The following is a 57,671-nucleotide window of genomic DNA, read 5'->3' on the forward strand; positions in this document are numbered from 1 at the left end:
TTCGCTGCCAAACGCCGCCGTATAGGTATCAAGGTTATAGTTGCGGGTGCAGGCCAAGCGCTGGGCATCCGGCATCACAAGCGTGCCTTCAAACTGCACCGGGTTCTCAAACGTCAGGTGTGATCCGATGTAATATACCCCCGGCGAGACCACCACGGTCTTGCCCGCCGCCGCCGTATCCGCCGCATCAAACGCCGCGCGATCATCGGTGACGCCATCGCCCACCGCGCCATAATCGCGCACATCGACCCAATCGAACATCTCGGCATGGAACACATCCGTGACATCCTCAATCGTGATGTCGTCAATCCGCACCACGCCGCCGGTCGGCCCGGTCAGATCCAGCCCGAAATGCCCAAATGCAGGCGCGGTGCCCCAGACCATATCCACCCCCGGCCGATTGCCTGACCCTACGATCGCACTGACCACCACCACCGCGCCGTAACCTGTCAACGCCACATCCGGCCCCTGCTGATCGGCAGATGTCACGTTGGTCCCCGAGCCTGACCCCGCCCAACCCGCAATCCGCACCGTGGGCAGCGCGCCGCTGATCGCCTTCACCCGCGCCGTTACCCGCAGATACATCCCCGGCTGACACGGGATCGACTGAAAGCAGCGCAGCTTTTGCACCGCAGAGGTCTTTTGCAACTCCAGACAGCCCGCGAAATCCTGATCCGAAGGCACATAGGCCGCATTGGCCTGCCCCAGATACGAGCCCTGACCGCTGAGCCCATCCTCGCGCGACCACAGTGCCAGACCTGCCGAAAACGGCGGCGGCATCAGCACCAACCCTTGCGTAATTGCCTTGTTCATCGCGTTACCTCGCCTCGGTTTGCCAGTGATTCCGCAGCCGCTGCGATATGCGCAGGGCGTAAGGCCGAAGTGCTACAGACAAAGCGTTAACCACCGCCAACAGCGGCGCGCGCTGCCACAGGGGAGTTTGCGGCGGATTCTACGGCGCGTATTTCCGCATCCATCAGCAAGCTGCCGCCTAAAAAACAGCCGCCCGACGAATCGGATGGCGTGAGGTGCTGTTTTTTGAGAATAAACTGTGCTATTCAACCGGAAATAGATCGTAGATTTTACCCCAATGATTGTGTCAACCTGTGCCTTTGATAGACTGAGGATCCCCAGATGAACCCTTATGTATATCGGCTGCTGTCGATGGACCGAGGCAAAAAGCGGGTGCTTCAGGTCGCGGTTGATGTGCTGCTGCTGCCGATGATGTTCGTCCTTGCGATGTGGCTCAAGCTGGATGGGTTTGGCTTTCTGCGCGATCCGCAGGTCTGGCTGGTGCTGATTCCGGTGCTGCCTGCCACGATTTACACCTTCGTGCGGTTGGGGTTTTACCGCGCCGTGCTGCGCTATATCGCCGGGCGGGCGCTGATCACCATCCTGATGGGCGCAATGATCTCTGCGGTGACAATGACGGTCGTGGCGCAGCTGGCCGATCTGCCGGTGCCGCACGCCGTGCCGCTGATCTACATGCTGCTGACCTTCCTTAGCATCGGCGGCGTGCGCTTTGGCTTCCGCGAACTGGTGAACTACGCGCAAAACCGCCGCAAGGAACGCGTGGCGATCTATGGCGCTGGCGCGGCGGGGCGGCAGTTGTTGCAAGTGCTGCATCAGCGCAGCGACTATGTTCCGGTCGCGTTTATTGACGACTCGCGGCAGGCTCAAGGCACCCATGTCGGCGGCTTGATGGTCTATTCGCCGTTGCAGATTGAATCGCTGATCCGCAACAACGGCGTCAATGTTGTGCTGCTGGCGATCCCCTCGGCCAGCAAATCCCGCCGCAACGAAATCCTGAAATCGCTGGAAAGCCAGCCGCTGCTGATTCAGACGGTGCCGGGTCTGGACGATATCATGACCGGCAAGGCCAGCATTGATCAGATCAATGACATCAGCATTGAAGACCTGCTGGGCCGTGATCCGGTGCCGCCGCAGCGTGAGCTGTTGGGGGCCAATATCACCGGCAAGGTGGTGATGGTCACCGGGGCAGGCGGCTCAATTGGCTCTGAGCTCTGCCGGCAGATCCTGCGGCTGAAGCCCGCGCGACTGGTGCTATATGAAATCTCGGAACTGGCGCTTTATACCATCGAGCAAGAGCTTGCGACGATGCAGAAGGTCTTGCGCTCTGATGTTGCCATCTCGCCGGTACTGGGCTGCATCAAATCGGTGCGGCTGGTGGATCGCACCCTGCGGCACTTTGAGGTTGAGACGGTGTATCACGCCGCCGCCTACAAGCATGTGCCTTTGGTCGAACACAACATCGCCGAGGGCGTGCGCAATATCGTGTTTGGCACCGCCACCTTGGCCGAGGCCTCGATTGCCGCCGGGGTGAAATCCTTCATCCTGATCTCATCGGACAAATCGGTGCGCCCGACCAATATCATGGGGGCCTCGAAACGCTTGGCCGAACTGGTCTGCCAATCGCTGGCCGATGCGCCGCGTAATTCTGGGACCACGATTTCCATGGTGCGGTTTGGCAATGTGCTGGGCTCCTCCGGCTCGGTGATTCCGCTGTTCCGTCGCCAGATTGAGGCCGGCGGCCCGATCACCGTGACGCATCCCAAGATCACCCGCTTCTTCATGACCATCCCCGAAGCCGCCCAGCTGGTGATTCAGGCGGGCGCTATGGCGCAGGGGGGTGAGGTCTTCGTACTGGATATGGGTGATCCGGTGCTGATCACCGAACTCGCCGCGAAAATGGCGCGTTTGCATGGGCTTAAGCCGATCATTTTTACCGATCCGGTGACGGAAAAACCCGGCAAGGGCGAGATTGGCATCGTGTTCACCAAACTGCGCCCCGGCGAAAAACTGCATGAGGAATTGCTGATCGGCAACGATCCAAAACCCACCAGCCATCCGCGCATCATGTCAGCCACCGAATGTCGTCAGCCCTTGGATGAATTGTCCGCCGCCCTCGTGCAACTGGCGCAGGCCTGCGACCGCAATGATGTTGAGCGCATCCGCAAGATCATGATTGATCAGCAAACCGCCTATCAGCCGACCAGCGAGATCTTCGATCAATTCTGGACCGGCGAGGACGAGCTTGATGTTGCTGCCGACAAAGCCCCCGATCAACGCCGCCTGACTTTGGTGCATGGCTGAGCGTCGGTTTGCGCTTCGGCTCGGGGCCGGATTCTCAGCGCAGCCGCTGCGAGGGTTACCGCTCATCTGCATCGGCATCCGCACCACATTGGCGGTATTTTACTGTCGCATTGGTGGTGTTTGCGAAAAATTTCGCCTATCAATAAGGCAAGGTGCCCGAGCTACAGGGCGCACAGGGTGGGGTTGGCAGGCATGACGCGATCAAAATATCTGGTTTTGTGCGGGCTCTGCGGTGTTTTCGCTTTGCCAGCGCAAGCCGAAATGCACCCCAGCCTTGGGTTTTCCGGCGTCACCGGCCTGATCGACATGCCCTCGGGTGAGCAGCAAAGCGACGGCACCTTGTCGGTGGTGAAATCGCAATTCGGCCCGATTGGCCGCACCACTTTGTCGTTCCAGATCACCCCCCGGTTGTCCGGCAGCTTCCGCTATTCCTCGGTGAAAGACTGGTTCACAAACCCCAGCGATGGCATCACCACCTATTATGATCGCAGCTTCGATCTGCGGTATCAGATCACACAAGAGGGCCGCTATGTCCCGGCGATCACCGTCGGCTTGCAAGACATCATCGGCACCGGCGTGCAGTCGGGCGAATATATCGCCGCCACCAAAACCTTTGGCGATAAGGTAAAAGTCACCGCCGGTTTGGGCTGGGGCCGCTATGGCAGCTATGGCTCGATCGGTGCGCCATTCGGGGATCGCCCCGCGGTTGATTTCGGCTTGGGTGGCAAGCTGCGCACCGGCCAATGGTTCCGCGGCGATGTCGCCCCCTTCGCCGGGGTGGAGTGGCAACTTAACCCGAAGTGGTCGCTTAAGGCCGAGTATTCGTCGGATGCCTACGTCGAAGAAGCTGGCAACCGCGCCACGTTCCAGCGTAACTCTCCCTTCAACTTCGGCGTCGAATACAGCGCAAAGAACAATCTGCGGCTTGGGCTTTATTCACTTTACGGCTCGGAAATCGGCTTCTCGGCTCAGATCGTGCTGGACCCTAAGAAAAACCCGCACGGCGGCAGTTTGGGCCCCGGCCCATTGCCTGTGACGGCAAGTGCGGCGGCAAAAAGCTGGGGGCCAAACTGGGTCACCGACCGGGGCGCGCAAACCGCAATGCGCGATCAGACGCAAAGCATCCTGGCGCATGACGGCATCATGGTGGAGAGCATCGCGATCTCGCCCACCCGTGTGCATCTGCGCATCCGCAACACCCGGCTGGATAATGCCCCGCAAGCCATTGGCCGCACCGCGCGCGCGCTTGCCGCGACCATGCCCGCTTCGGTGACAACGTTTGAGATTGTGCCGATAGCGCAAGGCGTGCCGTTGTCCACAGTGGTGATTCGCCGCGCTGATCTTGAAGCTTTGGAATTCGCGCCCGGCCAAGATATCGCGATGGAGCAGCGCACCCAGATCCTGCCCGCGCCCGGCGCCCTGCCCGCAGGCGCGATCCTCAGCGACAGCCAATATCCCCGCTTCAAATGGGGCCTGTCGCCGTATGTTGCGACCAGCCTGTTTGATCCTGGCAAGCCCTTGCAAGCGGATGTTGGCCTGCGGCTCACCGCCCGCTATGATTTCGCGCCCGGCCTGATCGCCTCGACCTCTATCACCAAAAAGCTATATGCTGGCATTGAACGCTCTACCTTCGCGTCGCGCACCAAACTGCCACCCGTGCGCAGTGATGCCAGCGTCTATGCCACCGAGGGCGACCCCGCCATTGAACGCCTGACCTTCGCTTGGTATGCTAAACCCGGCCCTGAACTTTATAGCCGCGTGACTGTTGGTTATCTGGAGCCGATGTTCGGCGGGATCTCGGGCGAATTGCTCTGGCAGCAAACCGGCAAGCCCTATGCGCTGGGGATTGAGGTGAATTACGTCAAGCAGCGCGATTTTGACCAGCTGTTTGGCTTTCAGGATTACAGCATCGTCACCGGCCATGTCTCGGGCTATTACAGCTTTGGCGGCGGCTATCATGCTCAGCTTGACGTGGGCCGCTATCTTGCGGGCGATTATGGCGCGACGCTTTCGCTGGACCGTGAATTTGCCAATGGCATCAAGGTTGGGGCTTTTGCCACCTTGACCGATGTGCCGTTTGACACGTTTGGCGAAGGGTCGTTCGACAAGGGCATCCGCATTGATATGCCGCTGGCGTTCCTCAGCGGGCGGCCAACGCAAAAGGTGTCGCGCATGGTGTTGCGCCCGCTGTTGCGCGATGGCGGCGCGCGGGTCGATGTCGAAAACCGGCTGTATGACACCGTGCGGAAATATCAGGAAACCGACCTTGACGCCGCTTGGGGGCGGTTTTGGAGATGATCTTGCGCCGCAGCCAACGCCTCGCCCTTTCTGCTGGCCTTGCAGCCGTTCTGACTCTGGCGGCCTGTGGGTCTCCGGCGTTGATGAAGGCGGTTTCGAGTGCCGCCGGATCGACCAATTCGGCCAGTGCGCAGCCTGCAGTGGGTGCGCCGCAGATTTGGTTGACCTTAGTGTCGCGCGGGGTGAAATTCCCGATGTCACAGTTGGCGGTGCGCGATGGCGTGGCAATCTACGCCTCGAAAGATGGCTCACAAGTCTTTTTGCGCAATGGCGTTCTAGTTGGCACGCGCGGCTTTGGTCTTGACCTGATGTCTGCCGATGCCCCCACCGCAGCCACATTGCGCGCAGGGGCAGCACATCAACGCAGTTATTATGACCTCGACGGCACCGACACGACGATTCGACATGTGTTCACCTGCACGGTTGAGCGGGATGCCGCCGCCGGAAATGCCATAGCCGAGGCCTGCACCGCCGATATTGGGACGATTCGTAACCAATATTGGTTCGATTCTGCTGGTTCTGTAAGCAAATCGCGGCAATGGGTGTCGCAGGGTGTCGGATATGCCGCGGTTGAACGAAAAGATGGCTGATTCTGCTTGCGTTAGACTTTTCTTTTAAGCCTGCTCGCTGTATGGTTGCTTAGATCATCCATCTAACCGGAGTATTTCAATGAATAAGATCGCTTCCTTCGCACTCGTTTCTTCGCTCGTTTTGGCTTCGTCCGCAGCTTTCGCTGGCGGCATGGTTGAGCCGACTGTAGAGCCGGTTCCCGTCGTTGTTACAGAAAACGCTTCGTCCTCGGCGACGCCGTTGTGGGCAATCATCGCTGGTGTCGTTGTCGTCGGCGCAGTGCTGTCGTCCTCGAACTAAGCTACGCTGCCCTTCTGGGTGGGTGTATTGAATTTAAACGCCCAAGCTTTTGCTTGGGCGTTTTGCTTTTTGTGGCCTTGCCGTTCAACAGAAACGGGAGGTCTTCGTCTCTGCTGCATTGCAAAGCGGCATCGTTAAGCCTCGATGCGGACCCGCGTGTCTCTGCGCGCCAATGCTCCGACGGATGCTGTCCCGCCTCCCTAGCGCTCGGTGTGGCAAAATCTTAACGATTCCTGAACGCGATCCTGTAACCCCTTGATGTGTATACAGCCCACCCCTTGTCCACGCGTGGACAGGCCTTCAATACCCCTTACCGCGCGCCGAGATCGGCCAAACCACTTCCACCACCCCGCCTCGGACGCCCACATACCAATCATGTAAATTACAGGTCGGATCACAATGTCCCGGCACCAGCCGCAGCTTATCATTGATCCGCAAAATCCCGCCCGGATCGCTGATCTCCCCATGCTCGTCAGAACAGTTCCGATACTCCACCCCCTGCGTGCCCGACACCACCGGTAGTCCCGAATCAACCGCCAAAGCCTTCAACCCCGCATCACACACCGCCCAATCCGTCCGGACGTGGCTCATCACCGAGGTCAGCACAAACAGCGCGTTTTCCCACATCCCCTGATCAAACCGCCGCCCGTCCTGATCCAACACCCGGCCATAATCCGCGTCCATGAACGCATAAGACCCGCATTGCAGCTCGTTATAAACCCCCGAACCGCCCTCCAACGGCCAACTCCCGGTTCCCGCCCCGCCGATAATATCGCACTCCAGCCCTACCCCCCGCAGCGCCGATACCGCCGCGTGAACCTGATCCACCGCCACCTCAATCGCAGCCTTGCGATCCGCAAACAAAGTCAGATGCTGCATCGCGCCCTGATAGGCCTGCACTCCCGAAAACCGCAGCCCCTCCGCCGCCGCAATCGCCTGCGCCAGCCCCACCACAGCCGCCGTGCCCCGCACCCCACAGCGCCCGGCCCCGACATCCATCTCGACCAAACACTCCACCACCACCCGATGCCGCCGCGCCGTTGCCGCCAAATCCGCCACATTGCCCACATCATCGACGCAAACAATCACCCGCGCCCCTCGCAGCACCAGCCGCGCCAAACGGTCGATCTTGACCAAATCCGTCACCTGATTGGACACCAACACATCCATCACCCCGCCGCGCACAAAAGCCTCGGCTTCCGACACTTTCTGGCAACACACCCCGCAAGCGCCCCCCAACCGCATCTGCAACAAAGCCACATCCACCGATTTGTGCATCTTGCCATGCACCCGGTGCCGCACCCCCAAAGCCCGCGCGGCTTCGCCCATCTTGACGATATTCCGCTCCAAAGCATCGAGATCCAGCAGCAGACAGGGTGTCTGCACCTCGGCCTCCACCATTCCCGGCAGCGCCGGAATGTCATAGCCCACCTCAAAAGCGCTGAAATCCATCTGCCATCTCCTTACAGTCCCCTGCGCAGAGTTACCCAAAACCCAAACCTCCGCCACCTGTCCCAGCTGCAACGAAAGTTTTTTTCAACGCCACAATCCATGCTATGCTGCATCTGCATTCTGCTTTCACCCCGGCCCCGCTGCGGTGCCGCGTAAAAGGGCCGTCCCATGTCGAACCCACCCCGCCTGCGCGGCCGCCCAAAATCCACCACTGACAAGACCGAGCAAAACACCGTTCAAGCCCTCGACCGTGCGCTTGGTTTGCTAAAATTTCTGGCGGACAGCGCCGGTATGACCCTGTCGGAACTCGCCGAACGCAGCGCCCTTCCAGTCGCCACGGTGTTTCGTGCCCTCGTGACCCTGCAAGGTCACGGCATGGTTGAACTCGAAGACCCCGGCCAAGTCTGGCACATCGGCCCCGGCACCTTCCGTGCCGGATCGGCCTTTCTGAAACGCACCAAAATCACGGAACGCGCCCGCGCTCCGATGGAGGCTTTGCGCGACGCCACCGGCGAAACCGTCAGCCTTGGGATCGAGGCCGCGGGTGAGGTTTTGTTTCTGTCTCAAGTTGAGGCCACCGCCGATCTGCGCGCCTTCTTTCCCCCCGGCAGCACCGGGCTGATGCATCTCTGCGCCCCCGGCAAGGCGCTGCTGGCGTGGTATGCAACGGAAAAGACAGAAGAAATCCTGAACCGCAGGGGCATGACCCGCGCCACCACCCTCTCGCTCTCCAGTCCCGAAAGCCTCAGCCGCGACCTCGCCCGCACCCGCGAGCGCGGCTTTGCGATTGACGACCAAGAACGCGCCGAGGGCATGCGCGGCGTTGCCGCCCCGATCTTCAACGCCTTCGCCGAACCGGTCGCCGCCATCAGCATCGCAGGCCCGACCTTCCGCATGGGCCTATCCGACGCCACCCGCTTCGGCAGCCTCGTGCGCGCCAGCGCTGACCAGATCACCGAAGCCACGGGCGGCCAACGCCCCTAAGCTTTGCTCTTTTTGAAATACTCCCGCGCGGAGCGCTCCCCCGCCGCCCCGTGCGCGCCAATTTTTTGATCAAAACCCCGTCGTCCCCATTGATCGACGCCCGATCCCGTGATCTGACTTGGCCCAATCGTCAGAAAGGGCAAGCCCATGAACCTGTTCATCAACGGCTTTGGTCGCATTGGCCGCTCGGTCTTGCGCGCGGCGCTGAAAGGGGCGGCTCCGGGTGCGAAGATTATCGGCGTCAACGACATCGCCGCCGCTGAGATGTGCGCCTATCTGTTTGAATTCGACTCGGTTTTCGGGCCTTGGCCGGGGCAGGTCAGCTTTGATGGCACCAGTTTGGTGATCGACGGATTGTCCATCCCGCTGCATCGCACCCCCGATATCTCCAGCCTTGCGTTGAAGGGTGTCGACGTCGTGCTGGAATGCACGGGCCGTGCCGACGCGCGCGAAATGGCCACGCGCGGCCTACGCGGTGGTGCCCGTAAAGTGCTGATCTCTGGCCCGTCAAAAGCCGCTGATCTGACCGTGGTTTTGGGCGCGAATGACGCGCAACTCACCACCCAGCAGATCGTCTCGAACGCCTCTTGCACCACCAATGCTTTGGCGCCCTTGGCCCGGTTGATCCATGAAAACTGGGGCGTGGTGACCGGCTCGATGACCACGATTCACTGCTATACCGGCAGTCAGCCCACGGTGGATGCCCCCGCCGCCGATTTCGCCCGCTCGCGCGCCGCTGCTTTGTCGATGGTGCCGACCACGACTTCGGCGCAGCGGCTGCTGGATCAGGTGTTGCCGCAGATCGCGGGCCGGATTGAAGGCTCGGCGGTGCGGGTGCCGACGGCTTCGGTGTCCGCCGTCGATCTGGCGGTGATGACCGAACGCGCAACCACGGTGGCCGAGGTCAACGCGGCGCTAAGCGGAGCAGGCGGGGTGATGGGCTCGACTGTGAAAGCCCTCGTCTCGACCGATCTGCGCGCCCGCCCGGAAAGCATCGTGATGGCGTTGCCTGAGACCCGCGTGACAAAGGGCGGCATGCTGCGGGTGTTCGGCTGGTATGACAACGAATGGGGGTTTTCCAACCGGATGTTGGATATCGCCGCCCGGATGGCGCAATGCTGAAAGGCTTTTTCATTGCTGGGCCGACCGATGATGGCGATGCGGTGACGGGTCACTATTACGAGGCCGCCAGCCCTGACCCCACCCGCGCGCAAGTCTGGATCTATAGCGCGGCACTGTCCTACGCCCCCGGCGAGACCCTGATCCTGCACGCGATGTCCAGCGCACCCGAAGCACAACTGACCATCGCCCGAGACGGCCTAACCCCCGAAATCCTACTGCAAACCACAGTTGCCACGACCTTCGCCGCCACCCCATTTGACGCCTCCGAGCACGGCTGCCACTGGCCCGAGACCCTCCGCCTGCAAATCCCGCAAGATTGGCAGAGCGGCGTCTACATCCTGACCGTCACCATTCCCGGCCATTCCTCGCAGGACCTGTTCGTCCTCAAGCCACTGACACGGCGAGCAAAAATCCTGATGCTGCTGACGACAGGCACTTGGTGCGCCTACAATGACTGGGGTGGCTCGAACCACTACCAAGGCCTAACTGGCCCGACCCAAGGGGACTTCGCTCCGCATGTCAGCACCCAGCGCCCGTGGGCGAAGGGCTTCGTCGCGTGGCCCAAAGACGCCCCCCGCATCCCGCACGCCTCACCCCTCTTAACCAAACCGCGTTACCCGCATATGGACTACGCCCGCGCCAAGGGCATCTCGAAGAAATACGCCTCCTCCGGCTGGGCCGCGTTTGAGCGCCCGTTCGCGCTGTGGTGCGAAGGGCAGAATATCCAACTCGACTACACCACCCAACACGACCTGCACCGCGACCCCGAAGCGCTGCACGGCTACGACCGTGTGCTGATCGCAGGCCATGACGAATACTGGACATGGGAGATGCGCGACCACCTAGAGGCTTGGCTGGATCAAGGCGGCCAACTCGCCCGCTTCGCCGGGAATTTCTTCTGGCAAACCCGGTTGTCGGACGCCCTCACCACCCAAACCTGCTACAAAACCACCGCTGAAGCGCTTGATCCCTTGGCCCAGACCAACCGCCTCACCAGCTACTGGGACCACCCGCAGATCCAACGCCCCGCCAGTGCCACCATGGGCCTGACCGGATCGGCAGGCGTCTATGCCGGATGGAGCCGCTGCGCCGCCCACGGTTCTGGTGGTTTTGCGATCTACCGCCCCGAACATTGGGCGTTGAAAGGCTCCGGCCTCGGCTATGGCGACGTGCTGGGCGCTGTCTCAAAAATCTTCGCCTACGAGGTCGACGGCATCGACTATACCATGCAGCAAGGTCTGCCCTTTGCCGCCGAAGACACCGGCCTGCAAGGTGCGCTTACCATCGTCGGTCTGTCCCCCGCCACCACGCTGTCGCATTCCACAGGCCCGCACGACCGCGACCGCTTCATCGGCACCGGCGATGCCGAAGACCTTGCACTCCGGCTTTACGGCGGCCTCACCCCCGAAAACACCGCCCGCGCCTCCCGCGGCAATGGCTGCATGGCCGAATACCGCCGGGGCAGCGGGGCGGTGTTCAACGCCGCCTCCTGTGAATGGGTCGCAGGCCTGATCGCCCGCGAACGCCCGGTCGAACAGGTCACCCGCAACATCCTGCTGGGCGATTGGGCATGATCTATCTCTGCCGCCACGGCCAAACCGAATTCAACGCCATTGGCCGCCGTCAAGGTCAGGTCGACAGCAACCTCACCGCAATGGGGCAAGCGCAGGCCACAGCCATGGGCCGCCGCCTTACCAGCCTCAACCTGTCGGAGTTTCGCATCTACGCCAGCCCGTTAGGCCGCGCCCACCACTCCGCCCGCCTGATCGCAGCCGAGCTTGGCAACCCAGAAATCACCCTCGACCCCCGCCTGATGGAAATCGGCATGGGGTCATGGGACGGCAAAACCGACCTTGAGATCGACACCGCCCACCCCGGCCTGCGCGCCTCTGTTCCGCCCGAGGCTTGGTGGTTCCACTCCCCCGATGGCGAAACCTACGCCATCTTCGCCGCCCGCCTCAAAGCCGCGCTGCGCGACATCCAATCCGATCCCACTCCGGTGAAAATCATCGTCGCCCATGCCGTCGTCAGTCGGGTGATCCGCGCCCAGTGGGCAGGTCTGACCGAGATCGAAAGCCACAGGCTCCCCGTGCCACAAGACGCCTTCTTCGCGCTCACCGAAGGCGATACGATCACCGAAATCCCCGCCTAAACTCCCGCTTAGGTCATCCTCTGCGCTCAAATATCCCCGCCGGAGGCTCCGACGTTTCGGCCCGTCCGCCCTACCAAGCCCGCAGCACCGCCTCCAGATTATCCCCCAACTCCGGGCACAAATATCCGCCCTCCTGCACGATCACGCAGGGAAGCCCCATCGCCGCCACCGCCCGCCCAATCGCCGCAAAGCCCGGTGTGGTCACCGACAGCCCGGCAAACGGATCGCCCTCGAACGCATCCAAGCCTAGCGCCAGCACCAGAGTATCCGCACCCCAAGCCTGCACCCTTTCAATGCCCTGCGCCAAAGCCACCAAGAACCCCGCATCGCCAGTGCCGCGCGCCAAAGGCAGGTTCAGGTTGGCCCCTACGCCATCCCCTTCGCCAAACTCGCCCTCATAACCCCAGAAGAACGGATAAAACCGCTCTGGATGCGCGTGCAGCGACACCGTCAGCACATCGCCCCGCGCGTAGAACATGCCCTGCGTGCCGTTGCCGTGGTGCAAATCCACGTCCAAGATCGCCACCCGCCGCCCGGCATCGGTCAGCCTTTGGGCTGCAATGCCGGAGTTGTTCAGATAGCAAAACCCGCCCGCCAGTTCGGCAAAAGCATGATGCCCCGGCGGGCGGCACAACGCGTAAGCCGACCGCTCGCCGCCCAACACCAAATCGGCCGCATGCACCGCCGTTTGCGCCGAAGCATAGGCGGCCCCCCATGTCTGCGCCGAGATCGGACACGAGGTATCGGTCATATGAAACCCCGCCTGACCCACCGCTGACAGCGGATAGCCATCCAGACGGCTGGCCGGATGCACATTCGGAATGACCTCAGCCGAGGCGCCCTCAATCCGCGTCCACCGCGCGTATATCCCCTGCAAAAACGTCACATACCTCTGCGGATGCACCGCCAAAATCGGCCCCAACCCGGCATCCGGCGCTTGCACCACCGCCCCCCCCATCCGCCGCACCGCCCCCAGCAAAGCATCGACCCGCGCAGGCTGTTCGGGGCAGGGCTTCCTCGCGCCAGAAGACAGGAAGAACTGCGGATCATGCGCCCGCTGCGCATCGTCAAACACCGTGATCATGGCTGCATCAGAGCCGTCAGGCCCTCTCCCTCAAGTATGAATGGGTCCGAGGCATCGCGCAAAGCAAAGCCCAAGGTCTCGTAAAATCCAATCGCCAAGACATTGCTGCGCTTGACCATCAGCGCCATGAACGCAGGTTGCCAATCCTGCGCATGCGCCAAAGCCGCCACCAGCAGGCCCCGCCCCAAGCCTTTACCGCGCGCGGCATGGCTCAGGTAAATATCCTGCACAAACATACCCATAGCCCCGCGCCAACTGGAGTATTCCGGCAAGAACAGGCAAAATCCCAGCGCGATGCCACGTTCTTCGACCAGCACCACCCGAAACCGTGGCTCTGCCCCAAAGCCGTGCTGCACCAGCGCCTCCACGCCGCCGCCAATCACCCCGCCTTCGGCCTCTGCCATCTCGGACAGCATCGCATGGATCAGCGCCACATCCGCTGCCACGGCCAAACGATACACGATCAAAATGCCACCTCTGCCGCACCCTTCAACCCCAGCATCGCGCGGGCCTCGTCCGAGGTCGCAACCTCACGCCCCAGCCCTTCGACAATCCCCCGGATCTGTCGCACCTGCTCGGTATTGGACCGCGCCAGCACGCCTTTCGACAGATAAAGATTATCCTCCAACCCCACCCGCACATGCCCGCCCAGTGCTGCCGCTATCGTCGCCATCGGGATCTGATTGCGCCCGGCCGCCAAGACCGAAAACTGGTAATCCGCCCCGAACAACCGATCCGCCGTGCGCTTCATCAGCATCAACATATCAGGGTCCGCCGCCATGCCGCCCAGCACGCCAAACACAAATTGGATGAACAGCGGGGCCACGACCGCCTCGCGATCCACGAAATGCTTCAGCATATACAGATGGCTGACATCATAACATTCAAACTCGAACCGCGCGCCACGCTGCACGCCCATCTCATTCAAAACAAACGCGATATCGCGCGGGGTGTTCTTGAACACCAGATCATCCGAGCCTTCCAGAAACGGCTTTTCCCAATCGTATTTCCACTGCGAAATCTTCGCCGCCATCGGATACAGCGCGAAATTCATCGACCCCATGTTCAAGCTGCACATCTCGGGCCGAAACTGCATCGGAGCCGCCAGCCGCTGCGCGAGGCTCATCACCGCCGACCCACCCGTGGTCATGTTCACCACGCCGTTGCAGCCCGCCTTGATCGCCCCCAGAAACCCAGCCCAATGCGCCGGATCGCTGGAGGGCCGCCCGGTTTCCGGCACCCGCGCGTGCAGGTGCAAAATCGCAGCCCCCGCCTCTGCCGCCTCAATCGCCGAACCCGCAATCTGCGCGCCCGTTATTGGCAAGAACTCTGACATTGACGGCGTGTGGATTGACCCGGTGATCGCACAGGAAATGATGATTTTTGACATGAAGACCCTCCGCAGCCGCCACCCTGCCACGAAGCCAATCCCTTTGCCAGAGCGTGGTCGCGGCAGGAAATCCCCGCCGCGACCGATCCGTCAACTGAACGCCCGCTTCATCCTAGGCACGTTCTGCAACACCAGAAAATCCACCAGCAGCACCGCCGCCAGCGTCAGCCCCAGCATTGGAAACGCCACCCCCAACACCAGCGCTATCACCGCCACGCCGCGCAACGGCACGCCCGCGGGCATCGGAGGTGCTGCCAACCGCAGTACACCGCTCGGGCGGCGTTTCCACCACATCACCACGCCGCTTAAGCAGACAAACACCACGACCCCGCAAAACGCGATGTTCAGCACCACGTTCCACAGCCCCAATTGCCCCTCATGCAGCGCAATGCCCACCGCCATCGACTTCGCCGCCAATCCGTAATCGGCAAACCCTACGCTGGCCAAAATCTTGCCCGTGTATTGGTCGATATGCACGGTGCGATCCGCCGTCGGGTCCGGGCCATCATAGCTGTTGGAATCTTGGCTCAGCGTCCAAACCCCGGCCTCATCCGCCGGCAGCGCCACCTGAAAACGACCCTTAAATCCAATCGTCCGCCCCAAAGCCACGATGTTTTCCAAGCTTACTGGAACCCCCATCGCAAGCCCCGTCACCCCGGCATCCGAACCTGACGCAGGCATCCGCGTCTGCTCCAACCCCCAAGGCACCGTGTCATCGGCGGTCATGTTCATGTCCTTGTGGCGCTTGTCCGACAGCGGCACATTGTCCCATTTCGCCGCCGGAAACGTGGACCAAGGCTGCACATAGCGCTCGCCCCAAATCCCGCTCCAAGCGAGGCCGGAGATCAGGAAGAACACCAGACCCAGCGAAATCCAGAACCCCAGCACGCCATGCAATGACTTCCACCAAGCCCGCCCCTTGGCGCGCAAATCTGGCAGCAGAAGGCTGCGCAAGCCCGCCCCATGGCGCGGCCAAACCAGATACAGCCCGCTCACCACCAACAGCATCCCCAGCGAGGCCGCAATCTCGACCAACCGATCACCCAGATCGCCGATCAGCAGCGTGCCGTGGATGTCATTGGCCAAAGTATACCACGTCGCGCCATTCTCGGTGTCGCGCAGCACCGCCCCCGTGTAGGGATCAACCGCGATCATCCGCTGGCCTTCCGCCAAATCCACCCGGTAAATCGCCGGAGTCATCGCGTCATGCGGTGCGATATATTGGCCGATCTTGCCCTCGGGATGGCTCGCCAGCGCAGCGCTGGCCTGATCGGTAATGCTCAGGGTTTGGGTCTGCGGCGCAATCTGCAACCGCTCGCCATATTCCGGCGCTACGGCGGTGAACCAGACCATCACGATGCCGGTGATCGCGAGCATGATCAGAAACGGAATGACATAAAGCCCGGCGTAAAAGTGCCAGCGCCAGACCGCGAAGTAGAGTTTGTTGACGCCTGAAGGCGCCGTATTGGTATCAGACATAAGGGATCATCCCAGAAAAAAGCCAAGGAAACGGGCAGAGCCCGCAGTTGCGCTTAGATCAGGACAGTCGGCGGCCCTCGCGCGGGCGGCGCGCGCGGCGGGTGGACGCTGGCATCTGCCAAGGCCACATCCGGCCAAATCACCGCGACGGGCTCCAGTTGCACCGGGGGCAGGGTGATGACGGGGGGCAGTTCCACCGCCGCGATTATCCGACAGGCGGGGCAGGGTGGTTGCTCTTTCTGACCATGCTCCGCTGTGCCGCCATCATGGCACAACTCCGGCAACGTGCCGTCCGGCATCGCATAGGCGCTGAGATCCACCGGATCGTGCAGCGCCATGCGGTGGCCAAAGCCCAACACACCCAAGGCGACTGCCAAAAGCAGCACCATCACATTTTGGGCAAATTGGCGGGCAAAGCGGCTCATGCGCTGTGGCTAACCGATCACAGGCCCGAAGATCAAGCCGCCCAACGCGGCGTTTGCGGGCTTTATTTCGACCTGCCGCACCCTAAGCTGCGGCAAAATCAGGAGGCCCGCATGCTCTTCACCGAAACCCCCGACTGGTCGGCACTTGGGGCTCGCATCACTGCAGCGCTGATCGGCCAGCACGGCGCGCAGGGGCTCGATCCTGAAAGCTTCGGCCTCGTGCTTATCACCCAAGGCGTGGAGGGCCCTGAAGGCTTTGCCCATCGCGGCGAAATCCCGGTCTACCCGTGTTCCTTGGTGAAAACTTTCCACCTGATCCATGCGCTCGCGCTGTTGGAAGATGCCCGCATCGCCCCGCATGGTGAGATGGATCGGGCTTTGCGCGACATGATCCGCTGGTCGTCGAATGGTGCCACCAACTACGCCATCGACCTGATCACCGGCACCACCGGCGACACGCTATTGCATGGCGCGGAATATCTCGATTGGGTCAACAAGCGCGAACGTCTGAACCGGTTCTTCTGGGCGCTGGGCTGGGAGGAATGGCAGGGCTGCAGCATCGCGCAAAAGCTAATGGACGACACCCGTTACGGGCGCGAGGCGCAGTTTGCCGGAGCCGACGGCGCACATCTCAACCGCCTCACCCCGCTTGCCGCCGCACGACTGCTGTGGGAGTTGTTTGACGGCACCCTGCCGCTGTCGCCACCCTCAAAAGCCCGCGCGCAAGCGATCTTGCAGCGCGACAAAGCCAGCCCAGACGCCGCAAATCCGGCCTATCAACTGTCGGAATATCTTGGCGACGATTTGCCGGAGGACGTTCAAATATGGTCGAAAGCCGGGCATAACCTGTGGACGGGCGATACCAAAACCAGTTGGTTCAAGCATGATATGATCCGCTGGCAAGCCGAGGGTCGAAAGCCCTTGACCATCGTGCTGACCACGCAAGGGCAGGGCATGGCGCAAACCAACCCACAGGCTTTCCCGCAGATCGGTCGGCTGATCTGGGACATGACCGAAGACATCACCCGCGTCTGACCGAATACCTCGGCACCCGCCCGCTATGATCTCAGCCGATCACCCGCGCCAGCAGTCTCTGCCAGTTGCTCCAGCACAGTTTTTCGGTGAGCGCCGCGCCAAAGTGGGCGTGCATCGCGCCGACAAGCTTGGGCAGCCCACTGGCATCGCTGATAAAGTTCGGAATCATCGTGCCGTCGAAATCCGAGCCCAGCGCCACACCGTCCTCGCCCAAGTGTGACAGCAAGTGATCAAGGTGGCGCAGCATGTCTTCGGGGCCTGTCGCAGGATTCTTGATCCCGTCCGGGCGCAGGAAGGCGCAGCCGAAGTTCAATCCCACCAACCCGCCGCTGTCCTTGATCGCTGCAAGCTGGCGGTCGGTCAGATTGCGGGTAGATGCGGTGATGGCATGGGCGTTGGAATGGGTGGCCACCAAGGGCTTGGCCGACACCCGCGCCACATCCCAGAACCCGGCTTCATTCAGATGGCTTAAGTCCAGCAACACCCCCAAGGCATCACATTCCCGCACCAGCCGCAGCCCGGCCTCGGTCAGCCCCGGCCCAGTATCCGGGCTGGCGGGGAAATTGAACGGCACGCCATGGCCGAAAATGTTCGGACGGCTCCACACCGGGCCAAGCGATCGCAGGCCCGCCGCATAGAAAACATGCAATGCGTCCAGATTTGCAGCAATCCCCTCAACGCCCTCAATATGCAGAATCGCCGCAATCGCCCCAGCGGCGCGGGCGCTGGCAATCTCGGCCACCGAACGACACAGCCGGATCGCATCTGGCCGCGCGCGCTGTATCCGCAGCAGAATCGCAATCTGTTCAAGTGTTTGCCGCTCGGCCCGCGCCGCATCTATCGCCGGAAATTCGCGGTGAGTCGCCATCGGATCAGGCCCGGTTCCCGGCGCGCCGCCCACCCAAACTGCAAAGAAACCACCCGCAAAGCCGCCCGCCCGACATTTTGCCAGATCAAGATCGCCATCGCGTCCGTTAAAAAATGCCTCACCCGAGAAGGATTTTTCTGCCCAAAGGCACGAGAGCAGATCATTATGCCCGTCGAAGATTGAAAAGTCTGACATTTTGCCAATTCTGTTGTGAAACTGCCCGCTGCCGTCAGTTTCGCGCCGCAAGGCGCTGTTGACAAGCCCGCATGAAAGTTGCCCAATCGGTCAGGAAATACCCGAGGCTCAAAGAGACTCAGGGACGGCAATGAAAAAACGATGATAAAACAGGGAGTCTTCCATGCTACTTGAACCGACGCTGCGCCGCGTGGGCGCTGTTGCGATTGCCGCTTTGATGCTGGGCACCGCGCCTGCCGCACTGATGGCCGAAACCCCAGCCGATACGCTGGTGCTGGCGGGCGCGATTGACGACATCGTATCGCTGGACCCGCATGAGGCCTACGAATTCTCTGGCCTCGATGTGGTGAATAACACCTATGACGGTCTGGTTGAGATCGACCCGACCACCCTGCAAATCATCCCCGGTCTGGCCGAAAGCTGGACGGTGGCCGAAGATGGCCTGACTTATACTTTCAAGATGAAGGCTGGCCTGACTTTCTCGTCCGGCAATCCGGTGACGGCTGAAGCCGCCGCCTATTCGCTGCAACGCGCGGTCAAGCTGAACAAAACCCCAGCGTTCATCCTGAACCAATTCGGTTGGACGGCAGAAACCGTCGACAGCATGATCACTGGTGCAGGCGACACTGTCACCATCAAGGTTGATAAGCCCTATGCGCCGACCTTCCTGTATAACTGCCTGACCGCTGGCGTGGCTTCGATTGTCGATGCTGATGTTGTCAAGGCCAACGAAGTTGTCACCGATGGCGTCAGCGATCTGGGCAACGAATATCTGAAAACCCATTCGGCAGGCACTGGGGCCTATACGCTGAAATCCTTCAAGCCAAACGAGGGTTACGTTCTGGAGATGCGCCCCGGCTATTGGCGCGGCGATGCCAAAATGGCCAAGGTCTTCGTGACGCATGTGCCCGAAGCCGCGACCGAGCGTTTGCAGCTTGAAAAAGGCGATATCGACATCGCCCGCACGCTGACTCCGGTGGATGTCGCTGGTATGGCTGGCAATGCCGATGTGGCGATCCAAGAAGACGTTGGCGGCCAGATCTATTATCTGTCGTTCAACCAAAAGAACGAAAACTACAAGAACGCCAAATTCCTCGACGCGATGCGCTGGGCGGTAGACTATCAGGGCATGGCCGACACCTTCATGAAGGGTGCCGCCGTCGTTCACCAAAACTTCCTGCCGTCGGGCTATCTGGGCGCTTTGGATGACAACCCCTATTCCTTGGATGTCGAGAAAGCCAAGGCGCTGATCGCGGAATCCGGCATCAAGGACCCGGCGATCAAGCTGTCGGTCCGCAACGCCGCCGACCGCATGGATGTGGCGCAGTCGATCCAGAACACCTTCGGCCAAGCCGGTATCAAGGTGGAACTCAGCGTCGGTGAAGGTGCCGAGCAGCTGAAAGAATACCGCGCCCGCCAGCACGACGGCACGCTGCAAACCTGGGGGCCGGATTATCCCGATCCGAACACCAACTCCTCGACCTTCGCCGAGAACCCCGACAACTCGGATGCCGCCAACAACACCGGCTATCTGGCTTGGCGCAACGCCTATGATCCCGGTGAGATGACCGCCGAATCCAAAGCCGCCGCTTTGGAGCAAGATCCGGCCAAACGCGTTGAAATGTATGCCGTTTTGCAGAAGAAATTCCGCGAAACCGCACCGTTCATCGTGATGTTCCAGCAAGCCCGCCAGACTGGCGTGCGCGCCAACGTTAAAGACTTCTACACTGGTGGCGCAGTAGATCTTGGTGCCACCTACTGGCTTGCAACCAAGTAAGGCCATGGGCGGCCCTGCAAAGGGCCGCCCGTTTTCCATGACCAGCACCCCCGCTCCGTCCTCGCGCCTGATCCCGTTACTTCGCCAAATCGGCGGCACGGTTGTCACGCTGTTTGTCACCTTCCTTGGCCTTTTGATGGTGACGTTCTTCATCTCTAACGTGATTCCGGTCGATCCGGTCCTGTCGATCTTAGGCGAGCGCGCGACGGAAGCGCAGATGGAGGAAGCGCGCGAGCGTTTGGGCCTCAACGAACCCCTCTGGAAGCAGTTCGGCATCTATGTCGGCAACACCCTGCAAGGCGATCTCGGCACCTCAATCCGCACCCGCGAGCCTGTGCTCGAGGAAGTCAGCCAACGCTTCCCCGCCACGCTCGAACTCGCCACCCTCGCCACCATTCTCGGCGTGCTTCTGGGCGTTCCGGCTGGTGTGATCGCCGCCACCAAACCCGGTAGTTTCTTCGACCAATCCACAAGGCTGATCGGGCTGATGGGCTATTCGATGCCGGTGTTCTGGCTCGGCCTGATGGGCCTGCTGCTATTTTACGGCCAGCTCGGCTGGGTCGGCGGCCCCGGACGCTTAGACGCAGGCTATCAAATGTCACTCGACTTTGAACTCACGCAATACACCGGCATGATCCTGCTCGATACAGCCCTCAACAACCGTTGGGACATGTTCGCCAACGCGTTTTCCCACATCATCCTGCCCGCCGGGATTCTTGCCTATATCTCAATGGCTTATATCAGCAGAATGACCCGTAGCTTTATGATGAACGAACTCGGCCAAGAATACATCACCACCGCCCGCGTCAAAGGCATGCCCGAACGTCGCGTCATCTGGGTCCACGCCCTGAAAAACGTCATGGTGCCGCTGATCACAGTGATCGCGCTCAGCTACGCCTACCTCTTAGAAGGTGCCGTGCTGACCGAAACCATCTTCGCATGGCCGGGACTTGGCAGCTATATTACCGACGCCCTGATGGTCGCCGACATGCCCGCCGTTCTGGGGGGCACTGTCGTTGTCGGCATCGCCTATATCGGCCTCAACATGCTGTCAGACCTGCTCTACCGCCTCGTCGATCCGAGGGCGCGGGTATGAGCACACTCACCACATGGCTGCGCGACCCCAACCCGGCCTCGCGGATGCAATCCCGCCTCGGCCAAAGCTACCTGAGCTGGCTGCGCCTGCGCCGCAACCCATTGGCGATGATCGGCCTCTTGATCACCGCTGCCCTGCTGTTCGTCGCGATCTTCGCGCCGCTGCTTGCCCCGCATGACCCGATCACCCAAGAACTCGGCCGCCGCCTGCTGCCCCCCGGCACCCCCGGCAACATCTTAGGAACTGACGATTTCGGTCGAGATATCCTCTCCCGCATCCTCTACGGCAGCCGTATCACCCTCTACATTGTACTGCTGGTGATCCTGACCGCCCCGGTGGTCGGCCTGATCATCGGCACCGTCGCAGGCTACTTTGGTGGTTGGGTCGACACCATCCTGATGCGGATCACCGACATCTTCCTCGCGTTCCCAAAGCTGATCCTTGCGCTGGCGTTGGTCGCCGTCCTCGGCCCCGGCATGGAAAACGCTGTCCTCGCCATCGCGCTGACAAGCTGGCCGCCCTACGCCCGCGTCTCGCGCGCCGAAACCCTCACCGTGCGCAATTCCGACTACATCGCCGCCGTCAAACTGCAAGGCGCGGGCCCCATCCGCATCATCTGGGGCCATGTCATCCCAATGTGCCTGCCCTCAGTGATCATCCGCGTTACCCTCGACATGGCAGGCGTCATCCTCACTGCCGCCGGCCTCGGCTTCCTTGGCCTTGGCGTGCAGCCGCCCTTGCCGGAATGGGGCCTGATGATCAGCGCAGGCCGCAAATTCCTGTTCGAGCAATGGTGGGTCGCCACCATGCCCGGCCTCGCCATCTTCATCGTCTCCCTCGGCTTCAACCTCTTGGGTGACGGCCTCCGCGACGTTCTCGATCCGAAAAGCGCCAGCAAATGAGCCTTCTTTCCGTCAAAAACCTCCGCGTCACCTTTGACACCGAAGCAGGCCGGGTTGAGGCCGTCCGTGGCGTGTCGTTCGACCTCAACCGCGAACGCCTCGGCATCGTCGGCGAATCCGGTTCCGGCAAAACCATGACAGGCCGCTCCGTACTCCGCCTGATCCGCCCGCCCGGCAAGATCGAAGCCGATGAGATGACCTTCGACGGCATAGATCTGATGAAGGCCTCTGAAACCCAAATGCGCAGCCTGCGTGGCCCCCGCATCGCCATGGTGATGCAAGACCCGAAATACTCGCTGAACCCGGTGATGAAAGTGGGCGCGCAACTGACCGAGGGCCTGCGCCAACGCGACAAAGTCTCCAAAGCTGACGCCATCGCCAAAGCCATCGACGCCCTCAACGCCGTGCAAATCCGCGACCCCGAGCGCGTGATGGAAGCCTACCCGCACGAACTGTCCGGCGGCATGGGCCAGCGCGTGATGATCGCGATGATGCTGATCCCCAACCCCGACCTGCTGATCGCCGATGAGCCGACCTCTGCCCTCGACGTGACCGTGCAAGCCGAAGTCCTGTCGATCCTCGACAACCTTGTCAAAACCCGCGGCATGGGCCTGATCTTCATCTCCCACGACCTGCGCTTGGTGGCCCGCTTCTGCGACCGTGTGCTGGTGATGTACAAAGGCAAAGTCGTCGAAGAACTTGCCGCGAAAGATCTTATGCACGCCAAACACCCCTACACCCAGGGCCTTCTGAACTGCCTTCCCCGCATCGGCGGCAGCCGAGAACCCCTTCCCAGCCTCGACCGCGACGCAAGTTGGGCGCTCTGAACATGCTCATCGAGATCGAAAACCTCTCCGTCACCTTTACCGCCCAAGGCCGCCTCGTCCGCGCCGTCGAAAACGTATCCCTCTCCGTCGCCGCCAAAGAATCCTTCGGCCTCGTCGGTGAATCCGGCTCCGGCAAATCCACCATCCTGCGCGCCATCTGCGGCCTCGCCCCGATTTCCGGCGGCACCATCCGCATCAACGGCCAACCGATCACCCACGACCGCGCCTTCTCGCGCAAAGTGCAAATGGTGTTCCAAGACCCCTACGCCTCGCTCCACCCCCGCCACACCATAGACCGAACCCTGTCCGAGCCCCTCGCCATTCACGGCTTGCCCCTCACCGATGCCGCGATCACCAAGGCCCTCACCGACGTAGGCCTGCCGCCCAACTTCCGCTTCCGATACCCTCACCAACTCTCAGGCGGCCAACGCCAACGCGTCGCCATCGCCCGCGCTCTGATGCTGCAACCCGAAATCCTGCTGCTGGACGAACCCACCTCCGCCCTCGACGCCTCCGTCCAAGCCGAAACCCTCAACCTGCTCTCCCGCCTTCGCACGGAAAGAGGCCTCACCTTCCTGATGGTCTCCCACGACCTCGCCGTGATCGACCACATGTGCGACCGCATCCTTGTGATGCAACACGGCAAAGCGGTGGAAGAACTCACCCGCGAAGCCCTCGCCACCGCCCAAATGCAAACCCCCTACGCCCGCAGCCTGTTCGCAGCCTCCGCCGACCGGATGCTCGAAGGCTAATCCATCCCCAAGCCAACTTTCACATTGGCTCAAATATCCTGGGGTCTGGGGCAACGCCCCAGCCGCTTGCCCAAAACACAAAGGCACTAAAAATGTTCCCCACTTTCGACGGCCACAACGACCTGCTGCTGCGCCTGCACAAACACCCCGAAAACCGCGAGGCGATCTGGCTGACCGGCGAAGGCAAAGGCCATCTCGACCTGCCCCGGATGCAAAAGGGCGGCTTCAAAGCGGGCTTCTTCGCCATCTACATTCCCTCGCCAGAGGCCCACGACGCCCCCAACTACATGACGCAGATGGAAAACCCGCCGTTCACCATCCCGCTCGGCGACCTGATAACCGAACCCGAAGCCCTGCCGACCGCCTTCTCAATGGCCCGCCAATTCCTCTGGATGGAACGCAGCTCCAAAGGCCAGTTCAAACTCTGCACCACCACCGCGCAAATCCGCGACTGCCTGAAATCCAACACCATTGCAGGCATCCTGCACATGGAAGGCGCCGAGGCCATCGACGCAAACCTAGACAACCTCTACGCCTTCCACGCCCTCGGCCTGCGCAGCCTCGGCCCGGTCTGGTCGCGTCCCACCATCTTCGGCCACGGCGTCCCCTTTGCATACCCTTCCAGCCCCGACACCGGCGAGGGCCTCACAGACGCCGGAAAACGCCTGATCCGCACCTGCAACGATCTGAAAATCATGATCGACCTCTCCCACATCAACGAAGCAGGCTTCAACGACGTGGCCGCCCTGACCAACGCCCCCCTCGTCGCCACCCATTCCAACGCCCACGCCATCACCCCCTCCAGCCGCAACCTCACCGACCGCCAACTCCACATGATCCGCGACAGCAAAGGCATGGTCGGCCTCAACTTCGCCACCTCCTTCCTGCGCCGCGATGGCAAACAGTCGGGCGACATGGGCTGGGAAGACGTCCTTGCCCACCTCGATCACCTGCTCGCCCAATTGGGCGAAGACCACCTCGGCCTCGGCTCCGACTTCGACGGCGCAACCCTGCCCAACGGCATTGGCGACGTCACCGGCCTGCCCGCCCTGCAACAGGCGATGCTCGACCACGGCTACGGTCAGGCTCTGATGCAAAAGCTGTGCTACGACAACTGGCTCGCCCTGCTAGACCGCACTTGGGGCGAATAACTCCCTGAAAGATTGCTCTTTCTGAAATACTCCCGCCGGAGGCTCTTCCTCCAATAAGAGTCCTCCGGCATGGTGCATGAAATTCCTCTCAAAGGTCAGACCATGCCCAAACTCGCCCTCGTCACCGCAGGCCCCTCCGCCATCGGCCACGTCCTCGTGACCGCGCTTGCGGGTGCTGGCTATGACATAGGCTTCACCCACCTCAACCAAACCGAAGCCGCCGTCACCCTGATCGCCACCGTCGAAGCCCTCGGCCAACGCGCCCGCGCATGGGAGTGTGACGCAGGCGATGCCACCCAAACCGCCCAATTCCACGCCGAGGCCGCCGCATGGGCCGAAACCGCCCCCTCTGTCATGGTCAACAACGCAGGCATCCAAACCTGGTCCAGCCTCCTCGACCTGAACCCGGATGATTGGGACCGCACCATCGCCACCAACCTGCGCGGCACCTTCCTCAACACCCAAGCCGCCGCGAAAGCCATGATCAAGGCAAACCAGCCCGGCGCGATCATCACCCTCGGCTCCGGCTGCAACAAACTCGCCTTTCCGAAACTGGTCGATTACACCACCTCGAAAGGCGGCATCGAGCAATTCACCAAGATCGCCGCTGTTGAGCTCGGCCCCCACAACATCCGCGTCAACTGCATCGCCCCCGGCGCCATCGCCACCGCCCGCACCGCCGCCGAGGCCCCCGATTACGACGCCACTTGGGCCCGCGTCACCCCGCTGCGCCGCGTCGGCTTACCGCAAGACCTTGCCGGACCGCTGCTATTCCTGATCTCAGACGCTGCCGCCTTTGTGACGGGCCAAACCCTCTGGGTCGACGGAGGAGCCTTTAGCCAAGCCAACTGGCCCTACGAGACTTAAGTCCCTAAAATTTATCTAAAATTTTCGTTTCATCTTGGCAAAAATATCCCCGCCGGAGGCGCAGGTGTCAACGCCGAGCACCGCCCAGTCGTTCGCGCGGGCGGTGCGGAGCCCAGATGAAACTGGGTAGGGCGGGGCTCACCCCGCCATTGCTACCGAACGCCCCTCAATCGCCCCGCGTACCGCATCGCGCACATGCGCCGCCATGAAATCGGTGAACAGCTTCACCTTCGGGTCCTTCAACCGCCGATGCTGCGACAAACTAGAAAGCTGCGTCGGCAGAGGCGGCGTTGCCGTAGCTACCGGCACCAAAGCGCCTGACCGCAAATGATCTGCCACCTCAAACACCGGCTTCATCACGATGCCGCGTCCATCCAGCGCCCAGCCGGTCAGCACATCGCCATCATCGCTCTCAAACGGCCCGGTGATCTCATACCGCCGCACCCCGTCCGGGGTCTGCAACGCCCATTGAAACTCCTTCGCGCCGGGAAACCGCAGGTTCAGACATTCGTGCTTGTCACCCACCAAAGCCACCCCATCCGCAGGCATCCCCCGCCGCGCGATATAGGCGGGCGCGGCGCACAAAACCCGCGGGCAATCGGCAATCAACCGCACCTTCAGCGTTGAATCCTCCAAAATCCCGAGATGAAATGCCACATCCAAGCCCTCAGCCGTCACATCAATGATGCGGTCTGAAAGCCGTAGCCGCACATCAATCTGCGGATACATATCCTTAAAAACCGGCACATGCGGCGCAATGAACCGCCGCCCCACCCCCAGCGGAGCCGAGACAAAGATCGTCCCCCTGGGGTTTTGTGTGACATCCATCACCGCCGCTTCGGCCTCGTCGATGGCCTCTAAAACCTTCTTCGCCCCCTCAAAGAAAATCCGCCCGTTCTCCGTCGGCTGCAAACTGCGGGTGGTGCGCGAAAACAGCCGCACCCCCAGATGCTTCTCCAACTCCGAGATCCGCGCCGAAGCCACCGCAGGCGAGGTGCGCTGATCCCGCGCAGCCGCCGACATCGAGCCCAACTCATACACCCGCACAAACATCTTGATCGTGTTGACATAGGACATTTTCGCGCCAATCTTGAAAGTATTCCCCGGTTTTTCAGGATTAACAGATCAATGCCGCCCGGTATAGCCTGCTGAAAACAGGAGACTAGCGATGTATGACTGGGTTGTGCTGTGGGAATGGGTCGAACTCGCGGTGCGCTGGCTGCATGTCACCACCGCGATGGCATGGATCGGCTCCTCCTTCTACTTCATCGCCCTCGACCTTGGCCTGCGCAAAACCCCCAGCCTGCCACCATTAGCCCACGGCGAGGAATGGCAAGTCCACGGCGGCGGGTTTTACCACATCCAGAAATACCTCGTCGCGCCCGAAATGCTGCCCGAACACCTCACTTGGTTCAAATGGGAAAGCTACACCACATGGCTCTCCGGCTTTGCCATGCTGTTTCTGGCCTACTACCTCGGCGCCAACCTCTACCTGATCGACCCGGCAGTCGCCGACCTGACCCAAACCCAAGCCATCGCCATATCGCTCGCCTCCCTCGCCTTCGGCTGGATCGCCTATGATCTGATCTGCAAAAGCCGCTTTGGCGATGACAACACCCGCCTGATGATCGGCCTCTACATCATCCTCGTTGGCATGGCTTGGGGCTACACCCAAGTCTTTTCCGGCCGCGCAGCCCTCCTCCACTTAGGCGCTTTCACCGCCACCATCATGTCCGCCAACGTGTTCATGATCATCATGCCAAACCAGCGCATCGTGGTCGCTGACCTGAAAGCAGGCCGCACCCCCGACCCGAAATACGGCAAGATCGCCAAACAACGCAGCACCCACAACAACTACCTGACACTCCCAGTATTGTTCCTGATGCTGTCCAACCACTACCCCTTGGTGTTCGCCACTGAATACAACTGGCTGATCGCCTCCCTCGTCTTCCTGATGGGCGTCACCATCCGCCACTGGTTCAACACCAAACACGCCCGCAAGGGCAACCCGCATTGGACATGGTTCGTCACCGCAATCATCTTCCTGATCATCGCATGGCTCTCCACCGCGCCGATGCGCCACCGCCCCGAGGAAGCCGCCCTGAACGCCCAAGCCCTCACCTACGCCAGCGCCCAAGGCTTCGACGAAGTCGTCTCCATCGTGCAAGGCCGCTGCTCAATGTGCCACGCCGCCGAGCCCGCCTACGAGGGCATCTACTGGCCCCCGAAAGGCGTCGTGCTGGAAACCCCCGCCCAAATCGCAGCGGAAGCCAAACGCATCTATATGCAAGCCGGCCTGACCCACGCCATGCCCCCCGCCAACCTCAGCTACATGGAAGACCCCGAGCGCGACACCATCCGCCGCTGGTTCCAATCCGCAGGGCAGGGCGGTCAAAGCAGCTAAATGAGCCATAAAAAAGGCCGCCCAAACCGATGGGCGGCCTTGTTAACCTTCAGACCACAGCCTCAGCCGCCCGACTGCCGCCGCAGCAACCGCAGCTGATCCGCCGTCAGATAGCCGCTCGCCCGTTGGTTCTCGTCCCGCTGCCACGCAGCCATTGCCCGGCGCGAGTTCGCCCCCAGATCGCCATCGACGCCATAGGTATTATAGCCCAATGAGGTCAGCCGCCGCTGCACCTCGCGCCGCTCGTCATAGCTCAGACCCAGCAAGCGCTCCTCAAGCTGATCATCGCCTGCCGAAGGCCCGGTTGGCGGCGTGGGCTGCACCTTGTCCCCCGCCTGCTGCGCAATCAAATTCACCTGCCGCGCCGTCACATATCCGGTCACCGCCAGCTTATTGGCTTTCTGCCACTGACCAATCGCGCCGCGAGTCTTAGACCCCCACAGCCCATCCGCCACCCCGGTTGGATAGCCGACGGCCGTCAACTGTCGCTGAATCAAAACCCGCTGCGTCCGGCTCAGACCAATCGAGGCCTCCACCTGCGCCGCAGAGGCCCCCGCAGGCGGATTGCCCGGATCAGGCGTGCCCGGATAAGGGTCCACCGAGGCCCCCAATTTCACCAGAGCCTGCTGCGCATTTACCCGGTAAATCCCCTTCGGATACTGGGTCAAATAGCCGCGATACCCCCGCACCGTGTTCACCCGCTGCGCCTCGAGATAGGCCTTCTTGTCCATCTCCTGCGCAATCAAAGACTGCGCAATGCCCGAGACAACATCACCCAAATCAGTCTGCGCATGGATCGGAGCCGCCCCCGCCAAACTCGCCACCAGCACCATCGGCAAAGCAAAATTCCGCATCATCATCACCCTTTCGGTCGAAAGCCCGCTGAGGCCCCCGCTCATCAGTGGGCTAACGCGCGAGACGTGGAACGGTTGCGAAGTGATTTGGGAGAGGCGCTGCCGATCTGGCACGCGAGCAAGTGGCGCAGGGAGGTCACAAGTCCCAACCCAGTTCATCCTCTCTGATCAAATATCCCCGCCGGAGGCGTTGCGAGGACAATCTCAATGATCGGAATTTGCCAAGATAGCGTATGACTTGTAACTAGTTGGGGTCAAAATCTTTAAATATCAGTAGATATCATTTTCCATTTGGTTCATACAGTATGTTCTCCTCGGCGGCTACCATGCGAAGATACTGATTTCCGATATCGATTATTTCATCTGATATTTTATTCTTAGATAGCAGATTAGGGTCAGGACCTATTGATTTTGCAACGCAGCCGTGATTCAGGCTCCGCAAGGAGACTGAGCAATGAGCAACCTTTACTGGCTGACGGACGAGCAGATGGCTCGACTTAAACCCTTCTTTCCCAAGAGCCACGGGGTGCCGCGTGTCGATGATCGTCGGGTCTTGAGCGGCATTATCTTCATCAATCGCAATGGCTTGCGTTGGTCTGACGCGCCGAAGGAATACGGCCCGGCGAAGACGCTTTACAACCGTTGGAAGCGATGGGGCGACATGGGCGTCTTTGCCCGGATGATGGAAGGGTTGGCCTCCGAGGCGGCGGTCCCGAAGACGGTGATGATCGACGCGACCTATCTCAAGGCGCACCGCACGGCTTCAAGCCTTGGGGTGAAAAAGGGGGGCGCGGTCGTCTGATTGGCCGGACCAAAGGTGGCATGAATACCAAACTGCATGCCGTCACTGACGAAAACGGCCGACCGATCCGCTTCTTCATGACCGCAGGTCAGGTCAGCGATTACACCGGCGCTGCGGCCTTACTGGGCAGCTTACCCAAAGCGACGTGGCTGCTGGCTGACCGGGGTTATGACGCCGACTGGTTCCGAGACGCCCTGAAAAACAAGGGGATCACGCCTTGCATCCCCGGCCGGAAGTCACGCGCGAAGCCTGTCAAATACGATAAACGCCGATACAAACGCCGCAATCGGATTGAGATCATGTTTGGCCGTCTCAAAGACTGGCGGCGGGTGGCAACACGTTACGACAGATGCCCAAAAGTCTTCCTCTCCGCCGTCGCTCTCGCCGCAACCGTCTTGTTCTGGCTTTGACGATCAATGAGTCTGGACCCTAACACCCCCTTAACGCCACTCCCCAACCTCCTGAAATCCCCCACAAATCCAGACGGTCCCAACGCGGGACCGCCCCTCAAGTTCCCCGAGGCTTGGCCCGCAAGGTCGGTTCCGCTACCGTCGGGTCCTCCGGCCAAGGATGCCGCGGATACTGCCCCCGCATATCCTTCCTCACATCCGCATAGGATGATTTCCAGAACCCCGGCAAATCCATCGTCACCTGTATCGTCTTCTGCCCCGGCGAGGTCAAAACCACCCGCAGCGGCAACCGTTTCACCCCCACCACCGGATGCAACGTGACCCCAAACATCTCCTGCAGCCGCACCTCAATCCCCGGCACCTCGCCATCATAATCAATCGGCACCCGCCGCCCCAAAGGCGTCTCAAACGCCCCCGGCACCAGCTTGTCCAACGCCGCCCCCTGTTCCCAAGACAGCCGCGCCCGCAACGCCTCAGTCAAATCAAACCCGCGCAAATCCGCCTCAGTCCGCACCCCCACCAAATGCGGCAGCAACCAATCCTCCGCGCTGTCTAGCAACCCCTGATCGCTGAAATCCGGCCAATCCGAACCACCCCCCCGCGCCAGTTCCACCCGCGCCCGCAACCGCCGCGCCGAGGCCGTGAAATGCAGCCCATTCAGCCGCATCCCCTCCAGCGCCGCCCGCGCCACAGCCGCGGCAGGCGCATCCCAATGCACATCCGCCAGCACCAGCGCGCCAAAACACTCCTGCCGCCGCGCCATCACGCGCCCCTCACGCTTCGACCAGAAACACACCTCGCGCCAGCCGATTTGCGCCCCAAACACCGCTCGCAACTCTGCCTCACTGATGCTGACCGCCTGCCGCACCCCAGCCTCGCGCGCATCGCCATCCAGATCCGTCGCCACAATCAACCGCGCTCCGGCCAGCGGCACCCCCGCCGGCATCACCGCCCCCTTGCCGCCCGACAGCACCCAACGCGGCGCTTCGCCCTTCCTGCGCAGCCCCACCCGGTCGGGATAGGCCAGCGCCGCCATCTGCGCCAAACTATAGCCAGCATCCGCACCACTCACAGACCGCGCCAAGCGCCGCGCCTCCAGCTTCACCCGCTCCACCACCGGTCGCAAAACCGGCCACGGATGCGCCGCCTCAAACCGCCGCAGATCCGCCACCGCCGCCAGCCGCAAGCCCAGATCCGGCGGCGCGCCCTTCAACACATCGCGCTCCCCCAGCACCGCCGCCAAGGTTGCAGCCTCTGGCCCTGCGACAGCGAACATATGCGCGAGCCTTGGATGCAACGGCAAAGCCGCCAACACCCGGCCATGCAGCGTGATCCGCCCGCCCTCAAGTGCGCCCAACCCCTCCAACAGCGCACGCGCCTCCGCCATCGCACCGACATTCGGCGCGGTCAGAAACCCGACATCACCGCCCCACAGTGCCAGCTCCAGCGCGAGGCCGGTCAAATCCGCCGCCTCAATCTCCGCCGGGGGATAGGCCGCAAGCCCACCTTCCTCACCGCGCGTCCAATACCGGTAACATACTCCCTCAGCCACACGCCCAGCCCGGCCCCGTCGCTGTTCCGCCTCGGCCTTGGTCACCCGCTCGGTTACCAACCGCGACATGCCAGAGTTCGGATCAAACCGCGCCCGCCGCGCCCGCCCGCCATCGACCACCACCCGAATATCCGGGATCGTCAAAGACGTCTCGGCAATCGAGGTCGCCAACACCACCTTGCGCCCCACAGATGGCCCCAAAGCCGCCCTTTGTGCCGCAAACTCCATCGCGCCAAACAGGGTGCGCACCTCACACCCCGCAAGCCCCGAAAGCATCGCTTCAACCCGCCGAATTTCCCCCTCACCCGGCAGAAATACCAACACGCCGCCCTCGGTTTCCTCGACCGCCTGCCGCACCAAACCCACCACCCCGGCCTCAAACCGCATCGAGGCATCAGGACTGCGCCCAAGCCACCGCGTCTCGACCGGATAGGCCCGCCCCATCGAGGTCACCACCGGAGCATCCCCCATCAGCGCCGCCACAGGGCCCGCGTCCAAAGTCGCCGACATCACCACCAACACCAGATCGTCGCGCAAAGCCCCGCGAATTTCCAAAGCCAAAGCCAACCCCAGATCGGCATTCAAACTCCGCTCGTGAAACTCGTCGAAGATCAGCGCACCCACACCCGTAAGCCCCGGATCGCTCTGGATCATCCGCGTCAAAATCCCCTCAGTCACCACCTCAATTCTCGTCGCCTTGGAAACCTTCGCCTCGCCGCGAATCCGATACCCCACCGTCGCACCCACAGCCTCGCCCAAAGTCTCCGCCATCCGCTCCGCCGCCGCCCGCGCCGCCAAACGCCGCGGCTCCAGCATCACGATCCGCCCGGAGATCAGCCCGGAGGCCAGCAAATCCAACGGCACCATGGTGGTCTTGCCTGCGCCCGGTGGCGCCTGCAAAACCACCATGCCGCGCGCCGCAATCGCAGCCCGCACGTCCCCCAACACATCTTCTATCGGCAATCTGATCATAAGGCCTTATCCCGCAACCGCTCCGGCTTGGCCAGCAGGTGGCAAAAAGAATGAGTATTTAGCAAAGAGCAATTTCCCTGCAGGTGCTCTTTTTGAAATACTCCCGCGCGGAGCGCTCCGGCGCCGCAGCCAAAACCACGCCGCAAATCCTTTCCCCGGCAGCGCGGCTGAGTGGCCCCTCGATGGGGCCCGAGGTCGCCCCTACTTCAAGGTCACACTGGCAAAACCCAGCGCCATCGGGCACACCGTGGCAAAGGGAGTCGCCATGGATCTTGCCCATCTCGCCGCCAACCTGCAATCGGGCGACCGTCGCAGTCTGGCCCGCGCCATCACTCTGGTCGAAAGCGCCCGCGCCGATCATCGCGCGCAAGCGTTGGAATTGTTGCAAGTCTTGGGCAGCGACAAACAAGCCCTGCGCATCGGGCTTTCCGGTACGCCGGGGGTGGGTAAATCCACCTTCATTGAAAGCTTTGGGCTGATGCTGACCGGGCAGGGCAAGCGCGTCGCGGTGCTTGCCGTTGATCCCTCCTCGGCCCGCTCGGGCGGCTCGATCCTTGGCGATAAAACCCGGATGGAGCATCTGTCCCGCGACCCGCTCGCATTTATCCGGCCCTCGCCCTCCCAAGCCCAGATGGGCGGGGTGGCGCGACGCACGCGGGAAGCCGTCGCGCTCTGCGAAGCCGCTGGCTTTGATATCATCCTGATTGAGACGGTGGGCGTCGGCCAATCCGAAACCGTGGTGGCCGAGCTCTGCGATCTGTTTATCCTGCTCTTGGCCCCTGCGGGCGGCGATGAATTACAGGGCGTCAAGCGGGGCATCATGGAGATGGCTGATCTGATCCTCGTCAACAAAGCCGACGGCGATCTGAAACCCGCCGCGATGCGGACCTGCGCCGATTATGCAGGTGCGCTAAGGCTGTTGCGCAAACGCCCGCAAGATCCAGCGGGCTATCCCAAGGCGATGACCGTCTCGGCGCTCGAACAGGCGGGGCTGGCAACGGCTTGGGCCGAGATGCAGGCTCTGGCCGATTGGCGGCGCGCGCAGGGCCATTGGGCGGTGCGGCGCGGTCAGCAGGCGCAGCATTGGTTCAAGGAAGAATTGCGGCGCGGCTTGCTCGCGGTGCTGGAGCAAGAGCCGACCAAGGGCATCGTCGCAGCACAAGGCCGCGCCGTCGCTGAAGGCCGGTGCACGCCCGAGGCTGCCGCAGCCCAGATCTTGACCTTGCTGCACCGCAGCTGATCACCAAGCTTTGATCATCGCGCGCGGGCAGCCCGTCGCGGATCGATTCGGACCCAAGCGGTCTTAACGATCATCTGGCGGCAAAATGCGGCAGCCCAGCGGGGCTACGCCATTTCCGTCATCAATTATAATATAACAACATCAATATGGTAACGATGGTGATGCCGCGCCAGCTTTGCCACAAGCTGCCGTGCTTTTGCTGCAATTCGCGGCATTTTCGGAAATTTCCGTCCAATTTTGGCCCGAAGTCTCACCTATCCCTTTATGCAATCACCCTTTGTCCCCCGGTCTCCCGGCGGCCCTTAACCTTGGAGCTTTAAGAATGGCGACTTTTACCGGCGGAACTGGAAACGACACTGTCACGGCAACGGCAGGCGCAATCAACGACACGCTGACCGGCCTTGCGGGCAACGACACCCTGATCGGCCTCGGCGGGGCTGACCTGTTGGATGGCGGTTCCGGCATTGACACGGTGGATTACACCGCCAGCGCCGCTGCGGTGAACGCGAACCTTGCCACGCTCAGCGCCACCGGCGGCGATGCGCAGGGCGATACCTATATCTCGATCGAGAACATCATCGGATCGGCCCTCGCTGACACGCTGACGGGCGATACTGGCAACAACGTGTTGACGGGGGCTGCGGGCAACGACCAGTTGTTTGGTGGCGCGGGCAATGACAGCCTTTATGGCGGGGCCGACAACGATCTGATCGCTGGCGGCGCGGGCAATGACGTGATGGACGGCGGCGCGGGCACCTCGGACACCGTTGATTATAGCACCTCGGGCGCTGGGGTCTCCGTCAACCTGACCACAAACAGTGCCACCGGCGGCGACGCGACCGGCGACACCATTGTCAACTTTGAGAACATCAACGGCTCGGCCCTTGACGACACACTGACGGGCGATGCTAACGCGAACATCCTGACGGGCAACGCAGGCAACGACCTGCTGAGCGGCCTTGCGGGCAACGACAGTCTTTACGGCGGCGCAGGCAATGACATGCTGCTGGGCGGCACGGGCAACGACCGCATCGACGGCGGTGCGGATGTCGACACCGTCAGCTATGCGGCAGCCACCGCAGCCGTCAGCGTCAACCTGACCACGGGACTTGCTACCGGGGGCGAAGGCGCGGACACGTTGGTTGCGATTGAAAACATCATCGGCTCTGCGTTTGCCGATACCGTTATCGGCAATACGGGTGACAACGTGATCTTGGGCGGTGCAGGCGCAGACACCCTTGATGGCGGCACGGGCAACGACATGGTGGATTACAGCACGTCGGCTGCGGCGGTCACCGTTAACCTGTTCAGCGGTGTGAACATCGGCGGTGACGCCGAAGGCGACATTCTTTCTAACTTTGAGAACATCCGTGGCTCGGCGGGCGCAGATAGCTTGACGGGCGACAACAACGCCAACATCCTGACCGGCGGCGCAGGTGCCGATACGCTGGACGGTGGCGCGGGTGTGGATACGGTTGATTATTCGGCCTCATCGGCCGCTGTGACCGTTTCGGTGGTTTCTGGCTCGACCGGGTCGGGCGGCGATGCACAAGGCGACCGCCTGTATCGCATCCAGAACCTGATCGGCTCGGCCTTTGCCGACTCGTTGACGGGCGACGCCTTTGTCAACGTGCTGACCGGGGGAGCGGGCAATGACACCCTGGATGGCGGTGGCGAGAACGACACCATGATCGGTGGCGTCGGCGATGACACCTATTATGTAGGCTCCTCTGCCGAACTGATCGTCGAGAATGCCGGAGAAGGCAACGATCTGGTGATTTCTTCGGTTGACTTCATCCTTGGCGCCAATATCGACCGCCTGACGCTGACCGGCTCGCTGGATCTCAATGGCACAGGCAACGAGTTGAACAACATCCTGATCGGCAACAGTGGCAACAGCAGCCCCGGCACCATGGGCAAAAACATCCTGCGCGGCATGGCGGGCAATGACACCATCTATGGCATGGATGGCGGCGATGTGCTGGATGGCGGCACCGGCAATGACAGCCTGATCGGCGGCAAGGGCGGCGACTTGTACCAAGTCGACAGCTTAAATGACGTGCTGGTCGAACTGACCAATGAAGGCATCGACACCGTTCAGACCACGGTGAACTGGACCTTGGCTGACAATTTTGAAAACCTGTTGCTGGACGATACGGGCAACATCAGCGGTATCGGCAACACTGTCGCCAACCTGATGACCGGCAACTCTGGCGACAACCTGCTCTCGGGTCTGGAGAGCAACGACACCCTGATCGGCAACGCAGGCAATGACACGCTGAACGGCGGCACCGGGTCTGACTCGATGATCGGCGGCGCTGGCAACGACTACTACTACGTTGACGGCTCGGGCGACACCATTGTCGAGCTCGACGGCGGCGGCATCGACACGATGGAAAGCTCTGCCACCATCACGATGGACCGCTGGGTTGAAAACCTGATTCTGTCGGGCAGCGCCAATATCAACGCCACGGGGAACACCTCTGACAACATCATGACCGGCAATGCCGGCAACAACTATATGACGGGCGGCACCGGCAACGACACCCTCTATGGTGGCGCGGGCAATGACCGCTTGGATGGCGGCATCGGCAATGACGTGGCTGTAGGCGGCGTCGGTGACGACACCTACACCATTAACGCCACCGCCGATGTGGTCATCGAACAGCCGGGGGAAGGCAACGATACCGTCATCACCGGGGCAACCTGGACGATGAGCGACAACATCGAAAATCTGCAGATGAACGGCGCTGCCAGCATCAACGCGTTCGGCAACGCCTCGGCCAATACGATGACCGGCAACGGTGGTCAGAATATGTTGCAAGGTCTGGCGGGCAATGACACCCTCTACGGCGGTGCGGGCGGCGATACGCTGGACGGCGGCGTGGGCAATGACGTGCTGTATGGCGGCATCGGCAACGATATCTTCATCCTCGACAACGCCAATGACGTGGCGGTCGAGAATTTCGATGAAGGCATCGACACGGTTCAGACCACGTTCAACTATACCCTGCTCAGCAACTTTGAAAACCTGACCCTGCTGGGCACTTCTGGCCTGAGCGGCACTGGCAACGCAGTGGCCAACGTCCTGACCGGCAACAGCGGTGCCAACCTGCTGTCTGGTCTGGCGGGCAATGACGTGCTTTACGGTGGTGCTGGCAACGACACGCTGGACGGTGGCACCGGCAATGACTCGCTGACGGGCGGCGACGGCGATGATCGCTACATCATTGACAGCGTCGATGACAAAACCTTCGAAACCATCACGGGCGGCACCGACACGGTGGATTCAACCGTCAACTGGACACTGCTGTCCTTTACCGAGAACCTGAACCTGTTGGGCAGCGCCAACCTCGAAGGCCATGGCAACAACCTCAACAACATCGTCAACGGTAACACAGGCAACAACCTGCTGACCGGCGAGTCGGGCAACGACAGCCTCTACGGCGGCACGGGCAATGACACGCTGAACGGTGGCTCTGGCAATGATGCGCTGTATGGCGGGACGGGCGACGATTTCTACTATGTCGACTCGCTGAACGACACGATCACCGAAGCCAGTGGCGCTGGCAGCGATACGGTCAGCTCTACCGTAGACTGGACGTTGAGTGCGAATCTTGAGAATCTGGTTCTCGCCGGGTCTTCGGGTCTGAAGGGCTTTGGCAACAGCGCCAACAACCTGCTGACCGGCAATATCGGTGCCAACCTCCTGAACGGCATGGCGGGCAACGATACGCTGGACGGTGGGGCAGGGGCCGACACGCTGAACGGCGGCACCGGGAACGACTTGATGATCGGCGGCCTTGGCACCGACACCTACTATGTCAACTCGCTGAACGATGTGGTGTTCGAACTGGCCGCCCAAGGCACAGATACGGTGTTCTCGTCCGTGACCTTCACCCTCGCCGACACGCTGGAAAACCTGACGCTGAACGGCGCGACGGCGATCGCCGGCACCGGTAACCTGAACGCCAACGTCATGATCGGCAACGCAAACGACAACTATCTGTCGGGCATGGCTGGCAATGACAGCATCACTGGTGGCGCTGGCAACGACACTCTGGATGGTGGCACCGGCAACGACACCATGGTCGGCGGTCTGGGCAACGACACCTACATCGTTGACAGCGTCAATGATCGTGTCACCGAACTGACCAACCAAGGCACTGACACGGTTTATGCTTCGGTCAGCTACGCCATCCTGTCTCCGGTGGAAAACCTGACGCTGACCGGCACGGACAACATCAACGCCACCGGCAACTCGTCGGCCAATATCCTGATCGGCAACGCGGGCAACAACCTGCTGTCGGCTGGGTCCGGCAACGACACGCTGGACGGCGGTGCGGGCAACGACACGCTGGACGGCGGCGGCGGTGCGGACAGCCTGTCGGGCGGCTTGGGCAATGACATATATATCATCGACCATGTTGGCGATGTCGTCACCGAGGGCCTTGCGGCTGGCACCGATGAGGTGCGATCTTCGGTCAACCATGTGCTGGGCGCGAACTTCGAAAACCTGGTCCTGACGGGCAGCTTCGGGGTGAACGGCACCGGCAACGAGTTGAACAACGTACTGACGGGCAACTCGGGCAAAAACGTGCTGAACGGCATGGCCGGGGACGATACCTTGGCGGGCGGCAGCGGTGCGGATGTGCTGATTGGCGGCGCCGGGGCGGATCACTTCGTGTTTGTTGCGGCCTCGACCTCTCAGGCGACCATCTCGGACTTCAACGCCGTGGACGGCGGTTTGGCCGAGGGCGATCTGCTGCAGTTCGCGGGCCTGCTGACCGGGACCTTCGCCTATGTCGGCGACGCGGCGTTCTCGGGTACTGCCAACACCGAAGCCCGCTTCTTCGCTGGCGCCCTGCAACTGGACTTCGACGGCAACGGGGCCACCGATCTGACCATTCGGATCACCGGGTTGACGGATCAGACCCAGATTTCGGGTGGCGACTTCCTGTTCACCTGATCGGGAAATCAACTCAAAACCTCAGGGCTGGCCGATGTATCGGTTGGCCCTTTGGGCATTTATGATCGTAAATGTCGATCAGAGACGCGGGCCAAAACAAAACGCCGCAAAGCTATCGGCTTGCGGCGTTCATATTCGTGTGGTTTGGCCTGGTTCAGGCCGCCAGCAACACCCTTGCCTCAAAGGATTTCAGCGTCGGACGCGCCGCCTCGAACCGCGCGAGTTGACCCGCTTCGGCCAGGTCGGGGAAGATCTTGTAGATCTCATCGCGTTGCTCGGGATCCATGCCGCCCATGGTGCGGTCGCCGGGCTGGAAGCTTTCGCTCCACGCGCCATCGGCCAAAATCACCTCGTGGCGGTCAAACAGGATGTGCAGATAGGTCACCGCCTCGACCGCCGCCACCGAGACACCGGGCAAGCTCAGCAGATGCTGCGCCCGCACCAGCACTTCATCGCTGCCAAACAGCAATTCGGCACGTGGCCCGCTGATCAACATCCGATGCTGGCGCGACACCATCATATCAGTTTCCGGCAAACCATGCCCCAACGCCCCGGCTTTGATCAGGATCGGCTGCAAGCTTTCATCGGCGCGCAATTCGTCCCGCGTGATCTGGCGCGAGCCGATCCAGCGGATTTCCTGAATGCCGTTGTCGCGCGTTGCCACCATATCGCCGACCCGCAACGCCTCTACCGCCACCTCACCCGCAGGCGTCGCAATCCGCGTGCCGGGGGTGAAGCACGACACGATGCTTTCGATATTGGTGAAGCTCAGCGTGCCGATCAGATGGCCGCTGCCGTCGTAGAAATTCACCACGCCATTCAGATGGTTCAACGGATCGCGGATGATCTTGAACGGCGCTTGTCCGGTCAGATCCAGCACATCCCAATCGGTGCCACTGGTGCCGCCGTCGACGATATCGCCCGCGCCCGCATAGATCGTATCGGCGCCAAAGCCACCGACCAGCGTATCGGCACCCGCGCCGCCATAGATCACATCGCCGCCATCGCCGCCGTAGATCAGATCACTGCCGTCACCGCCGCTCAGGGTGTCATTGCCAGTGCCGCCGTCCAACGTGTCATTGCCCAGCCCGCCAAACAGCGTGTCATTGCCAATGCCGCCATACAGGCTGTCATTGCCCGCGCCACCGTCCAGGCTGTCATCACCATCGCCGCCCTGCAGCGTGTCATTGCCCAAGCCGCCGAACAGGCTGTCATTGCCCGTGCCGCCATCGACCGAGTCATTGCCATCGCCGCCCGAGACAACATCATTGCCCGTGCCGCCAAACACCTGATCGTCGCCAGTGCCGCCATCGGTATTGTCATTGCCGTCGCCGCCATAGACGAGGTCATTGCCCGCGCCGCCCAGCACGGTATCGTTGCCAGCATCGCCAAAGACGCTATCGTTGCCATCGCCGCCATAGATGAGGTCATTGCCGACGCCGCCGTAAGCCGCGTCATTGCCCGCCCCGCCCAGCACGGTGTCATTGCCAAGATCGCCATACGCGGTGTCATCGCCGTCACCACCATCGACAATGTCATTGCCGTCGCCGCCATAGACCAGATCGTTGCCCGCGCCACCGCTGACCAGATCTTCGCCCGCATCGCCGTAAACGGTGTCATTGCCGTCGCCGCCGTCCGCACTATCGTTGCCCGCGCCGCCATAGACCAAATCATTGCCAGCATCGCCGTAAGAGCTGTCATTGCCGTCTCCGGCATAGATCGCATCATTGCCTGTGCCGCCATAGCTCGCATCATCGCCTGTGCCGCCATAGATCGTGTCGTTATCCGCGCCACCAAATAGGATGTCATTCGAACCCATCCCGTCGAGATAATCGTCGCCCGCGCCGCCGTAGAAAACGTTGGTGTAAACGTCGCCCGTCAGCCCCTGATCGTTGAAGCCGATGATGGTGTCGTTGAAGGCCGAGCCAATGACGCCATCGACCCCGGTCAGCTGATCCCCCTGCGCATCGCCGTAAAGTGCGGTCCAAGTGCTCAGGTTGATCGACACCGCCGCGTTGCTTGCCGAGTAATCGGCAAAGTCCATCCCGGCACCGCCGTTCAGCACATCGGCGCCCGCACCGCCCGCCAGCGTGTCATCACCGTCGCCACCATAGAGACTGTCGATGCCTGCGCCGCCCGACAGATAATTGTCCCCGGCATTGCCCGTCAGCACATCGGCATAGGCCGAGCCGATCAGGTTCTCGATCGACACCAGCGTATCGCCCGCCGCATCGCCACCGGTGCCAGTGCCTATCGTAAGGTTGACGTTCACCGCTGCGGTCGAAGCGCTGTAATCGGCGGTATCGGTCCCCGCGCCACCGTCGAGATAGTCATTGCCCGCGCCGCCAAACAGCGTGTCGTTGCCGGTGCCGCCGTAAAGACTGTCGATGCCAGCCGCGCCATACAGCATGTCATTGCCATCGCCGCCGGTTAACGCATTTGCGGCCGCGTCGCCGATCAGCGTGTCGTTGTAGCCCGAGCCGATCAGGTTCTCGATCCCTGTCAGCACATCGCCTTGCGCATCGCCGCCAGTGCCGGTGCCAGAGGTCAGCGAGACCGACACCGCCGCCCCCGAGGCCGCGTAATCCGCCGTATCGGTACCAGCGCCGCCAATCAGCGTATCGGCTCCCGCCCCGCCCGCCAGCGTGTCATTGCCCGCGCCACCATCCAGCACGTTGGCACCCGCATCGCCCGTCAGTCTATCCGCCGCCCCCGAGCCAGTGATATTCTCGATGCCCACCAGCGTATCGCCCGCCGCATCGCCGCCGGTGTTGACGCCCGTTGCCAGATTGACCGTCACGCCAGAGGTCGAGGACGCATAATCGGCCGTATCAATCCCCGCGCCACCGTCGATCAGATCGCCGCCAGCCCCGCCAATCAGCGTGTCATTGCCGTCGTCGCCATACAGGCTGTCAACGCCTGCAGCGCCGTTCAGGCTGTCATTGCCCAGCCCACCATACAAAGCGTTGGCATTGCCGTCGCCGGTCAGCGTGTCGTTATAGGCCGAGCCGAGCAGGTTCTCGATCCCGGTCAGCGTATCCCCCGCAGCTTCGCCCGCCGTGCCGGCGCCCGTGGTCAGGCTGACCGCAACCGCCGCCGCAGCGCCTGAATAATCTGCCGTATCAATGCCACTGCCGCCATCCAGCAGGTCACTGCCCAGACCCCCGACCAACGTGTCATTGTCCGCGCCGCCATAAAGCGAATCGTTGCCAGCACCGCCGTCCAGATCATCCGCACCGGCCGCGCCATAAAACACGTTGGCCGTCCCGTCGCCGATGATCACATCCGCCAGACCCGAGCCGAGGATAATCTCGGCCCCCACCAACGTATCGCCCGCCGCATCGCCGCCAGTGTTGACACCCGTGGCAAGGTTGATCGTTATCCCCGCGCCGGAGGCCGAGTAATCAACGGTATCGGTGCCCGTGCCTCCGTCCAGCAGATCAGCCCCGCCGCCGCCCACCAGCGTGTCATTGCCCACACCGCCGTAAAGCGTGTTCGCGCCCGCATCCCCGGTCAGGCTGTCGTTAAAGGCAGAACCGATCACCACCTCAATGCTGCTCAGCGTGTCGCCCGCCGCATCGCCGCCAAGGTTGACATTGGTGGCAAGGTTGATGGTAACGGCAGAGCCCGCAGCAGAATAATCTGCCGCATCAATGCCTGCGCCGCCGTCCAGCACGTCAGACCCGGCGCCGCCAATCAGCGTGTCATTGCCATCGCCGCCATACAGGCTGTCAACGCCCGCCGCGCCGTTCAGGTTGTCATTGCCCGCGCCGCCATAAAGCGCGTTGGCATTGATATCGCCCACCAACGTATCGTTGAACGCCGAGCCGACCAAATTCTCGATCGAGTTGAAGGTATCGCCGTTGGCGTCGCCTGCCGTGCCGGTGTTGGTGGTCAGGCTTGCCGCCACCCCCGCGCCCGCTGTCGAATAATCCGCAGTATCAATGCCCGAGCCACCAAACAGACTGTCCGCGCCCGCGCCGCCAATCAGCGTGTCATTGTCATTGCCGCCATAAAGAATGTCATTGCCCGTGCCGCCGTCCAGCAGGTCGGCCCCAGCCGCACCATACAGTATGTTGGCCGCCGTCGATCCGGTGATCGTGTCAGCATAGGCCGAGCCGATCACATCCTCGATGCTGACCAGAACATCGCCCTGCGCATCACCGCCCGCGCCTGTGCCCGTGGTCAGATTGACGTTTACCGCCGCAGTTGAGGCGGAATAATCCACATCATCCGAGCCCGCGCCACCATCCAGCAGATCAGCACCTGCGCCACCAATCAGAATGTCGTTGTCGTTGCCACCATACAGGCTGTCATCGCCCGCGCCGCCATACAGGCTATCAATGCCAACCCCGCCATAAAGCGCGTTGTTGTTGCCGTCGCCGGTCAGCACATCCGCCTGACCCGAGCCTATGACGTTCTCGATCCCAACCAGCGTATCGCCGCCCGCATCACCGCCCGCGCCCAGACCCGTGCTCAGGTTGACCTGCACTGCGTTGGTCGAGGCCGAGTAATCGGCAGTATCGTCGCCCGCGCCACCATCCAACAGATCGCTGCCGGTGCCGCCAATCAGCGTATCATTGCCAAGCCCGCCATACAGGCTGTCGGCCCCCGCAGCCCCGCTCAGGCTGTCATTGCCCGCCGCCCCATACAAAACGTTGGTATTGCCGTCGCCGACCAGAGTGTCGTCAAACCCCGAACCCGCAAGGTTCTCAATGCTGGTAAAGGTATCGCCCGCAGCCTCGCCTGCCGTGCCAGTGTTGCTGGTCAGACTGGCTGCAACCCCAGCTGTCGCGGCTGAATAATCGGCGGTATCGGTGCCCGAGCCGCCGTCGATCAGGTCATTGCCCAGACCGCCCGCCAGCACGTCATTGTCATTGCCGCCATACAGGCTGTCATTGCCCGCACCGCCGAACAAACTGTCCGCACCCGCCGCGCCGTAAAGCATATTGGCAGCACTTGATCCGGCGATGGTATCGGCAAAGCCGGTGCCGATCACATCCTCGATGCTGACCAGCACATCGCCCTGCGCATCGCCAGCCAGCCCGGTGCCCGCCGCCAGATCAATGTTAACCGCCGCAGTTGAGGCGGAATAATCCACATAGTCCGACCCCGCGCCACCGTCCAGCAGATCAGCGCCTGCGCCACCAATCAGCGTATCGTTGTCATTGCCACCGTATAGGCTGTCATTGCCCGCGCCGCCGACCAAGCTGTCTGCCCCCGCGGCACCATAAAGCGCGTTGTCGCCGCCGTCTCCGGTCAGTTTATCGGCATAGGCAGAGCCCACGAGATTCTCGATGCCGGTCAGCGTATCGGCCGCTGCATCGCCGCCCGAGCCCACCCCGGTCGCCAGCGACACCGTGACAGCCGCGCCTGAACTGCTGTAATCTGCGGTATCAATCCCCGCGCCGCCGTCCAGCAAATCCGCCCCGGCATTGCCGATCAGCGTGTCATTGCCATTGCCGCCATAAAGTTTGTCAGCGACGGACAGCAGCAGATCATTGCCGCCATACAGCAGGTCATTGCCATCGCCGCCATACAGCGTGTCAGCGGCACTGCCGCCGTCAAGCGTGTCGTCTCCGCCAGACCCGGTGATGGTATCGGACAGAGTCGTTCCAAGCAGGGAATCATTCCCTGCGGTTCCGGTAATATTTGCCACTGCGCTGCTCTGCTCGTTTGCCCGGATCTTGCGCCCGGATCTATTTGCATCTCAATTATGTCAAATGAGCCGAAATTGTGGCGCAATTTTGGCGGATTCCCTGAACTTTCTCAGGGGGTTGTGATAAATCAGTGACGCAAGCGCAAATCTTGCAAGGCCAAGCTGGGGCCAAGCTGGGGCCAAAGCCGCCAGAATCGGGCAGGGCAGGGGACAAGCCCTTGCGCAACTTGTGGAATTTCGCTGCGTTTTCCGCAAAAACTGCTTGGTCATCGGGCCTTTTGCCGGGCTTTTATCACCTTGCACGCTTGACGCGCCGCCAGATTACCCGTAAATGCCCGAAATCAAATTCGGGTGCTACCCATCGGGTGGCTGCCTTTTCGTCTTAAACTGACAAGGAAATAGACCATGTCTCGCGTCTGCGAACTCTCTGGCAAAGGCCCGATGTCTGGCAACACTGTCAGCCACGCCAACAACAAATCCCGTCGTCGCTTCCTGCCGAACCTGAATCAGGTGACGCTGATCTCCGACGTGCTGGGCAAATCCTTCTCGCTGAAGATCTCGGCTGCGGCTCTGCGTACCGTCGATCACCGTGGCGGTCTGGACGCGTTCATGGCGAAAGCCAAGGACGAAGATCTGTCGCTCGACGCGCTGAAGATCAAAAAAGAGATCGCCAAGGCTCAGGCCGCCGCCTGATTGCTTTGTGCTTGATGTCACAGGGCCTCGCTTGGAGACAAGCGGGGCCTTTTGGCTTTCAGCGGTGGGGCAGGGGCGCTGACAAACTGTCGCCTTCCCCCGCAGCATCACCTGCGCTAAACCAAGCGCCATGATCCGCCACCTGCTCTCGCTTCTGCTCGCCCTGACGCTTGCGACCACCTCGGTCCACGCGGCGGTGATGCATGCCGAAATGCAGGGCGCGACCCAGATGGAAATCTGCGCCGACACCAGCGGCGGCCTGACCACCATCACCCTCGACGCCACCGGCAAACCGATTCCCAGCCCGCACCGCTGCCCGGATTGCACCGCGGCCATCGCGGCTTTGCTGCCATCCCCACCGCAAATCGCCGCTGCCCCCACCCATAGCCGCAGCGCCCGCCCCGCACACGCCCCCCAAACCCGCACCGCCACTCCGCCAAAACAATCCGCCCGCGACCCACCATCCTTTGCCTGATCCCACCTCTCCCATGATCAATCGCAAAGGAAAACCCATGCGCCTTCAAGCCTTTATCGCTGCAGCTATCCTGTGTGCAGCCCCCGCCTTCGCCCACCAAGGTGTGCATATCGAAAACCCCTATGCCCGCACCAGCGGCGGCATCGGCGGCACCGGTGGTATCTTTCTAGAGATCATGAACCACGCCGATACCGATGATCGCCTGATCGGCGTCGCCTCTGACGTGGCCGATCGGGTCGAGATGCACACCAGCACCGAATCCGCGGGCGGGGTGATGAGCATGGCGGCCGTCCCCGAAGGCTTCCCGGTCGCCGCCCTGCAAAGCCACGATCTGAAACGCGGCGGCGACCACATCATGCTGATGGGACTGCATCAAAAACTGAAAAACGGCGACGTGATCCACCTCACCCTGACCTTCGAGAAGGCGGGCGAGGTGAAAGTCGATGTCCCCGTCGACAACGCCCGCAAACCCGATGCGGCGGCGGCTCCGATGGCCGATATGCCCGGCATGGACCACAGCACGATGGAAGCCCCCGTCAATTAAACCAACAGGCGGGGTCCCCAAAGCCCCGCCCAAAAAAGGCCAAGCATGACTTCGCATATCTCGCTGACCAACGCGCTCTCCCCGGATGAATGTGACCGCCTGATCAGCCTGATCGCAGCGCATCACCTGAAAGACGCAGGCCTTGTGCGCGGCACCACCGCCCACAATATCCGCCGGGCCGAGATCGCGTGGCTGGATGATATCCCCGAAGCGTCATGGGTGCTTGAGCGCATGATCAGCCTGACAGCGCAAGCCAACCGCGAAGCCTTCCAGTTTGATCTTTCCGATTTCGGCGAAAGCCCGCAAGTCGCACGCTACACCGCCGAACGGGAAGGCCATTTCGACTGGCACAGCGATATCGGCGCAGGCAACTGGGCTGCCAAACGCAAACTCACCATCGTCGTGCAACTCTCCGATCCCACCAGCTACGAAGGCGGCACGCTGGAACTGCGCCCCGACAGCAACATCACCCAAGCCCCCCGCACACGCGGCACCGCCACCATCTTCCCCAGCTTCACCCTGCACCGCGTCACCCCGCTCATTGCAGGCACCCGCTGGTCGCTGACCCTATGGTCGCACGGCCCCGCTTTCCGATAACCAAACTCTGCCCTACCCATTTCACATTGGCGATAAATATCCCCGCCGGAGGCTCCCCAAGCCAGCCGCCTATGCCTCCGGCGGGAGTATTTCAAAAAGAGCAATTCAAAGACATGACCGAGCCCAAAGCCCCCTCCGACCGCAGCCGCGCCCGCCGTATGCACGAGAAAGCCGCCTACGACCGCGCCACGATTGATGCGATTCTGGATGCAATGCCCGTCGCCCATGTCGGCTATGTCAAAGACGGCGCGCCCATCGTGATCCCCACCCTGCAATGGCGTATTGGCGACCATATCTACTGGCACGGATCGTCGGCCAGCCGCACGCAACGCACCGCGAAAGATGCGCAGGTCTGCGTCACCGTCACCCTGACCGATGCCATGGTGCTGGCGCGTTCAGGGCTGGAGCATTCGGTGAACTTCCGTTCGGTGATGGTGTTTGGTGAGGCCCGCGCCGTGACCAATTCCGCCGAGAAAGCCGAGGCTTTGCGCGGGATGATGGAGCAAATGTTCCCCGGCCGCTGGGATCAGTTGCGCCCGATGACCACGCAAGAACTTAAAGCCACCGCGATCCTAAGCCTGCCGCTGAGCGAGGCCTCTGCCAAAATCGGCACCGGCATGCCCACCGATCCGCCAGAGGATATGAACACCCCGGTTTGGGCTGGCCTGCTGCCGATTGATTTCAGCATGGGCACACCAATCCCCGACCCAAACCTAAGCCCAGATCTGGCGCTGCCCGCTCATGCGGCGAACTATCGCTTTGGCAAAGTCAGCCCGCGTTGAACAGGGGTGGGAACAGGGGTTGGGCGGGGTTCACTCCGCCACTGCTGAGCCCGCGTTCAGCCGCCGCAATAGGCCTGCGCCTGCGCGCCGAACGCCTTATAGCGCTCCCAAAACGCATCATCGCTGTCGGTTTTCGACATCCAGACCTTATGCGCCTTCTCGGGGTCCTTGAAGAACGCCACCGCGCGACGCTGATCGCCGCCTTTCAGCGTCATATCGGCAACCTGCTGAATACAAGCACACAGCTGCCGATTGGCCGCCTTGCGCTCGGAGCGGTTGCACGCATTCTCAATCGGCCCGGCGCTGGCAAAACTGCTCATCATCGGAAGCACCACGCCCAGACTTAACACAGCCAGACTGGCCGCCCACAAAATAGACTTTTTCATCGCTCTGCCTCTGCCCGCCCACGACCGGGTTGCCCTCAGCCGCAGATCATTATCTGGAATCAGTATGGTAGCAAGCGCGGGATTTTTCAAGACGCGGTTGCCATAGCTCGGATTCCACGCGCCAGCTGTCTTTGCGGCAGGGCGGGGTTCACCCCGCCACGCTTGGAGCCGCGCAAAGCCACCCCTCATCTATGCCAATTCGCATGGCCGCAACCCTTAACAAACTCTTAACGACCCCAAGATAACCCATTGAAATCCCACACCCCACCCCTCTGTCCACGCGTGGACACATCCTGCGCACCACAACCCCCTTCCCGCCCCCCCCAATCCAAGCTATATCGCGCGCATGACCCAGCTTGATCTCATCCGCAACTTCTCCATCGTGGCCCACATCGACCACGGTAAATCCACCCTCGCCGACCGGCTCATTCAGATGACCGGCACGGTGGCTGCGCGCGATATGAAGGCGCAGATGCTGGACAGCATGGATATCGAGCGCGAGCGCGGCATCACCATCAAGGCCAACACGGTGCGGATCGAATATCCGGCGAAGGATGGTAAAACCTACATCCTGAACCTGATCGACACCCCCGGCCACGTCGACTTTGCCTATGAAGTCTCCCGCTCGATGCGCGCGGTGGAAGGCTCTTTGCTGGTCGTCGATGCCTCACAAGGGGTTGAGGCGCAGACCCTCGCCAACGTCTACCAAGCCTTGGATGCAGGCCACGAAATCGTCCCAGTCCTGAACAAGATCGACCTTCCGGCCGCCGAGCCCGACCGCATCCGCCAGCAGATCGAAGACGTGATCGGCCTCGACGCCTCCGACGCCGTGCTCATCTCCGCCAAATCTGGCCTCGGCATCCCCGAGGTGCTGGAAGCCATCGTCACCCGTCTGCCCGCCCCGAAAGGCGACCGCGACGCACCGCTGAAAGCCATGCTGGTTGACAGCTGGTATGACGCCTATCTCGGCGTCGTCGTCATGGTCCGCATCATGGACGGCGTGATGAAAAAGGGCGACCGCGTCCGCATGATGCAAACCAACGCCGTCTACGGCATCGACAAACTCTCGGTCCTCAAGCCGCAGATGGTCGATATCGCCGAACTTGGCCCCGGCGAGATCGGCATCTTCACTGCCTCGATCAAACAAGTCCGCGACACCCGCGTCGGGGACACCATCACCCACGAACGCAAAGGCTGCACCGAGGCTTTGCCGGGCTTCAAACCCGCGCAACCCGTGGTGTTCTGCGGCCTGTTCCCGGTGGATGCGGCCGAATTCGAAGCCCTGCGCGACGCCATCGAGAAACTCTCGCTCAACGACGCCTCGTTCAGCACCGAGATGGAAACCTCGGCAGCATTGGGCTTCGGCTTCCGCTGCGGCTTCCTTGGCCTTTTGCACCTTGAAGTCATCCGCGACCGGCTAGAGCGCGAATATGACATCGACCTGATCACCACCGCCCCCTCGGTGGTCTTCAAACTCCACATGAAAGACGGCACCGTGCAAGACCTGCACAACCCCGCCGACATGCCCGACCTCACCTATATCGACCATATCGAGGAGCCCCGGATCAAGGCCACGATCATGGTGCCCGACGACTACCTCGGCGACGTGCTGAAACTCTGCCAAGACCGTCGCGGCATCCAGATGGACCTGTCCTACGCCGGGTCGCGCGCCATGGTGGTCTACGATCTGCCGCTGGCCGAAGTGGTGTTCGATTTCTACGACCGCCTGAAATCGGTCACGCAGGGCTATGCCTCCTTTGACTATAGCATCTCGGAATATCGTGAAGATTTCCTTGTCAAAATGTCGATTCTTGTCAACGAGGAACCCGTCGACGCCCTGTCGATGATGGTCCACCGTGATCGCGCCGAAGCGCGCGGCCGCGCCATGGTTGAAAAACTGAAAGACCTGATCCCCCGCCACATGTTCAAAATCCCGATCCAAGCGGCGATTGGCGCCCGCGTGATCGCGCGCGAGACTTTGTCGGCGATGCGCAAAGACGTGACCGCCAAATGCTACGGCGGCGACGCCACCCGGAAGAAGAAACTGCTGGAGAAGCAGAAGGCCGGGAAAAAGCGGATGCGGCAGTTTGGTAAGGTGGAGATTCCGCAGGAGGCGTTTATCAGCGCTCTAAAAATGGACAGCTAAGGCTGTCCCTTTTTAGAGCGGGTGGGCGAAAGAGAATGGAGAATCCATTCGCGTGCCCACACAGTGCAGGATAGGCGGGGCGTTTGCGGTTAAGATGCATAAATGTGAATGAGAAGATTTTTCTGATCAAAATGTTGACCTAGATAATCAGATTACCTAACGTTTGGCTGACAGAGCACACGAGAATGACGCGCGGATAATTTAAGGATAAATTAAGTGAAGACATTTTTCGCTCTGCTGATAAGCGCAGTATTTTTGGCGGCGTGCGTCCCAATGCCGGTAGGTGGCGAAGGGGCAACACAACGTGGAGATGCGCTAATCGCAGAAGCACTACTTGGTTATGATGGTCAGAACATAATCAAAATATCAAGCTCACGCGGTTGGTCCTGCTCAGGGACTTACAATAGGCAGGCTGCTGGCAACTCGACAACTCGCAGCTTTCCTCTAACGTGCTCCAATGGTGCACATGGAAATGCTATAATGAGTGTGAACTCAATCCAACAACGTTCGACAATCGCTTTTACGCTTTCGAATGGTGAGTCTGGACGTGTCGCATTCGGTGTTGTTTCTTAGCGCGAACTAAGAAGCGGCGGGGCGCCACGCTACAAAAATAATAAAAAAGGTGGGGTAAATCCCCACCTTATCTCGACAAGAGCGACCCACCTCTCACCCAAAACTCACTTATTCCGGCAACCCGGCACGTTCAGGTCGCGGCAGAAATACCCGCCCGCGCCGCCGATCACAGCGCCCGTCACCGCATTGCCGCCCGTGGCCCCCGCGATCACCGCACCGCCTGCCGCACCCGCCAACCCGCGCTGGGCGTCGTTTTCCAAGCAGCCCGAGAGCCCAAACGCCGCGATACCGACGAGGATGTAAGATTTGATGGTCATGGAAGCCTCCTATGAAATGGCTGATACCAGACAACGCGCCAACCCCGCTCCGGTTCCCTCCCTCCGCAACCCCGGCGAAATGCCGCCATTAACCTTACCTTAACCAAATCCCACCAAACTGAAGGCATGAAAGCCCTCATCCCCCTGCTGATCCTATGCGCCTGCGGTGCCCAACCCGCGCCAGAATTCTTCAACGCCAAGCGGGTTGATCTCACCCGCGACGGCCGCCAATATACGGTTTTCTATACCGAAAAGCGCGTCGAGGTGATCCGGCAAGGCTATGCCAAAAGGGTCGAGCGCGACGACATCCGCGCCGAAATGATCGCCCTGATCCCCGAGGTGACAGGCTGCAAACTGCGCGAATCCTCGCTCACCGGGGATTCCGGCGAAATGCGCGGCTCTATCCGTTGTCCGCACGCTTGATGATCAGCATATAAAACGCGTAAGCCCCTGCCACAACAAACAAAATCCCCCAACCGGGGCTGTTGTAATAGAACTCCACCAACCCCCACAGCATTGGCAAAACACAAGTCACCCACCGCACCCAAGCCTTGGCAAAGAACGGATCATTCGGGTCTAAGATCTTCATATCGCACGCCTTTTTATACCTGCCCCAGCATGCCGCGAAAACGCGGCCCTGCCAAGTCCCTTGCCCGACTCACCGCCACCGCCTAGCCTTGCCGAAAAGGAGCCCGCCATGACCGACATCTCCGCCAGCTTCCAAGGCCAAACCATCATCACCACCTTCGAGATGACCCCCGCCACAGCCCATGATCTGATGGAAAAACTGCAAGCCGCCTACGACGAATTTATCCGGCATCAGCAAGGCTTTATCGGTGCGGGCCTGCATATGAACGATGCGATGACGCGGGTATGCAACTACTCAAAATGGCAGCGGCGCGAGGATTATCAGGCGATGCTGCGCAGTCCGGAAATGCGCGAGCGCAACCGTCTGATCAACACCCTGTGCAAAGGCTTCGAGCCGGTGATGTATGAGGTGATCGCGGCGTTTTAACCCAACTACTTCCGCCGTCGCGCCTTACCGCCCCGCATCCCCGCCCGACCACCAGTTGATCGCCAGGACATTTTCACAGCGTCTTCCACGGCGTCCTCGACCACCGATTGCCGCGCCAAAGGATCATCTGCGATGGTCAGTTCCACCGCCTCCAACCGCCTCACCTCATCCCGCATCCGCGCGGCTTCCTCGAATTCCAGGTTCTCGGCAGCTTTGCGCATCGCCAAACGCAAAGCATCCAAATGGCTGGCAAGGTTGTGCCCCAGCATCGGGCGGTCGATCTTCGCCGTCACCCGGGCCTGATCGGTGTCACCTTGGTAAATCCCCAGCAGCACATCCTCGACGTTCTTCTTGATCGTGGTGGGCGTGATCCCGTGCAGGGTATTGTAAGCAATCTGTTTATCGCGCCGCCGCGTGGTTTCGCCAATCGCGCGCTCCATGCTGCCAGTGATCCGGTCGGCATACATGATCACCCGACCATCCGAGTTCCGTGCCGCGCGGCCAATCGTCTGGATCAGTGAGGTTTCCGAGCGCAGGAAGCCTTCTTTATCGGCGTCCAAAATCGCCACCAGCCCACATTCCGGGATATCCAGCCCTTCGCGCAACAGGTTAATCCCGACCAGAACATCAAACGCCCCCAGTCGCAAATCCCGAAGGATTTCAATGCGTTCAATGGTGTCGATGTCCGAGTGCATATAGCGGATTCGGATGCCCTGTTCATGGAAATACTCAGTCAGATCCTCGGCCATCCGCTTGGTCAAAGTCGTCACGAGCACGCGCAGGCCCAGCAAAGCCACACGGCGGATTTCGTCCAGCAGGTCATCCACCTGCATATCCACCGGGCGGATTTCGATCTGCGGATCGACCAGGCCTGTCGGGCGGATCACCTGTTCGACGAACACGCCGCCGGTCTGCTCCATCTCCCAAGCCGCCGGGGTGGCCGAGACGAACACCGTTTGCGTCCGCATCGCGTCCCATTCTTCGAACTTCAGCGGGCGATTGTCCATGCAAGAGGGCAGGCGGAAGCCATGTTCGGCCAAGGTCATTTTGCGCCGGAAGTCGCCCTTATACATGCCGCCGATCTGTGGCACCGAAACGTGGGATTCGTCTGCAAAAACAATGGCATTGTCGGGGATAAACTCGAATAATGTCGGCGGTGGTTCTCCCGGTGCGCGGCCTGTCAGATAGCGCGAATAGTTCTCGATGCCGTTGCAAACCCCGGTCGCCTCCAGCATTTCCAGATCAAACGAAGTCCGCTGCTCCAGCCTTTGCGCTTCCAGCAATTTGCCTTGGCTGACCATCAAATCCAGCGTCTGCCGCAGCTCTTTTTTGATGCCGATCACTGCCTGATTCATCGTCGGGCGCGGTGTCACATAGTGCGAATTGGCGTAGATGCGGATTTGTTTAAAATTGTCAGTTTTCGCGCCCGTAAGCGGGTCAAACTCGACAATCGCCTCCAACTCCTCACCGAAAAACGAAAACCGCCAGGCGCGATCTTCCAAGTGGGCGGGCCAAACCTCCACCGAGTCGCCGCGCACCCGGAAGCAGCCGCGCTGAAACGCCTGATCGTTGCGCTTATAGGCTTGGGCCACCAACTCGCCCAAAACCTGCCGCTGATCATAGCTTTGCCCGACCAGCAAATCCTGCGTCATCGCCGAATAGGTTTCCACCGAGCCGATGCCATAGATGCACGACACCGAGGCCACGATGATCACATCGTCCCGTTCCAGCAGCGCACGGGTGGCCGAGTGGCGCATCCGGTCGATCTGTTCGTTGATCTGCGATTCCTTCTCGATGAAGGTGTCGGTGCGGGCGACATAAGCTTCGGGCTGATAGTAATCGTAGTAGGAAACGAAGTATTCCACCGCATTTTCGGGGAAGAAGCCCTTGAATTCGCCGTATAATTGCGCGGCCAGCGTCTTGTTGGGGGCCAAGATAATCGCCGGACGCTGGGTCTGTTCGATCACCTTCGCCATTGTAAAGGTCTTGCCGGTGCCGGTCGCGCCCAGCAAAACCTGATCATGCTCGCCCTCCAGAATCCCCTGTGACAGCGCTGCAATCGCGGTCGGCTGATCGCCCGCCGCCTCAAACGGGGTCTTCAAGACAAACCGCCGCCCGCCTTCCAGCTTGGGGCGGGTCAGCACCTCGGGGCGCTCGGACAGGGCATTGATGTTGTTATGGGGCACAGTGATTCCTTCCCGTGATTCCCTCCAGCGCCCAATCTATTCCGTTTTTGTTCACGGGGAAGGGGCATGGAAAACAAAGGCGTGTGAAAGCAGCTGTTAACCTATCTTTCGCTAAAGTGAAGAAAAGCAATGCAATTTTAACGAAAATGTAGATCAAAGATGCACTTTATAGTTGTTTTGCAGCGAAGCCTGCGGCACTCTACCCGAGCAAGCAGCAAACTTCGCTGTCGGTTGGTCGCACCACACACCCCACTCACCCCCCTCGCGACCAACCGACAGCGCCTTCTGGCTTGCGTTTTCCCGCCAATTTCGGAATAAACCTACCCAACACTCAGGGAGTTTTCATCATGCGCGCCCGCATTTATCAGCCCGCCAGAACCGCCATGCAGTCTGGCACCGCGAAAACCACCGATTGGCTGCTGGAATTCGCCCCGGATTCTGCGCGGGAAGTTGATCCGCTGATGGGCTGGACCAGTTCTTCGGACACCCAAGCGCAGGTCAAACTGCGCTTTGAGTCGCGTGAAGCTGCCGAAGCCTATGCCACTGCAAACGCTATTGAATTTGACGTGACCGAGCCGCAAAAGCGCAAAGCTTTGATCCGCCAGCGTGGCTATGGGGAGAATTTCGCGACCGACCGTCGCGGTGTCTGGACGCATTAACCATCGCCCCCGCCCAAGCTTAGGGCGCTTTTTGCCTGCTACATTTCGACCCAAAGAAAGGTTTTCCCATGCGTTATGCTGCCATTATTGCTCTGCCGCTCAGCCTCTGCGCCAGCCTAGCCTCGGCTGAAGCCACGCCAGAGGGGGCCGAAGCCCTGACCGCCACGCTGCAAACTTATCTTGGCGCGACCGAAGGCGTCGTCACCGTCACCCCCGAGGAGGATTACTACGATGTCACCCTCGATTTCGCGCCGCTGATCGCCAAGGCCCCGCCCGAGGTGAAAACCACCATCACCCCGATCGAATTCAGCCTGACCGATAACGGCGATGGCACATGGGAAATGGAGCAGGATCAAGCGCTTGACTTCACTTTGTCGGTGCCAGGTACGGCGGATATCGCGGTGAAAATTGCCAGCCTGCAAAGCACCGGCACTTTTGATGCGGCGCTGCAAGCCTTCACCACCTCGACCACCACGGCGACCGATATGGCGGTGACCGAGAAGGTGATTGATCCGAACACCAAATCTGAGACCAATGTCGCCTACAGCCTTGCCAGCATGAAACTTGATAGCACCGCTGAAGCCGGTGCCGATGGCGGGGTGGACGCGTCCAGCACCTATGAGGCCACCGGGCTGACCGAGACGATGACGGTCCCGGAAATGGGGATGCCGATCACCCTGACCGCCGAAAGCCAGTCGGGAACCTCCGAGATGACGGGCCTGCGCCCGGATGCGATTTATAAACTGATCGCCTTTGCCGTCGCCAACCCAGATGCCGCAGCCGCTATCGCAGAGCAAGACACGCTGAAGGGCATCGTGAAAGACGGCTTGCCGCTGTTTGCGCATGTGGCGGCCACGGGCGCGCTGAAAGCCGTTAAGGTCGATACTCCGATGGGCGCGGTCGGCCTCAGCGATATGACGTTTGAGATTGAGGCGAATGGGATTGTCGATGATGGTCTGTTCCGCGAAGCCTTCACCCTGAACGGCCTGAGCCTGCCCGCGGGTCTGGTGCCGGAATGGGCGGCGCAACTGGTGCCGACCTCGCTGAGCCTCGATTTCAAAGCCTCGCGCTTCAATCTGGCAGCCCCGGCGGCGATCCTGTTGGAAACGCTGGATATTGCTAATCCGAAGGTCAACACGCCGGAAGAAGATCAGGCGTTGCTGGCAGCTTTGCTGCCCGATGGCGTGGTCGATCTCACATTGGCACCGGGCACCATTACCTCGCCGCTGTATACCGTGACCTATGAGGGTGCTTTCAGCGCGGGCCCGGCCACGCCGATGCCCGTCGGCAAAGCCACCGTCACTGCAACGGGTTTGACGGCAGTGGAACAGGCGCTCGCCGCTGGCCCGCCCGAAATGACAGGCCAGATCACGCCGATGCTGAAAATGGCCGAAGGCATGGCCAAACCCGGCGAAAACGGCGCTTTGGTCTGGGAACTGGAATCCACCGCAACCGGTGGTTTCTTGGTGAATGGCACCAATATGATGGGTGCACAATGAGTGTGACCATCACCAAGGAAAGCCCGCTAAGTGCGGATCTGGCGCTGCTGATGCAGCGCCACACCGAAGACATGCACGCCGATACGCCGCCCGAAAGCATCCATATGATGGATGCCTCGGAACTGGCGATCCCCGAGGTGGATTTCTTCGTGCTGCGCGATGCGGGAAAACCCTTGGCGATGGGCGCGTTCAAACGGATCGACGCAGCCCATGCTGAGATCAAATCCATGCATGTGTTGACGGAAGCGCGGGGCAGGGGGCTGTCGCGTACCATGCTCGATCACCTCTTGGCCGAAGCCAAAGCCGCAGGCCTGAAACGCCTGTCGCTGGAAACCGGGGTGCAGCCCACCTTCGTCGCCGCCCGCGCGCTGTATTACAAAGCGGGCTTTGAAGACTGTCCACCGTTTGAGGGCTACAGCCTTGATGCGAACTCGCTTTACATGACGCGCAGCCTTGCGTAGCGGCCGATCCTGCCGCACATAGGCCAAATGCGGCTCCGTAGCTCAACTGGATAGAGCACGGACCTTCTAAGTCTGGGGTTGAGGGTTCAAGTCCTTCCGGAGTCGCCATAGCTTTATTAAACATATGATTTTCCATCACTTTACTGCCTGTTTTGGAACTTCTGCCAAAAAGTTGGAACTTTGTGTCACCAAGGCATAAGAGTGCACGAAATCGCGTTTTCGTGCACACCCCCTGTCAAGGGATTTCTTTCGGGGACAAGTTTAACCTCAACTGGCACCGCGATGTCTCACCAGGAGCAGATGGGGGAGATGTCGCTTTGAGCCCAAAGTGTCGATTGCTTGTCATACCAAAATCAGCCAGTTAGCTTTCTTGGCGTAATACTCCTGCCGCCAATTAGCAAAGGATCCAGTTATGAAACTACCATCGGGCCGGGTTCCGCTGCTGTCGACTGTATTCGATGATATACTGAAAGTTACCCATTCATTTCATGACGGGTCTTTAGGGTCAGGACCTATTGATTTTGCAACGCAGCCGTGATTCAGGCTCCGCAAGGAGACTGAGCAATGAGCAACCTTTACTGGCTGACGGACGAGCAGATGGCTCGACTTAAACCCTTCTTTCCCAAGAGCCACGGG

Annotated in this window: 48 protein-coding genes and 1 tRNA gene (2 of these 49 only partly in view); 33 read left to right on the forward strand and 16 right to left on the reverse strand. The window is 61.1% G+C overall.

The genetic code is table 11. From position 1 onward, the window contains the following. A protein-coding gene (locus tag ACS5RD_RS06460) for a right-handed parallel beta-helix repeat-containing protein (protein ID WP_489930493.1) crosses the window boundary here: on the reverse strand, positions 1 to 813 show its 5' portion. The gene continues 1,476 nt to the left of window position 1, outside the view; 813 of the gene's 2,289 nt are visible here — the first part of the coding sequence; the start codon lies at positions 811 to 813; its stop codon lies off the left edge, out of view. A 321-nt stretch (positions 814 to 1,134) separates the two neighbouring features. Between ACS5RD_RS06460 and ACS5RD_RS06465 the strand changes: the two genes are divergently transcribed. From ACS5RD_RS06465 to ACS5RD_RS06480, 4 genes are all read left to right on the forward strand, one after another. Then, entirely contained in the window at positions 1,135 to 3,114 is a 1,980-nt protein-coding gene (locus ACS5RD_RS06465) for a polysaccharide biosynthesis protein (RefSeq protein ID WP_489930494.1), read from the forward strand. Between the two features lie 192 nt (positions 3,115 to 3,306). Further along, the gene (locus tag ACS5RD_RS06470) at positions 3,307 to 5,412 is read left to right on the forward strand and encodes a YjbH domain-containing protein (protein ID WP_489930495.1); all 2,106 of its coding nucleotides are present in this window, start codon (positions 3,307 to 3,309) and stop codon (positions 5,410 to 5,412) included. 2 nt (positions 5,413 to 5,414) lie between these two features. Further along, on the forward strand, positions 5,415 to 6,002 hold the full coding sequence (locus tag ACS5RD_RS06475) for a YjbF family lipoprotein (protein ID WP_489930496.1): 588 nt from the start codon (positions 5,415 to 5,417) through the stop codon (positions 6,000 to 6,002). A 79-nt stretch (positions 6,003 to 6,081) separates the two neighbouring features. Then, positions 6,082 to 6,282, forward strand: a complete 201-nt coding sequence (locus tag ACS5RD_RS06480; RefSeq protein WP_489930497.1) for a hypothetical protein — start codon at positions 6,082 to 6,084, stop codon at positions 6,280 to 6,282. Between the two features lie 300 nt (positions 6,283 to 6,582). Here ACS5RD_RS06480 and ACS5RD_RS06485 read toward each other — a convergent pair whose 3' ends face one another. Further along, positions 6,583 to 7,734 (reverse strand): DSD1 family PLP-dependent enzyme, encoded by a 1,152-nt coding sequence (locus tag ACS5RD_RS06485; protein WP_489930498.1) that lies wholly within the window; start codon positions 7,732 to 7,734, stop codon positions 6,583 to 6,585. A gap of 168 nt (positions 7,735 to 7,902) precedes the next feature. Between ACS5RD_RS06485 and ACS5RD_RS06490 the strand changes: the two genes are divergently transcribed. The 4 genes from ACS5RD_RS06490 to ACS5RD_RS06505 all read left to right on the forward strand — a co-directional run bounded on the left by ACS5RD_RS06490 (position 7,903) and on the right by ACS5RD_RS06505 (position 11,992). Then, the gene (locus ACS5RD_RS06490) at positions 7,903 to 8,718 is read left to right on the forward strand and encodes an IclR family transcriptional regulator (RefSeq protein WP_489930499.1); all 816 of its coding nucleotides are present in this window, start codon (positions 7,903 to 7,905) and stop codon (positions 8,716 to 8,718) included. A gap of 147 nt (positions 8,719 to 8,865) precedes the next feature. Further along, positions 8,866 to 9,840: a type I glyceraldehyde-3-phosphate dehydrogenase gene (locus ACS5RD_RS06495; RefSeq protein ID WP_489930500.1), complete on the forward strand. Its 975-nt coding sequence runs from the start codon at positions 8,866 to 8,868 to the stop codon at positions 9,838 to 9,840. Next, positions 9,834 to 11,414: a N,N-dimethylformamidase beta subunit family domain-containing protein gene (locus tag ACS5RD_RS06500; protein WP_489930501.1), complete on the forward strand. Its 1,581-nt coding sequence runs from the start codon at positions 9,834 to 9,836 to the stop codon at positions 11,412 to 11,414. Before ACS5RD_RS06495 ends, ACS5RD_RS06500 begins: the two co-directional genes overlap by 7 nt. Then, positions 11,411 to 11,992: a histidine phosphatase family protein gene (locus tag ACS5RD_RS06505; RefSeq protein ID WP_054005185.1), complete on the forward strand. Its 582-nt coding sequence runs from the start codon at positions 11,411 to 11,413 to the stop codon at positions 11,990 to 11,992. Before ACS5RD_RS06500 ends, ACS5RD_RS06505 begins: the two co-directional genes overlap by 4 nt. Before the next feature lie 70 nt (positions 11,993 to 12,062). Here ACS5RD_RS06505 and ACS5RD_RS06510 read toward each other — a convergent pair whose 3' ends face one another. The 5 genes from ACS5RD_RS06510 to ACS5RD_RS06530 form a co-directional block, all read right to left on the reverse strand. Continuing rightward, positions 12,063 to 13,076 (reverse strand): histone deacetylase family protein, encoded by a 1,014-nt coding sequence (locus ACS5RD_RS06510; protein WP_489930502.1) that lies wholly within the window; start codon positions 13,074 to 13,076, stop codon positions 12,063 to 12,065. After that, positions 13,073 to 13,537 (reverse strand): GNAT family N-acetyltransferase, encoded by a 465-nt coding sequence (locus ACS5RD_RS06515; RefSeq protein ID WP_489931343.1) that lies wholly within the window; start codon positions 13,535 to 13,537, stop codon positions 13,073 to 13,075. The genes ACS5RD_RS06510 and ACS5RD_RS06515 overlap by 4 nt, the downstream gene beginning before the upstream one ends. Before the next feature lie 2 nt (positions 13,538 to 13,539). Next, a complete protein-coding gene (gene kce, locus ACS5RD_RS06520) occupies positions 13,540 to 14,466 on the reverse strand; it encodes a 3,5-dioxohexanoate:acetyl-CoA acetone transferase (RefSeq protein ID WP_489930503.1) in 927 nt (308 codons plus the stop codon). A 90-nt stretch (positions 14,467 to 14,556) separates the two neighbouring features. Continuing rightward, positions 14,557 to 15,945: a PepSY-associated TM helix domain-containing protein gene (locus tag ACS5RD_RS06525; protein ID WP_489930504.1), complete on the reverse strand. Its 1,389-nt coding sequence runs from the start codon at positions 15,943 to 15,945 to the stop codon at positions 14,557 to 14,559. A gap of 53 nt (positions 15,946 to 15,998) precedes the next feature. Continuing rightward, positions 15,999 to 16,370 (reverse strand): hypothetical protein, encoded by a 372-nt coding sequence (locus ACS5RD_RS06530; RefSeq protein WP_489930505.1) that lies wholly within the window; start codon positions 16,368 to 16,370, stop codon positions 15,999 to 16,001. A 111-nt stretch (positions 16,371 to 16,481) separates the two neighbouring features. Between ACS5RD_RS06530 and ACS5RD_RS06535 the strand changes: the two genes are divergently transcribed. Beyond that, positions 16,482 to 17,405, forward strand: a complete 924-nt coding sequence (locus ACS5RD_RS06535; protein WP_489930506.1) for a serine hydrolase — start codon at positions 16,482 to 16,484, stop codon at positions 17,403 to 17,405. A 31-nt stretch (positions 17,406 to 17,436) separates the two neighbouring features. Here ACS5RD_RS06535 and ACS5RD_RS06540 read toward each other — a convergent pair whose 3' ends face one another. After that, a complete protein-coding gene (locus ACS5RD_RS06540; RefSeq protein WP_489930507.1) occupies positions 17,437 to 18,468 on the reverse strand; it encodes a dipeptidase in 1,032 nt (343 codons plus the stop codon). 163 nt (positions 18,469 to 18,631) lie between these two features. Here ACS5RD_RS06540 and ACS5RD_RS06545 point away from each other — a divergent pair, with 163 nt between their 5' ends. The 7 genes from ACS5RD_RS06545 (at position 18,632) to ACS5RD_RS06575 (ending at position 25,840) form a co-directional block, all read left to right on the forward strand. After that, on the forward strand, positions 18,632 to 20,245 hold the full coding sequence (locus tag ACS5RD_RS06545; protein WP_489930508.1) for an ABC transporter substrate-binding protein: 1,614 nt from the start codon (positions 18,632 to 18,634) through the stop codon (positions 20,243 to 20,245). Between the two features lie 37 nt (positions 20,246 to 20,282). Then, positions 20,283 to 21,341: an ABC transporter permease gene (locus tag ACS5RD_RS06550; protein WP_054005217.1), complete on the forward strand. Its 1,059-nt coding sequence runs from the start codon at positions 20,283 to 20,285 to the stop codon at positions 21,339 to 21,341. Continuing rightward, positions 21,338 to 22,243 carry a nickel transporter permease gene (gene nikC, locus ACS5RD_RS06555; protein WP_489930509.1) on the forward strand — a complete coding sequence of 302 codons (906 nt, stop codon included), beginning with the start codon at positions 21,338 to 21,340 and terminating at the stop codon, positions 22,241 to 22,243. The genes ACS5RD_RS06550 and nikC overlap by 4 nt, the downstream gene beginning before the upstream one ends. Continuing rightward, positions 22,240 to 23,070 carry an ABC transporter ATP-binding protein gene (locus tag ACS5RD_RS06560; RefSeq protein ID WP_489930510.1) on the forward strand — a complete coding sequence of 277 codons (831 nt, stop codon included), beginning with the start codon at positions 22,240 to 22,242 and terminating at the stop codon, positions 23,068 to 23,070. Before nikC ends, ACS5RD_RS06560 begins: the two co-directional genes overlap by 4 nt. Positions 23,071 to 23,072: 2 nt before the next feature. Next, on the forward strand, positions 23,073 to 23,822 hold the full coding sequence (locus ACS5RD_RS06565; RefSeq protein ID WP_489930511.1) for an ABC transporter ATP-binding protein: 750 nt from the start codon (positions 23,073 to 23,075) through the stop codon (positions 23,820 to 23,822). 38 nt (positions 23,823 to 23,860) lie between these two features. Continuing rightward, entirely contained in the window at positions 23,861 to 24,973 is a 1,113-nt protein-coding gene (locus tag ACS5RD_RS06570) for a dipeptidase (RefSeq protein WP_489931344.1), read from the forward strand. A gap of 102 nt (positions 24,974 to 25,075) precedes the next feature. Then, complete coding sequence (locus ACS5RD_RS06575; RefSeq protein ID WP_489930512.1) at positions 25,076 to 25,840, forward strand: SDR family NAD(P)-dependent oxidoreductase; 765 nt, start codon at positions 25,076 to 25,078, stop codon at positions 25,838 to 25,840. Between the two features lie 138 nt (positions 25,841 to 25,978). Here the strand turns inward: ACS5RD_RS06575 and ACS5RD_RS06580 are convergent, their stop codons facing one another. Continuing rightward, positions 25,979 to 26,917: a LysR family transcriptional regulator gene (locus ACS5RD_RS06580; RefSeq protein ID WP_054005173.1), complete on the reverse strand. Its 939-nt coding sequence runs from the start codon at positions 26,915 to 26,917 to the stop codon at positions 25,979 to 25,981. A gap of 91 nt (positions 26,918 to 27,008) precedes the next feature. Here ACS5RD_RS06580 and ACS5RD_RS06585 point away from each other — a divergent pair, with 91 nt between their 5' ends. Then, positions 27,009 to 28,244 (forward strand): urate hydroxylase PuuD, encoded by a 1,236-nt coding sequence (locus ACS5RD_RS06585; protein WP_489930513.1) that lies wholly within the window; start codon positions 27,009 to 27,011, stop codon positions 28,242 to 28,244. 62 nt (positions 28,245 to 28,306) lie between these two features. Here the strand turns inward: ACS5RD_RS06585 and ACS5RD_RS06590 are convergent, their stop codons facing one another. Next, on the reverse strand, positions 28,307 to 29,098 hold the full coding sequence (locus ACS5RD_RS06590; RefSeq protein WP_489930514.1) for a peptidoglycan-binding domain-containing protein: 792 nt from the start codon (positions 29,096 to 29,098) through the stop codon (positions 28,307 to 28,309). 454 nt (positions 29,099 to 29,552) lie between these two features. On the opposite strand from ACS5RD_RS06590, the gene ACS5RD_RS06595 reads away from it, so the two are divergent. Beyond that, positions 29,553 to 30,310, forward strand: a protein-coding gene (locus ACS5RD_RS06595; protein ID WP_489927796.1) for an IS5 family transposase whose coding sequence is annotated in 2 segments (ribosomal slippage) — positions 29,553 to 29,871 and positions 29,871 to 30,310 — 759 coding nt in all. Because the reading frame shifts where the segments join, the coding sequence is not laid out codon by codon here. A 97-nt stretch (positions 30,311 to 30,407) separates the two neighbouring features. On the opposite strand, the gene hrpB is transcribed toward ACS5RD_RS06595, so the two are convergent. Next, positions 30,408 to 32,834, reverse strand: coding sequence for an ATP-dependent helicase HrpB (gene hrpB / locus ACS5RD_RS06600; protein ID WP_489930515.1), 2,427 nt, complete (start codon positions 32,832 to 32,834; stop codon positions 30,408 to 30,410). 265 nt (positions 32,835 to 33,099) lie between these two features. Between hrpB and meaB the strand changes: the two genes are divergently transcribed. Then, positions 33,100 to 34,074, forward strand: coding sequence for a methylmalonyl Co-A mutase-associated GTPase MeaB (gene meaB, locus ACS5RD_RS06605; RefSeq protein WP_489930516.1), 975 nt, complete (start codon positions 33,100 to 33,102; stop codon positions 34,072 to 34,074). A 322-nt stretch (positions 34,075 to 34,396) separates the two neighbouring features. Continuing rightward, on the forward strand, positions 34,397 to 39,043 hold the full coding sequence (locus ACS5RD_RS06610; RefSeq protein ID WP_489930517.1) for a beta strand repeat-containing protein: 4,647 nt from the start codon (positions 34,397 to 34,399) through the stop codon (positions 39,041 to 39,043). Positions 39,044 to 39,197: 154 nt separating this feature from the next. Here the strand turns inward: ACS5RD_RS06610 and ACS5RD_RS06615 are convergent, their stop codons facing one another. After that, complete coding sequence (locus ACS5RD_RS06615) at positions 39,198 to 44,702, reverse strand: Hint domain-containing protein (RefSeq protein WP_489930518.1); 5,505 nt, start codon at positions 44,700 to 44,702, stop codon at positions 39,198 to 39,200. A 405-nt stretch (positions 44,703 to 45,107) separates the two neighbouring features. Between ACS5RD_RS06615 and rpmB the strand changes: the two genes are divergently transcribed. From rpmB to ACS5RD_RS06640, 5 genes are all read left to right on the forward strand, one after another. Continuing rightward, positions 45,108 to 45,395, forward strand: coding sequence for a 50S ribosomal protein L28 (gene rpmB, locus ACS5RD_RS06620; RefSeq protein ID WP_054005165.1), 288 nt, complete (start codon positions 45,108 to 45,110; stop codon positions 45,393 to 45,395). A gap of 130 nt (positions 45,396 to 45,525) precedes the next feature. Next, entirely contained in the window at positions 45,526 to 45,870 is a 345-nt protein-coding gene (locus ACS5RD_RS06625) for a hypothetical protein (protein WP_489930519.1), read from the forward strand. A 37-nt stretch (positions 45,871 to 45,907) separates the two neighbouring features. Continuing rightward, on the forward strand, positions 45,908 to 46,414 hold the full coding sequence (locus tag ACS5RD_RS06630) for a copper chaperone PCu(A)C (RefSeq protein WP_489930520.1): 507 nt from the start codon (positions 45,908 to 45,910) through the stop codon (positions 46,412 to 46,414). A gap of 45 nt (positions 46,415 to 46,459) precedes the next feature. Further along, the gene (locus tag ACS5RD_RS06635) at positions 46,460 to 47,011 is read left to right on the forward strand and encodes a 2OG-Fe(II) oxygenase (RefSeq protein ID WP_054005163.1); all 552 of its coding nucleotides are present in this window, start codon (positions 46,460 to 46,462) and stop codon (positions 47,009 to 47,011) included. Between the two features lie 113 nt (positions 47,012 to 47,124). Continuing rightward, positions 47,125 to 47,793 (forward strand): pyridoxamine 5'-phosphate oxidase family protein, encoded by a 669-nt coding sequence (locus ACS5RD_RS06640; protein ID WP_489930521.1) that lies wholly within the window; start codon positions 47,125 to 47,127, stop codon positions 47,791 to 47,793. Positions 47,794 to 47,849: 56 nt separating this feature from the next. Here ACS5RD_RS06640 and ACS5RD_RS06645 read toward each other — a convergent pair whose 3' ends face one another. After that, entirely contained in the window at positions 47,850 to 48,179 is a 330-nt protein-coding gene (locus ACS5RD_RS06645) for a hypothetical protein (protein ID WP_489930522.1), read from the reverse strand. 346 nt (positions 48,180 to 48,525) lie between these two features. On the opposite strand from ACS5RD_RS06645, the gene lepA reads away from it, so the two are divergent. Beyond that, positions 48,526 to 50,325: a translation elongation factor 4 gene (gene lepA, locus ACS5RD_RS06650; protein ID WP_054005160.1), complete on the forward strand. Its 1,800-nt coding sequence runs from the start codon at positions 48,526 to 48,528 to the stop codon at positions 50,323 to 50,325. A gap of 677 nt (positions 50,326 to 51,002) precedes the next feature. Here the strand turns inward: lepA and ACS5RD_RS06655 are convergent. Continuing rightward, a complete protein-coding gene (locus ACS5RD_RS06655; RefSeq protein WP_054005158.1) occupies positions 51,003 to 51,215 on the reverse strand; it encodes a hypothetical protein in 213 nt (70 codons plus the stop codon). A gap of 126 nt (positions 51,216 to 51,341) precedes the next feature. Here ACS5RD_RS06655 and ACS5RD_RS06660 point away from each other — a divergent pair, with 126 nt between their 5' ends. Beyond that, positions 51,342 to 51,638, forward strand: a complete 297-nt coding sequence (locus tag ACS5RD_RS06660; protein ID WP_489930523.1) for a hypothetical protein — start codon at positions 51,342 to 51,344, stop codon at positions 51,636 to 51,638. On the opposite strand, the gene ACS5RD_RS06665 is transcribed toward ACS5RD_RS06660, so the two are convergent. Beyond that, a complete protein-coding gene (locus tag ACS5RD_RS06665) occupies positions 51,616 to 51,804 on the reverse strand; it encodes a hypothetical protein (protein ID WP_489930524.1) in 189 nt (62 codons plus the stop codon). The two genes, ACS5RD_RS06660 and ACS5RD_RS06665, sit on opposite strands and share 23 nt — an antisense overlap. Positions 51,805 to 51,912: 108 nt before the next feature. Between ACS5RD_RS06665 and ACS5RD_RS06670 the strand changes: the two genes are divergently transcribed. Continuing rightward, positions 51,913 to 52,230 (forward strand): antibiotic biosynthesis monooxygenase family protein, encoded by a 318-nt coding sequence (locus ACS5RD_RS06670; RefSeq protein ID WP_054005155.1) that lies wholly within the window; start codon positions 51,913 to 51,915, stop codon positions 52,228 to 52,230. A 5-nt stretch (positions 52,231 to 52,235) separates the two neighbouring features. Here ACS5RD_RS06670 and uvrB read toward each other — a convergent pair whose 3' ends face one another. Continuing rightward, positions 52,236 to 54,416, reverse strand: coding sequence for an excinuclease ABC subunit UvrB (gene uvrB, locus ACS5RD_RS06675; protein WP_489930525.1), 2,181 nt, complete (start codon positions 54,414 to 54,416; stop codon positions 52,236 to 52,238). A 347-nt stretch (positions 54,417 to 54,763) separates the two neighbouring features. Between uvrB and ACS5RD_RS06680 the strand changes: the two genes are divergently transcribed. From ACS5RD_RS06680 to ACS5RD_RS06700, 5 genes are all read left to right on the forward strand, one after another. After that, positions 54,764 to 55,075, forward strand: a complete 312-nt coding sequence (locus ACS5RD_RS06680; protein ID WP_054005153.1) for an ETC complex I subunit — start codon at positions 54,764 to 54,766, stop codon at positions 55,073 to 55,075. A gap of 68 nt (positions 55,076 to 55,143) precedes the next feature. After that, positions 55,144 to 56,574, forward strand: coding sequence for a hypothetical protein (locus ACS5RD_RS06685; RefSeq protein WP_489930526.1), 1,431 nt, complete (start codon positions 55,144 to 55,146; stop codon positions 56,572 to 56,574). Then, positions 56,571 to 57,035 carry a GNAT family N-acetyltransferase gene (locus ACS5RD_RS06690; protein ID WP_054005151.1) on the forward strand — a complete coding sequence of 155 codons (465 nt, stop codon included), beginning with the start codon at positions 56,571 to 56,573 and terminating at the stop codon, positions 57,033 to 57,035. The genes ACS5RD_RS06685 and ACS5RD_RS06690 overlap by 4 nt, the downstream gene beginning before the upstream one ends. Before the next feature lie 31 nt (positions 57,036 to 57,066). Continuing rightward, positions 57,067 to 57,143, forward strand: a tRNA-Arg gene (locus ACS5RD_RS06695). 456 nt (positions 57,144 to 57,599) lie between these two features. Next, positions 57,600 to 57,671, forward strand: a protein-coding gene (locus ACS5RD_RS06700; protein WP_489927796.1) for an IS5 family transposase (it continues 686 nt past the right edge of the window). Within the gene, positions 57,600 to 57,671 belong to an annotated coding region that runs on past the window's edge; the region does not span the whole gene.

The sequence above is a fragment of the Cypionkella sp. PAMC25878 genome (assembly GCF_058135695.1).

Excerpts from the sequence above, each read along its gene's own strand:
- hrpB (WP_489930515.1), bottom strand. The coding sequence starts at position 32,834 with ATGATCAGATTGCCGATAGAAGATGTGTTGGGGGACGTGCGGGCTGCG.
- ACS5RD_RS06565 (WP_489930511.1), top strand. The coding sequence starts at position 23,073 with ATGCTCATCGAGATCGAAAACCTCTCCGTCACCTTTACCGCCCAAGGC.
- ACS5RD_RS06470 (WP_489930495.1), top strand. The coding sequence starts at position 3,307 with ATGACGCGATCAAAATATCTGGTTTTGTGCGGGCTCTGCGGTGTTTTC.
- ACS5RD_RS06550 (WP_054005217.1), top strand. The coding sequence starts at position 20,283 with ATGACCAGCACCCCCGCTCCGTCCTCGCGCCTGATCCCGTTACTTCGC.
- ACS5RD_RS06690 (WP_054005151.1), top strand. The coding sequence starts at position 56,571 with ATGAGTGTGACCATCACCAAGGAAAGCCCGCTAAGTGCGGATCTGGCG.
- ACS5RD_RS06585 (WP_489930513.1), top strand. The coding sequence starts at position 27,009 with ATGTATGACTGGGTTGTGCTGTGGGAATGGGTCGAACTCGCGGTGCGC.
- ACS5RD_RS06500 (WP_489930501.1), top strand. The coding sequence starts at position 9,834 with ATGCTGAAAGGCTTTTTCATTGCTGGGCCGACCGATGATGGCGATGCG.
- ACS5RD_RS06645 (WP_489930522.1), bottom strand. The coding sequence starts at position 48,179 with ATGAAAAAGTCTATTTTGTGGGCGGCCAGTCTGGCTGTGTTAAGTCTG.
- nikC (WP_489930509.1), top strand. The coding sequence starts at position 21,338 with ATGAGCACACTCACCACATGGCTGCGCGACCCCAACCCGGCCTCGCGG.
- ACS5RD_RS06610 (WP_489930517.1), top strand. The coding sequence starts at position 34,397 with ATGGCGACTTTTACCGGCGGAACTGGAAACGACACTGTCACGGCAACG.
- ACS5RD_RS06545 (WP_489930508.1), top strand. The coding sequence starts at position 18,632 with ATGCTACTTGAACCGACGCTGCGCCGCGTGGGCGCTGTTGCGATTGCC.
- ACS5RD_RS06540 (WP_489930507.1), bottom strand. The coding sequence starts at position 18,468 with ATGTCAGACTTTTCAATCTTCGACGGGCATAATGATCTGCTCTCGTGC.
- ACS5RD_RS06560 (WP_489930510.1), top strand. The coding sequence starts at position 22,240 with ATGAGCCTTCTTTCCGTCAAAAACCTCCGCGTCACCTTTGACACCGAA.
- lepA (WP_054005160.1), top strand. The coding sequence starts at position 48,526 with ATGACCCAGCTTGATCTCATCCGCAACTTCTCCATCGTGGCCCACATC.
- ACS5RD_RS06635 (WP_054005163.1), top strand. The coding sequence starts at position 46,460 with ATGACTTCGCATATCTCGCTGACCAACGCGCTCTCCCCGGATGAATGT.
- ACS5RD_RS06495 (WP_489930500.1), top strand. The coding sequence starts at position 8,866 with ATGAACCTGTTCATCAACGGCTTTGGTCGCATTGGCCGCTCGGTCTTG.
- ACS5RD_RS06630 (WP_489930520.1), top strand. The coding sequence starts at position 45,908 with ATGCGCCTTCAAGCCTTTATCGCTGCAGCTATCCTGTGTGCAGCCCCC.
- ACS5RD_RS06655 (WP_054005158.1), bottom strand. The coding sequence starts at position 51,215 with ATGACCATCAAATCTTACATCCTCGTCGGTATCGCGGCGTTTGGGCTC.
- ACS5RD_RS06530 (WP_489930505.1), bottom strand. The coding sequence starts at position 16,370 with ATGAGCCGCTTTGCCCGCCAATTTGCCCAAAATGTGATGGTGCTGCTT.
- ACS5RD_RS06680 (WP_054005153.1), top strand. The coding sequence starts at position 54,764 with ATGCGCGCCCGCATTTATCAGCCCGCCAGAACCGCCATGCAGTCTGGC.
- ACS5RD_RS06490 (WP_489930499.1), top strand. The coding sequence starts at position 7,903 with ATGTCGAACCCACCCCGCCTGCGCGGCCGCCCAAAATCCACCACTGAC.
- ACS5RD_RS06535 (WP_489930506.1), top strand. The coding sequence starts at position 16,482 with ATGCTCTTCACCGAAACCCCCGACTGGTCGGCACTTGGGGCTCGCATC.
- ACS5RD_RS06640 (WP_489930521.1), top strand. The coding sequence starts at position 47,125 with ATGACCGAGCCCAAAGCCCCCTCCGACCGCAGCCGCGCCCGCCGTATG.
- ACS5RD_RS06485 (WP_489930498.1), bottom strand. The coding sequence starts at position 7,734 with ATGGATTTCAGCGCTTTTGAGGTGGGCTATGACATTCCGGCGCTGCCG.
- ACS5RD_RS06670 (WP_054005155.1), top strand. The coding sequence starts at position 51,913 with ATGACCGACATCTCCGCCAGCTTCCAAGGCCAAACCATCATCACCACC.
- ACS5RD_RS06580 (WP_054005173.1), bottom strand. The coding sequence starts at position 26,917 with ATGTCCTATGTCAACACGATCAAGATGTTTGTGCGGGTGTATGAGTTG.
- ACS5RD_RS06525 (WP_489930504.1), bottom strand. The coding sequence starts at position 15,945 with ATGTCTGATACCAATACGGCGCCTTCAGGCGTCAACAAACTCTACTTC.
- ACS5RD_RS06575 (WP_489930512.1), top strand. The coding sequence starts at position 25,076 with ATGCCCAAACTCGCCCTCGTCACCGCAGGCCCCTCCGCCATCGGCCAC.
- kce (WP_489930503.1), bottom strand. The coding sequence starts at position 14,466 with ATGTCAAAAATCATCATTTCCTGTGCGATCACCGGGTCAATCCACACG.
- ACS5RD_RS06590 (WP_489930514.1), bottom strand. The coding sequence starts at position 29,098 with ATGCGGAATTTTGCTTTGCCGATGGTGCTGGTGGCGAGTTTGGCGGGG.
- ACS5RD_RS06480 (WP_489930497.1), top strand. The coding sequence starts at position 6,082 with ATGAATAAGATCGCTTCCTTCGCACTCGTTTCTTCGCTCGTTTTGGCT.
- ACS5RD_RS06685 (WP_489930526.1), top strand. The coding sequence starts at position 55,144 with ATGCGTTATGCTGCCATTATTGCTCTGCCGCTCAGCCTCTGCGCCAGC.
- ACS5RD_RS06505 (WP_054005185.1), top strand. The coding sequence starts at position 11,411 with ATGATCTATCTCTGCCGCCACGGCCAAACCGAATTCAACGCCATTGGC.
- ACS5RD_RS06660 (WP_489930523.1), top strand. The coding sequence starts at position 51,342 with ATGAAAGCCCTCATCCCCCTGCTGATCCTATGCGCCTGCGGTGCCCAA.
- ACS5RD_RS06465 (WP_489930494.1), top strand. The coding sequence starts at position 1,135 with ATGAACCCTTATGTATATCGGCTGCTGTCGATGGACCGAGGCAAAAAG.
- ACS5RD_RS06625 (WP_489930519.1), top strand. The coding sequence starts at position 45,526 with ATGATCCGCCACCTGCTCTCGCTTCTGCTCGCCCTGACGCTTGCGACC.
- meaB (WP_489930516.1), top strand. The coding sequence starts at position 33,100 with ATGGATCTTGCCCATCTCGCCGCCAACCTGCAATCGGGCGACCGTCGC.
- ACS5RD_RS06665 (WP_489930524.1), bottom strand. The coding sequence starts at position 51,804 with ATGAAGATCTTAGACCCGAATGATCCGTTCTTTGCCAAGGCTTGGGTG.
- ACS5RD_RS06510 (WP_489930502.1), bottom strand. The coding sequence starts at position 13,076 with ATGATCACGGTGTTTGACGATGCGCAGCGGGCGCATGATCCGCAGTTC.
- rpmB (WP_054005165.1), top strand. The coding sequence starts at position 45,108 with ATGTCTCGCGTCTGCGAACTCTCTGGCAAAGGCCCGATGTCTGGCAAC.